The sequence below is a fragment of the Methanoculleus sp. genome, assembly GCF_020696975.1.
Classification (GTDB): Archaea; Halobacteriota; Methanomicrobia; order Methanomicrobiales; family Methanoculleaceae; genus Methanoculleus.
This window is the reverse complement of sequence record NZ_JAJGBK010000013.1, coordinates 1-57,203: the sequence shown is the minus strand read 5'-3', so window position 1 is coordinate 57,203 and position 57,203 is coordinate 1. Positions and strand designations below refer to the sequence as shown.

Sequence of the window (57,203 nt, the reverse complement as noted above, 5' to 3'; positions counted from 1 at the left end):
TCCTCGACCACCGGACGTTTGCGCGGGTGAAGGTGGAGATCGGCCGGTGCGAGGTCTGCGGGGAGAAGAAGGCGGTCTACCGCTCGCGGGAGGCGCAGGCGAAGGTCTGCGAGGAACGATGCTCCGGAGGAGCGGAGTTCGAGCACCGCTAGGTGCGAGGTGCGACGGTTCGTAGAACCGGAGCATGAGCACCTCTAGGTGCGAGGGTGTTATGCGAGGCTGGTGCGGGAGTGGAATGCGGCAGGCAGAGCGGTGGTGATCCGGACCCGGGCGGGGGCCTGGATCGTCCCGCTCGTCTCGTTCCGGCGGGTGGCGTGCGGGGAGGAGGCGAGGGGGGCGGTTTTTGGGGTTGTGGGGGAGGTAGGAAGTTAAGCGGCAGAATCCACGAAGCAATGGGTATCCTCCTGAAGGGACCGGGAAGGCAAGTATATCGTTGCCGTGCGACCTCCCAGCTACCTCCCGGAAGACTGTCAACGAGGCGATATTGATGGCACGGGAGGCCATTGAGGCCTATACTTTGGGTCTCATAGGGGAAGGTGAGGAGATTCCGACTGAGAAGAGAGATTGGAGTGGAAACTAACTGTTAAAGTTTTTAATTCGGGAGGGGACTAAAAAGGATCACAAAAGGATATCGAAACGAGTATATATTTTCGAATAGTAGCCTCTGATGTATCCAAATGCATAATTCATCGATGTTATCTAAAATATTTAGGTGCTATCAGGATTCCCTAAATTGCTCTATCAGCCGCTATAAGCAGTCATATGAAGAAACGACTAAGAATGGATTGTCTTTTTATGATGACTTTTTAAACACGCTAATTATAGACTTCGAATCAAAGTTTTCGAAACCTCATACAATGAATCTACTAAACTCTAAAATAATGGAGTATTTTCAAAAATCAGAACTAAATTTTGTCGCAATTGACGGGACCTGCTCAGCCGATCCCTTTAAAGATTTCATGGTTTTTTTTGCTGCAGCTTACGGAGTAAGAGGAAAGATCGGAATAGAAACAGACCCACCCAAGCTTTCATACGAACGGTGGTCTATGGATCAGGATGTAAGCATAGTCTCATATATTCCTGTTCCGTACGCTGAATCAGGAGATATTTCGGATGTGAGCTTTGAAAATTTTGCTGTTGATGATGCGAGTAAGATCAACTTGTCTCACATTCACACTCGATTAATGGAATTATCAGAGATTTACTTAGCCTATCAGATGGCATCAGCCTCAACGCTCAGCACGCCTCAAATTATTTTGATGGATCGATCATTGAGTGGAGTTCTTATGTCAACAGACGGCTACCTAAGTGCGGTCCGTCTCTTTGGTCATCCAATTGGAACACGCCAGTTAGTATTTAGAGATGGTCTGGTCGCATCTGCCCACCCATTCAATGACAGGTTGAGCGTACCTACTGTAAAAAAATTTGCTCGATGGAAATTCCTCGTGAAGGAACTAGACTCTAAGAATGAGATTCAAATAGAAGAATTAATCCAAAAAACAAATATTGACAAAAATAAATGGGCAAAAACACTGAACGAAACTTATGCTCGTGAATTATTTGAATATGATGGATTTAAAATATCTCGAAAATTTGATTTTGCGGCATCTTGGTTTGACACGGTGAGGTTCTTCGAGGAGTTTTGTGATCGATTATTCCATCGGAGGGAGGCTGAAGCACTGTTATATCCTGTTTTGGAAAATGGTCATGAAAGATTGAGATGGATGTCCCCAGAAGACATCGCTTTCTTGATAAACGTTGGGATTAGAGCCCTTATCGAAAAATGTTGGGAAAAAAGAATTTTGTTGATAGGAATCGTTAAAGATTCAGCAACAAAGTTCTTCTCTCGTAACTATATTGGAGTGATGAGAGAGTTAGGTCACTATCCACAAGTTCCAGTAAAATATCTTCCGTGGACAGATCGCTCTCTGCTTGAAGGACTAGCTTATCAACTGGACGATCTCTCAGCCCCATGGGCTACAGTCGAATTTGATTCCGCCTATATGTCTCTTCACGTAGAAGAAGATGAGAAAGGAAGATATATTCGAGGACATCGAGGTCTTCTTGTCAATCAAGAAAGACTCTTTGCTCGTTCACTTGGACAATTTTATAAGAAATCTTCTGGTTCAAAAACACTAATGGGTCATGTCGTATTCCTTGACCGCCTTCTCGATCCTTATTTTGACAATCAATTTATGAATAGCGACAGTATTCCCACAATTTCATCAGATGTTTTAGGGGAAATACAACCAGCATTCTTTGGGGATAATACTGTAATGAATTATGGCCAGGCTACAGTGATGAATTTGTTAGGTATATTGACACGGAATCTCTTTCCTGAAGTAATTGGATATCCAGATCCCTTACATAAGGCTGATTGGGGTGCGAAAAGCGTTAAAAGACGTGTTGATCGGCTAATCCAATCAAGTGAGATAACGTTTCGAATAAATCCACTAAATCAGAAATTCAGAACATTGAGAGATTCAGCTAGGAGATAGATCATGTCAGAAAACGAATGGGAGGCCATTACCTTATTCGAAAAAAACCGTTCAGGTCGTTTGATGCGAATTGAAGAAAGTGAACAGACTAGGTTTCAGTTCGAAATCTGGTTTGAGTATACCCGGCAAGCAATGATAAGCTTAAAGGAAGGGACTTTATTAGCTGCAAGAAATTTTTCGACCTCTGAGAAAGAGACGCATTATTCTATACTTGAATTAACTTCAATGAAGCCAATACACTATGCCCTTGGGAATACAAGTGATGGGTATCCAGGATTTGTAATGGAAGCTGCCCGTAACATCTCAATGGATTGGACAAACCAAGAAGAGGAATCAGCCGAGGATACAACAATCATTAGATGCATCGCTACTCCAACCGACCACGAGATTATTGAGAGTGATAAAGGCAGATCCCTAGTCGCGGATTCATCATTGCCAATGATAGGAACTAATGTGAGTATATTATCAAGTGCTGCAACCCACTTGGCAGTGAATAAAGGTCTCTCAAACAATGGTTTTACTTTGGAATGTGGCAAGTGGCTTGTAGACGGAAAGACTCCTATTTTAATTAATATTGAAGAACTGTTACGATTGCACTTTGGTATTTTTGGCTTCACAAAAGCTGGTAAATCAAACCTACTAAGTACTCTAATAGCAAAAATTTTCGAAAAGGCGGAATCAGAAGAAATACCTGTGAAGATCGTCATTTTTGACCTAATGAGCGAATATAATGTTTTACTAATTGATCAACTCTTTGCGCTTGATAACTCACAGCTAATTGCACTAGGAGAGCAGACATTTCCTGAGAGTGTAATTCAGTACTTGGCTAGTAATGAGAAGGATGCAGAGTTACAAAATAAGGCAGTTCAATCTCTCATTAAAACGTCCTTATATCCCAAACACTTGGAAAGAATTAAAGATAGTTATAGTAGCACGCTTAATTCGCTGTTTACCAAAAATAAAATTCGACTTTTTAGTGAAAGAAAAACAACACTAGGGCAGTTATTAAATCAAAATGAAGAAATACTGTTTAAAGGGAATATTGGAGGTTACGAACAAAACATCCGTCGATTGGTTTCGAATTTAAAAAAGGACTCATCTCAATTATTAACTTCGGACTTGTTGCTGACAATAATAGGGGCAGTTGAGACACTTTTAAACCCTCCAGACAATCCACCAAAGGCGCATCAAGCCACGATATGGTCATCAGGCATTGATGAAGGCGGTTCTGGAACATCGCAATTAAATTCCAATGATTATCTAAAAGATATAAACCTTGGGATAAAACTGACAAGCACTGCTAAAGGGAATTTAACAAGCTTTAAAGACAATCTAGAGGATAATAATCGCCGAATAAAGTCAAGTACAAAACTACCAGTACAATCTACCACAACAATGGATATGCTATTACAAGAGCTGAATAGCCAAAATCACTCAAGTTTAACTATTATTCAGTCCCATGATCCCCATCGATTACGTAACTTTACTCAAGAACTTGGGAACGCCTTATACGAATCAAGGAGAAGGAATGGATTGATCGCTCCGCTTGTTAGTTTCATATTTGATGAAGCCGATGAGTTTATTCCAAGCAGTACCGGACAAAACTCCTCCTACGCTAGTTCTAATGAGATTGCACATATGTTATCACGAAGGGGAAGGAAATTTGGGCTAGGTATAGGTATTGCTACCCAAAGAACAACCTATCTTAACACTAACATTATGTCTCAGCCTCACACCTACTTCGTCAGTAAGCTTCCTAGACGTCATGATCGAGAACGAGTACAGGAGGCTTTTGGTTTATCTGATGAAATGTTACGTCAAACGATAAAATTTACCATAGGAGACTGGATAATAGCAAGTTATGATGCAACAGGCATGACCGGCATTCCTATTCCCATACGTGCGGTTGACGCAAATGAGCGGATTAAAACATTTTTGTCAACGCAATCATAGAAAGAAATGCAAAATGATAAGCAATACCTTAATACCCCATTTTGTGGCTGACCGCCCGATGAGCCTAAGAATACTTGCAGGTCTGCCTTTCGAAAGGCATCCTGTAAAGGTAGGTCTCATGCTCCAGGCTTGCACGACCGAAAACTTCCGGGCAATGGCTTCGCAGTTCCCCTGTGGAGACTTAGAATATTGTGGTGTTGTTGATGGGAAGTGTCCCTTTGACGGTGACTTTCAAAGATGTACCAAGGGTCAGTTAGTGAGAGAATGTATTACAAAAATCGCTGATAGCGGAGTTTTTACAAAAAATGGCGCTATTCTAGATTATCCAGAACTCTTTGAAAGATACAACCAAATGAACATCGAGAGGGGGATAATGCTCGATGTACTTGGAGATTGGGAAAGAACGGTGGATAGCGCTGAAGTCGCAATGAACACTTACTCCTCTCTTGAATGCAACTTCAAACTGGTCGGTGTTGCTCAGGGTAAGTCTCTAAGTGATTATCTGAGGTGCTATGAAAAATTAAAGAAAATGGGGTTCGAAGAAATTGCAATTGGTGGTCTATTAACCAAGAGAGAAAATACTGCCAGGTTTGCATCTTCGAATAGGGAACATATCGCTGAAATAGTGAAAGCAATAAAAAGCGAATGGCCTGATGATAGAGTGTTCTGTTTAGGCGTTTACAATCCCAAAAGGCATGAGTTTTTAGAGAGTATTGGGGCAGACGCCGCTGATTATAAGGGATGGATTTTTCAATACAAGAAGAAGTATCAAGATCCAAGGTGCCACCATGTGCACCGTATATATCAAACGAGGTGCTTTATTGAGACAAATATATTATCGCCACTCAGTGGCGTCACAGCTTCATGTGACCCGATTAACACTACTGCAGAGAAGATCAAACATCATATCTCATCTTTAAACACTAAAGTTGTCGTAAAACGAGACCAAAGAGAGGTTAATCCAGCAAAACCCATTCAGATCACAGTAATATCCTGTGGAAAACGGAAGAACAAAGGAGTAAAGTGTTTGGCAAAGGATGCCTATTCGGGAAGAGCCTTTTTATTGAAACGCAAGTATGCGGAGCTGTCGAATAGTCCCTGGTTTATTCTCTCGGCTAAATATGGTTTAATTAGACCCGATAGATCTATCAACCCAGATTACGACGTGACGATTAAAACTAAAGCAGAATGTCAAGAGTTTGCGCAAAAACTTAAACGCCAAATCCCTCAATATTTAGAGTTTACAATGGCTGAAGAAATTGTGTTTCTTGGGCCGTCATCATACCTTAAGTCCCTAGAGTTGGCATTGGAAGGGAAGGATCGAATTACCATCAAACATCTAACGAAAGGACTAAAGCAGGGGCAATCGCAGAAGAAGATTAAAGCGATCATTTCTGGCTTAACCAATGCATCGGAGACCCATACCGTAAGCATTGCGAGCCTAAAAGAGAATTAAACTTCAGTATGCCCTCCTTTTTGCCATTCATCTGCAAGATCAGGCCATGACAATTCACGCTCTTCCTGCTGTGTCCAAACACTCCAGAAAGATGGATCGGATGATTTTGGCCTGTATTTTTCTTCGAGCTCATCGACTTCAACAAGAATTGGAATCGGAGAGGCCCAACCAAGTAAAATCGCTTTCCTAGTAGGCAGAACAGGTAATTCCTTTAACAAACTTCCTAGATTGTCAGGTACAAATTTCTTAACAAGTTCTTGATCTTTATCATTGACCAATCTGTGAAGTAAGAATGTATTACATTGAGATAGTACTGTAGGGGATAATTCAGCGGGTCTTTGCGAAGAGATTAACAGGCCAAGCCCATATTTTCTTCCTTCTCTAGCAATCTTCTCGAATATTTTGCAGCACATCTCTAACGGCGTGAATTCGGTTTGGTTTTCATAATATTTTTTAATAAAGGTATGAGCTTCGTCTATGACCATTACCGTTGGCAATTCCTTTCCATAATAGCGTCGATATCTTTGCAGTGATTCAAAAATTATCCTTGAGATTACCGCCACTATGAGGTGGATTACATCTGAGGGAACAAGTGAGAGGTCAATGACTGCGATTTCCCCGTTATCTGCATTTTCACTGCCGATGTAAGTTTCCAGCCATTCTTCTAACGTCTCAGATTCAGCTGTACTTATTATTGAGGACATTCTGCTATCTGTAAGCATAGTCCGAATCCGCATAATAAAAAAGTCAAGATATTGTTGTGCACTTTTTTCTTGCGAGAGCCGTTCGATATGGTCAGGTAAAGATGCTACATCGTATGAAATTGGTGAATCCTCATCTGGACCCAAAGGAGTGGTTGTCCATTCTATCTCACTTAAAAATTCCTCAAATGCAGATATAATTTCTTCAACATCCCTCTTTTCAAAGTCATCGTAATACTCGACGAACTCGCCACGGTCGTTGTTGAACGAGCGATATTTTCGTTTTCTCACATTATTCAAAGCAATTAAAAGATTAGATAACAACTCTCCGATCGGATGCTTGCAATCATTAATATCAGTTTCTAAATCTTTGCAAATACTAGCTAATTTCTTTCCAAAATCATTTTTACCGGGCTTTCCTTTAAACCTTGAAGGCCCACCAGCTAGATCGCTTCGTATCCCGATTTGGCAGCCCGCGTAGAATCTTCCATATTTATAGACTGTATTATCATCTTGACCTCCAGATTTAAGTTCTCGCAGTGCTTGCCTTAAAAGAGGCTTTTGGGTTTTACCGCTTGCATCAGTTATTGCAATCCATTCATAACTATTCCACAACCAAGCGGGTACACGGAGTTGTCTAAAATCAGGGGAATCTGTATCAATTTTCACTCGGAATTTTCTAACATTTCGAGATAAATTGTCAAACGCGCCCGCATACTCTCCATTAGGATCAAGAATAATGAACCTTGCATTAACATTACCAGTTCTTGATGCTTGCTTGGCCTTTTCAATTGACCACCTGATTATCCCGACGATCGATGAGGATTTTCCGCTTCCCGTGTTACCTAAAACCGCTAAATGGCGCCCAAATAATTTGTCCGGATTAACATATACCGGGCAATTCGCAGCAGTGGGTGCAACACCAATTCTAAAATTTGCCCTACCATCCTTATTCTCGACTATAGCTTCAAGCTGCTCCTTGGTTGGGAGAATGACAATATCACCCACAGAAGGATAGTTGAAAACTCCTCTTTCGACTTTAAACACGTCATCTCTGCACCTCAATTCCCCCATCGGGGTTACTAACATAACCCTTTGAGGGAAAGGAAGGTCTATAAGATCAAAATCCTTGAACCCCTTCCTTTTTGGATATTGAGATTGTTCAATCCCTATCCATGATATCATGCCAATTAACGCACCCGATTCATTGGGAACTAATACATACCCATTTATTTTTGGGAATAGCGTAGGTGTTCCAGTATTTATTGCCGTGCTACTAGGTGCATCGTGTTCCAGCAGGACTTTCCATTCATTCGGAGAAACAGATGTCAGAGTTCCTATAGTAAAATTGCGAATAGAATCAAAGTCACAGCAATTATTCACCATCAGTAAACTCCGTATTTCCTTCTTTTGAGAGTTTAGAATAATCAAATCCCCTTCTCTCTAGTATTTTCTGTTTTTTCTCCGTAATACGGTCTATAGCAGCTTTTGGAAGGTAGTTATCTGATAGAGTGCGGAGATCTCCAAAGTGATTGCCTATTAATAAGGTGAATTGTGCAGCATTGTTTCTCTCAACGAACCGCTTAATTCTGTTGGCCTCGTCCCCATATGCGATGATTACCATATGCGTTGAGGGAATTGTGAGCATATCTTCTAATATGGTGTTTATATGAGAATCGCCAAAGCTATATCCATATATGACCAAAGTTGAATTTGGTCTACAGACGGCAGAAGAAAAATCCCTGAACAGTTCCGAATAAGGATAATATGCTGTGTCGATTCCTTTCGCAGAATTAGGATAAATAACAGCTTGATTTTTTACAATTCCGGTAGCTTTCCCATCAGCACCGAATGGCAAAAGGTCTCTTATGATCATTCCATCATAAAACAGCCAATCAATCGAGCCGTGCAATTTTGTAAATCTTACTACCCCCTCAACGTACCTCGGCTCGCCTCGAATACCTGGGGGGTTATAATGGCAGTCAAACTCTATCTTTGTACTTCGAAACACGGGGTGAATTTTTCCAATAAAGCGATCAAAAATTATTATTCCTGCGAGGTCGCAACCATACTCAATGAAACGGTCGTAATTCGTCGTAAAAATGTGTAGTCGATCTCTTGTAGCCGCTCTACTCGCAAAGCTTACTAAAAATGATTTAAGATAACCTATAGCCTCCTGTTTACGAACCTCATCGATGTTGATGAACTTGTTTTCGGTCTCTAATATTTGATTGATGAAAGTTACTAACTGAGTGTTAATTTCCTCTTCAAGAGATATGGCATTCTCAACGTCATTCTGAATTCGGAGGCCATTTAGTAATTCCAGTGCAGAGCGCAGATCATCCTCAAAATTTGCTATTCCTCTGCCCATTTTTTCTGCCTGAACGTCAGACCATCCACTTATTTGACTGCCGAAGGTTTCGAACTTTATACGGTTTAATGTTGGAGGTGGTAACTCTGCAATCTCTGCAGTTGCTATAGCTAGGCCATTGCCAACCAACAGTGACAAGTGCTCACTTTGGAAGATTGCTGATAGCCAAGGCTCGATCTTAGAACGAAGTTTATCCGTCTGAAGAGCATCATCGAGAGGGATGCATTCTCGATTTATGTAGAGGATATTTGGTTTATCCCAATCAATACTTGTCCTCATCAGCCATAACCATACAGTGGATTAATTGTTGCTTTTATATACCTTTTCATAGCGAAAGTTATCTATCAACTGAGGTTATTAAATCCTAATACAGATTTTAACTTATCTTGAGAAGTGGGGCTTCAGCACTTCACAAAACAGTTACAAGTGAGATAAACCCGTGTATTATTTCTGCAGCGTATCGTGACTCCGTGGCAAAGAGGGAAAAGTGCCGCTTTCCCCGTGCCGCTGCTCCGGGCTGGGGGTTGCAAATAGAGGGGTATGGAAGTATCAAATGGCCGACGGAAAAGGATTCTGCGAAAACTCCAAGAAAACCGGTAATATCGTGATTATCTCTTTTCTCCAGACGGGTTTTACGGATGACTTTCTCAAGATCGGGCATCTAAAAAAGAGGAGGATTTCACATTACCTTAGGAGCAGAGATCCCCAACGCCAACAAATCGCTTGATGCATCTGCAAAAATCGCAATTCCCGAGACTCAACTCACAACAAAACATTCAGAAAAACAACATGGACCGAGCGGGAATTGAACCCGCGGCCTCTACCATGCCAAGGTAGCGATCTCCCCCTGATCTATCGGCCCCTGTTACCCTACAATGTTGATCGTCATCAGATAAAAAGGATTCCGGCCCCTCGCCCCCCTATCCCTCGCCCGCGAGGCTGGATAGCCGGGAGAGCACCCGCTCCCGCGCATCATCCATGTTCGGGCGCGCGACAACGGCGCCCCGCTCGATATAGCGCGAGAGGAGCGGCATCCCGCCCTCCGGCGGAGGAACGACGAGGGAGAGCGTGATCCGCCGGCCGTCCGGCATCTCGTAGACCTGCTTTGCGCCGCTCCGCTTCCCGCGCTTCGCATGGGGCCGGCCCTCCATCTCCACGATGTCCATAGCAAAGTCGACCACCGGCGCGTTCGCGATCGCCCCGCCGACCCCGAAGGCGTCAGCAATGTCATGATAGGCGGCGACGTCCTCACGGGTGAGCCCGCCCGAGAGGAGGATCTGCACGTCCGGGTAGCCGTGGATATCAAGTTCCCAGCGCACCTCCTCGACGATCGCCCGCAGGTCGCCCCGCCGGGACCGCGGGGTGTCCAGCCGGACGGCCGTCGCCCCGCATGCCGCCGCCCTGACCGCCTCGACCTTCTCGTCGGCGAACGTATCGGCGAGCATGATCCGGGGCACCTCCGGGCCCGCTCCCCGCGCAAACGCGCACCACGCCTCCTCTGTCCCCGGGTAGCACATCACGAAGGTGTGCGGCATCGTCCCCGCGAGCGGGATCCCTTCCGGCGCGCAGGTGTTGCTCACTCCGTCCACCCCGCCGATCCAGGCCGCCCGCTCGATCATCGCGGCAATCGCCGGGTGCTGGCGGCGCGACCCGAAGGAGTAGACCGGGCGGCCCCGGGCGGCGAGCCGGATATGGGCCGCCGCCGACGCCACACCTGATGCGTGGCAGAGGAACCCGAGGATGGCAGTCTCGTAGGCCGCGAAATCACGGTAGCGCCCGGATATGCGAAGGACCGGCTCATTCGGGTAGAAGACCGAGCCCTCCGGCATCGCGTCCACGTCCACCGGGAGCCCTTCGAGGAGTTCGACGACATCAGAGAGGCCGCAGAAGACCCCCCAGGGGTCCGGGAGCGTCCCGGCGGTCACCTCCATCGTGACCTCCGGGTTGACGCCGTCCTTCTCCATGGCGTCCGTGACCCGCCGGAAGTAGACGTCCGTGCACTCCCCGTCGCGGATGGCATCCTCGCCGACCATCAGAAACCTGCCCATGACGTTCCGGTTGTCGCTGGAGATGTAAACCCTTCCGGACCGCATCTCCCCGCACCGAAGAGCTGGGGTTTTTCCCATAAGACGTCGACCCGATAGACAGGAATGTCGCACGGAGAAGCGTATGCCGCTATGCCGGCCGGAAGAACCCCGCCCGTGGGGTGGGCATAGTGCTCGGGATCATCGGGGGCACGAGCCTCCTCTTCGCCGATCTGCCGCCGCTTGAGAGAACAACCGTCGCCACACCCTACGGAAAGGCGGAGGTGTATACGGGAGGCTTCGCACTCCTCCTGCGCCACCAGTACAGCCTTCCCCCGCACCGCATCAACTACCGCGCCTGCCTCGCCGCGCTCGCCATCCTCGGGGTGGACCGCATCGTCGCCATCGGCTCTACCGGCTCCCTGCAGCCGGCGATCCCGCCGGGCTCGATCGTCATTCCCACCGACTACCTGAGCGTCACCGATATCCCGTCCATCCACGAGTGCAGCATCGAGCATGTCCGCCCCGAACTCGACGCGGACCTCGTCCGCACCCTCGGCGAACTCGTCCCGGAGGCCCGGGTGGGCGGGGTCTACGCCCAGACCCGGGGGCCGCGGATCGAGACCGTCGCCGAGGTCAGAGCGCTTGCAAAGGTTGCCGATATCGTCGGGATGACGGTCGCAAGCGAGGCGACGCTCGCGCTCGAGCTTCAGATGCGGTTTGCCGCCGTCTGCACCGTGGACAACTACGCGAACGGCCTCGGAGACGAGACCCTGACCTACGAACATATCCTCGCGACCTCGCGGGCGAACGCCCAGAGGACCGAGAGGATCCTGGAGAGTATTGTGGAGCGACTCGCATGAACGAGATCTTTACCGCCCAAGGATCGGTCCTGATCGCCGGGGCCACCATCAACGGATCGACTGTAGATATCGCGATCGACGAGACCGGGACGATCGCCGCCATAGGAGAGGACGCCCGCCGGGCGATCGATGCCGATATCGTCATCGACGGCTCCGACCGGCTTGCCGTCCCGGGCCTCGTGAACACCCATACCCACGCCGCGATGACCCTGCTGCGGGGTTACGGGGACGACATGCTGTTGCAGGACTGGCTCTCGCAGAAGATCTGGCCGCTCGAGGCCCATCTTACCGGCGACGACGTCTACGCCGGGACGAAACTTGCGTGCCTGGAGATGATCAAGAGCGGCACCGTTGCGTTCAACGACATGTACTTCTTCATGGACCGGGCGGCCGCCGCGGTCGACGAGATGGGGATGCGGGCGACGCTCGCCTATGGGTTCATCGACCTCAACATCCCGGAGAAGCGCGAAGCCGAGATAAAAGCGACCGAAGCCCTCGTTGCTCACGTAAAATCGCTCAATAACCCGCGGATCAAGGCGGCCGTCGGCCCTCACTCCATCTACACTGTCTCCCCCGAGGGGCTCACCTGGTGTGCGGAATACGCAGAAGAGCAGGGGATCGGGATCCACGTCCACCTCTCCGAGACCGAGAAGGAGGTCACCGACTGCGTCGCGCAGTTCGGCAAACGCCCCGCGTATCTCCTCGACGAGTGCGGGTGCCTCACCCCCCGGACGGTCGCCGCGCACTGCTGCTGGCTCGATGAGGCCGAGTGCCGGCTCCTCGGAGAACGCGGGGTCTCTGCCTCCCACAACCCGGCGAGCAACATGAAACTCGCCGTCAACCGGGCGATGCCCTACGGCTGGCTGAAGGAGGCCGGGGCGAACGTCTCCCTCGGGACCGACGGCTGCGCCTCGAACAACAACCTTGACCTGCTCGAAGAGATGAAGTTCGCCGCGCTGCTCCAGAAGTTCGCCTGGAACTCGCCGACCCTGCTTCCCGCGGGCGAGGCGATCGCGATGGCGACCGCGGCGGGCGCCCGGGCGCTCGGCACCGGCCCCGGCACCCTGACCGTGGGCGCACTGGCCGATATCGTCCTCCTCGATACCCGGGCGGTCTGCAACACCCCGCTCTTCCACGCCGACTCAAACACCGTCTATGCCTGCAACGGCGACGCGGTCATGACCGTCCTCTGCGGCGGCAGGGTCCTGATGCACGAGCGGGAGGTGCCGGGCGAAGAAGAGATCGTCCGGGAAGCCGCGGCGGCGGCTCAGGCGCTCGTCGGGCGGGCAGAAGAGGCCGCCTGAACTTTTTTTTTTATCCGGGGAGGGGGAGGAGCCCCCTCAAAACCGTCACGCCCCATAAAGGTAGATATCCCAGTTCCCGGACCGGTTATCCATCCAGACGACCCGGTCGCCCGATATGCGCGGGATGAACTGGGGAGCGTCGTCGCTGGTGACCTGCAGGGTCTCCCCGGTGGCGATGTCGTACCGGTAGATGTCATCGGTATCCTGGCCCGTAGCGTTCTGCCAGACGACCCGGTCCCCGGATATATCAGGATAGGTGGCCACCCCCGGCGGCCCGCCGGCGACCCGCTCCTCCTCTCCGGAGGTGAGGTTATGGATGACCAGCGACGACGACCCGTTCCCGACCTCCGACCAGACGGCCCGGCCGCCGGAGATTGTCGGGAATCCCTGCATCACGCTGTTATTTGCAAGCGATACGGGTGCCCCGCCTCCCTCGCTCACGAAGACGGTGTAGTTCCCGGTGCTCTGGTCTGCCCAGACGACCGCCCCGCCCGAGACGTCGGGCGAGACGATCAGGGGATCCCCCTGCACCGGGCCGGACGAGACCCGGACGGTGGAGCCGGTCGTCAGGTTCATGGCGTAGATGCCGCCTTCGTCCCCGGCCCGCCTATCGAGCCAGACGACCATATCCCCGTCGATAGCCGGGACGGTGCCCCTGGTCCCGTTGGTGATCGCCGTCTCGGTCCCGGTCGCCGTATCGTACAACCGGATCTCCGGGCTTCCTGACCGGTTATCCTCCCAGACGATACGGTCCCCGGAGATGTCCGGCCAGAGTGCGATGGCCGTCCCGTTGGTGACCCGGGTCTCCGTGCCGCTGGCGATCTCGTAGACGTAGATGTCGGCGCCGCCGTGCCGCCCGTCAACCCAGACGATCCGCTCGCCGTCGATGGCCGCGGAGATCTGGTCGCTCTCGTTCGTCGTCACCTGGACCGGGGCCGGTGCCCCGGTCTCCCCGACCGGCGCGGCGATCGCGCCAATCGGCAAAGTCAGGATGAGGATACAGGCAAGATACAGAAACCTCTGATCCATGGTTCTCCCCCGGGTGGGGGATACAACCCATAGTATAAAAAAAGGATGATGAAATTGCCTGCAGGGGTTTTCGGGAGGATTACCGGCCGGGCTCGCCCCGGAGCCTGAAATATGGGTTATGCGGTCTCGATCTTCGACTCGCTCTCAAGGCCGAGTTCCTCGATCGCCATCTCCCGCATCTTGAACTTCATGATCTTGCCCGAGACCGTCATCGGGAATTCGTCGACGAACTTGACGTAGCGCGGGATCTTGAAGTGCGCGATCCGGCCGCGGCAGAACTTCTTCACCTCATCCTCCGTGAGGGTCGCGCCGTTGTCGGTCTTGATCCAGGCCATCAACTCCTCGCCGTACTTCCTGTCCGGCACCCCGATCACGTAGGCGTCGGCGATCAGCGGGTGGTTGTGGAGGAACTCCTCGATCTCGCGCGGGTAGATGTTCTCTCCGCCGCGGATCACCATGTCCTTCAGCCGCCCGACGATCTTGAGGTAATCCTCCTCGTCCATCGTCCCGAGATCGCCAGTGTGGTTCCAGCCGTGCTCGTCGATCGTCGCCCGGGTGGCGCTCGGGTTGTTGTAGTAGCACCGCATCACGCAGTAGCCCCGGGCGCAGATCTCGCCGGTCTCTCCGCGGGGGACGATCTTCTTCGTGTACGGGTCGATGATCTTGATCTCGGTGTGGGGGAACGGTTTGCCGATGGTGGAGACCCGGCGCTCCAGGGGGTCAGTGGTCGTCGTCATCGTGACGCCGGGCGAGGTCTCCGTCTGCCCGTAGACGATCACAATCTCGGACATGTTCATCTTCTTGTTGACCTCCCGCATCACCTCGGTCGGACAGGGTGACCCGGCCATGATCCCGGTCCGGAGCGTATCGAGCCGGTACTTCGAAAAGTCCGGGTGCGAGAGTTCGGCGATGAACATCGTCGGCACGCCGTGGAGCGCCGTGCACTTCTCGTCCTGCACGGTCTTGAGGACCGCTTCGGGGTTGAAGACCGGTGACGGCAGGACCATCGCGGCGCCATGGGTAACGCTCGCCATGTTCGAGAGGACCATCCCGAAGCAGTGGTAGAACGGCACCGGGATGCAGAGCCGGTCCTTGTGGGTGAACTTCATCCCCTCGCCGATGATGAAGCCGTTGTTTAGGATGTTGTGGTGGGTCAGGACGACCCCTTTCGGGAACCCGGTCGTCCCGCTGGTGTACTGGATGTTGACCGCGTCGTCGAAGTCGAGCGACTCTTCGCGCTCCCGGAGTTCGTCGGGGCTGATGAGCGCGGCCTTCTCGAGAAGTTCATCCCAGGTGTACATCCCGTTGTAGGGGATGTCGCCGAGGAAGACGACGTTTTTTAAGAACGGGAACTTATCGCTGTGGATCCGGCCGGGCTTCGCCTCGAACGCCTCAGGGCAGGACTCGTAGAACATCCCGACGTAGTCGGAGGTCTTGAACCGCCCCTGGATGAGGAGCGTCTGGACCTCGGACTGCTTCATGGCGTACTCGAACTCGTAGGTCCGGTAGGCCGGGTTGATGTTCACCATGATGGCGCCGATCTTTGCGGTGGCGAACTGGGTGAGCACCCATTCCGCGTAGTTCAGCGCCCATATGGCGACCCGGTCCCCGCGCTCCACGTCGAGCGCCATGAGGGCGCGCGCCAGGGTGTCGACGCGCTCAAGAAACTCCGCGTATGTCCAGTGGATATTCTGGTGGACGGAGACGAGCGCATCGTTATCCGGGTGCGCCGCTGCGATTCGATTCAGCATCTCACCGATCGTGATGCCGAGCAGAGGTATCTGCGAGTTCCCACACGCGTAACTGCCCTCAACCATTCTATATAAATGGGTTACCGTACCGATATATGATTACTGGTTCCTTTCAGCACAACCCTTATCTCACATGGCGTCAATGGTATAGAGGATAGGGGGTCGTGGCCTAGTCCGGAATGGCGACGGGCTCCAGCGGTCTTTGCACGTGATGAACAATGGGTCTCCTGATGGAGAGATGATGACCCGTTGGAGCACTGATGCATGTCGGAGAGACCCGTCGATCGTGAGTTCAAATCTCACCGACCCCACATTCTTATCACTTTTATCCGATACCCCGGGGTATCTTCGCTAATGATAACACCGGGCGTCTCCCGCCTCGTCGATCGGGGCGTATGCCACGGGATTGCAGTATCCTCCGCGCGAGCTGTTCAATGAGATCGTCATGCGTCATCAGTTCCCGCCGAAGGCTCTTCTCGATGACCTTCCCGTCCTCGATCACCTTCAGGGCTTCCGGGGAGACGATACTGCGAAACCGCCTGCTCTTGTACTGGCCGATGGAGATGAGCACCGAGAGAGCACCGGGATTGGTTATACTCTGGTCACCCGCGTGCGACCTCGCACGGCCGCCCACTCCATCCCCCGGAAGGAACGCCCCTCGTTTGTGCTTCCCCGGCAAAAATACATGCTCGCCGGGCGGAATCCGGAGGGGAACCGGGAGGTCTTTAATACCTGTCTCACCAATATTTCTGCACTATCTGAGGGCATGCATATGTATCTCATCGGTGAAGCATTGGTTGGAGACGGCGCAGAACTTGCGCACATCGATCTGTTAATAGGGAACAAAGAGGGAGCGGTAGGGCAGGCGTTTGCGAACTCCCTCTCGCAGCTCTCGAGAGGCCACACGCCGCTCCTTGCGGTTGTCAGGCCGAACCTGCCGACGAAGCCCTCGACGCTCATCATCCCGAAGGTCACCTTAAAGAAGGAGTACCAGGTGAACCAGATGTTCGGGCCAGTCCAGGCGGCGGTGGCGAAGGCCGTTGCCGACTCGGTCGAGGAGGGCGTCTTTGAGGGGATCGATATCGAGGACACCGTCATTATGGCGAGCGTCTTTGTGCACCCCACCGCACAGGACTACAACAAGATCTACCGGTTCAACTACGGTGCAATGAAACTCGCGCTCCGTCGCGCTCTCGACCGGTTCCCGGACGTCGATACGCTCCTGCACGAGAAGGACCGGGCGGCCCACGCGGTCATGGGATTCAAGGTCCAGCGCCTCTGGGACCCGCCGTACCTCCAGGTCGCCATGGACCTCGTCGACAAGAACCACATGCGGAGGGTCCTTGAGGAACTGCCCCAGAACGACCACCTGATCATCGAGGCGGGGACACCCCTGATCAAGAAGTTCGGGCTCTCGATCATATCCGAGATCCGCGAGATCCGGCCGAATGCGTTCATTGTTGCGGACTTAAAGACCCTCGACACGGGCAACCTCGAGGCCCGGATGACCGCCGATGCCGGTGCCGACGCCGTCGTGATCTCCGGTCTTGCGCCCATCTCGACGATCGAGAAGGCGATCGAGGATACCCGCAAGACCGGGATCTACACGGTCGTCGACATGCTCAACGTCAAGGACCCCCGCGCTGTCGTCGAGCAGCTGAAGGTGAAGCCGGACGTCGTGGAACTCCACCGGGGCATCGACGTCGAGGAGACCGCCTACGCCTGGGGAGACATCCCGGCGATCAAGAAGGCCGGCGGCGAGCGGCTCCTGGTCGCGACGGCGGGCGGCGTCAGGCAGCATGTCGTGAAGGACGCGCTCAAGGCGGGCGCGGATATCCTTGTCGTCGGCCGGGCGATCACCGCGAGCAAGAACATCCAGCACGCGGCCGAAGAGTTCCTTGAGGAACTGAGCACCGAAGAGATCGACCAGTTCAGGATTATGACCGACTTCTAAGTCGGTCGATATCTTTTTTCCCACGGCCACTATTCGGAAGCCGGCTTCGCAGGGTGTCGCAACGATGCGGTGGATCCCGGCGTCGCGGTCCCCCCACGACACTCATGTTAATAGCCATGAACCGTAGTGGTCGGACCGGGAATGAGACTCATACAGGTTGTGGGCGTGCTCGTCGGCGCCTTTATCGCAGCTCTCGGTCTGCTCTGGTTTTTGCAGGGCACGGCAATCATCCAGATCCCCCCGATACTCTGTGTCGCGGACTGTGAGCCGATCGTGAGCGGATCACCGTTCTGGGCGGCGGCCGGGGCGGTCGCTTTCGTTGTCGGGGCTGGTATCGTCTTCGTCAGTGCGAGGCGCGGGGGATGATAAACGAGCGATCAACCCTGACGACTGGCCACAGGTAGGTGCGGTGCCCGCTACCGGGCCTATGCCGACGCCGGGGACCAGGCTGGGACGGTTCACCCGAAAGGGATAATGCTCCCTCTGTAGTATTACTCTCATAGAGGAGTCCGGTGCATCCCATCATCCGCGAGAAGATCCCTGATCTCGCCGGCATCGCGGCACGCCACCGCGCGAGAAGGCTCGGCATCTTCGGTTCGGCGACAGGGGACCGGTTCGACCCGGCATCGAGCGACATCGACTTCGTCGTTGAGTTCGAACCGATGACCCCGGTGGAGCATGCACGGGCCTATTTCGGCCTCGCCGAAGACCTGGCCCGGGCCTTCGGCCGCGAGGTCGATCTTATTGAGCTGTCCGCGGTGCGAAACCCGATCTTCCGCCGGGTAGTGGAGGAGACCTGCAGGGAAGTCTATGCTGTCGCGTGAGGCGCAGAAATACCTCTACGACATCGCCACGGCAGCGGAGTATATTGCGCAGTTTACTGCCGGCAGGACGTATGAGGAGTATCATGCCGACCCCATGCTCCGGTCCGCAGTGGAGCGGCAGTTTGAGATCATCGGCGAAGCCCTGAACCAGCTCCTCCGGCGGGAGCCGGATCTTCGGAAGAAGATATCCGATGCATCCCTGATCATCGCATTCCGGAACCGCCTGATTCACGGGTACGCAACCGTTTCCGATGAGGTTGTCTGGGGTGTTGTCGAGGGGTATCTCCCGGTTCTCTCCCGCGAAGTGCAGGCTCTTCTAGCAGAGGACAAGTAGAGCGTGCCGTTGTGTCTCAAAGATGAGGTCTTAGAGCTGGTGACCCGGGCCCGGCGTAGACCTCCGGCAACAGGCGTGGTTTGTCCCGATGGATTTTACTGTCATCTGGCCGGCTGTGTTTCCGGAGTTTTTCGGCGCGAAAAAAGGGAAGGGGTTAAAGGTTTTGGACAGACGAGCCCGTAGCCTAAAGGCCCTCGAGGATCGTCTGCGCCATGGCGATCTGGGCATCGGCCTCTTCAGCGGTCAACTTCTTTCCCTTCTGTGCCTCCACCTGGTTGATGAAGGCGTTGAGGTTGTTGCCGGCCGCATTTGTGTTTCCGCTGTCCATCTTCTCAATGGCGTTGTCCAGCTTGGTCGTGAGGGCGTTCTCGGTACCGCCCGGCAGTTCGAGGTCGTCCACCAGGGTGACCAGGTCCGCTGCCGCTTCGGCGGGAGTCTGCGTGGGGGCGGTGGTGTCGGCCTCTTCCGGCGCCTCATCGCTCTCTGTCGCGGCCGGGGTCTCGGTGACGTCGTCGACGTCCTCTTCCGCGGTCGGGGCCTCATCATCCGGCTCCTGGTCGGTGGGGTTCACGACGAGGGGGGCTTTGGGGATCATGGTAGGGGTGCTTGAGGGAGGGACCTCGCCGGGCGCAAGGGCGGCGTACTTCAGGTCCTCGTTCGGAAACCCGTCGTAGTAACTGATCCGTGGATCGCCGGTCGTCGGGTCCAGGGCGAGGGACGTGTACTGCCCGAGGGTTCCTCCCGCGTCCACCGTCTCGATCTGCCAGACCGACCCGTTCCAGGCGGCATACTTCAGGGTGTTATCCCCTGTAGTCGCCAGACCCCGGTAACTGATCCTGGGGTAGCCCGTGGCCGGATCCAGTGCCAGCGAGGACTCGAACCCGACACCGCCCACGGCATCGACGATCTCGACCTGCCAGACCGACCCGTTCCAGGCTGCATACCTCAGGTCGTCATTGTTCCGGTCCGTGTAACTGATCCGGGGGTCGCCGGTGGTCGGGTCCAGGGCGAGCGAGGTCCACCACCCGACAACCCCTGCAGCATCGACGGTCTCGATCTGCCAGGCCGATCCGTTCAAGGCCGCATACCGGAGGTCGTTGTTGGTCAGGTCCAGGTAGCTGATCCGGGGCTCGCCCGTCACCGGGTCCAGGGCGAGCGAAGGCCACCATCCAACGTTCCCTTCCGTATCCACGGTCTCGATCTGCCAGGCCGACCCGTTCCAGGCGGCATACTTCAGGTCAACGTCGGTCGAGCCGTTTGTTCTGTCCTGATAGGCGATCCGGGGCTCACCCGTCGTCGGGTCCAGGGCGAGCGAGGTGTATGCCCCGACATTCCCGGCAGCATCCACGGTCTCGATCTGCAGGGCTGACCCGTTCCAGCTGGCATACTTCAGATCCCCGTTTGTCCCGTCGTAATAGCTGATCCGGGGGTCGCCTGTCGTCGGGTCCAGGGCGAGGGATGTGTAGTATCCGACATCCCCGAGAGTATCGACGGTCTCGTTCTGCCAGGCCGACCCATTCCAGGCCGCGAACTTCAGGTCGCTGTTCTGAAAGTCGTAGTAGCTGATCCGGGGATCGCCGGTGGTCGGGTCCAGGGCGAGAGAGGTGCACTCCCCGACACTCCCCGGAGCATCGACGGTCTCGATCTGCCATTCACTGGCCGAGACCGGTGCCACGCTGATCCCCATCAGCAGGAGCAGTGCAAGCACTCTTGCAATCCAGTTCAGATGCACATCCATGTTCATGCCTCGTTTAATTCGATCAGGCCGCCCGGTGGAGCGGTGCGACGGTAGGGGTTCTTGCACCCGGTCTCTCGCGGAAGAGCGGCGGGGCACCGTTTGCCTCGATTCCATCACCGAAAGATCGGTCCCGCCCACCGGCCCGCTCTCCGGGCAGCCATCTTCGTCTGCATTTCACGTCCCCTGAGCAAACGGAGTCCGGGAGAGCAGCGATACGGCTGCAGTACACCACCCGGCACCATATCGTGGCGAGGTCGAGAAGGATTGCCGGAGCCGCCCGTCGCGGCTGACGTCTGCTGAAAAGCAAGAGTTTCTTGCTAAATACGCACTCGATCCCTCCTCGACCTTTCCGTCTGATCTGGAGACTGGAATAAGGAATATATTTAATATCATATATTTGTTGGGATATTCGATTGGAAAAATATTATACTCGATATCATGCGAATCCCCGGGCCCGCTCTCGACCTGCTGACGGGGCGTGGAGAATGACCTGCACCTGGGTTCGACAGAGAATAAATGTCTGAAGCGGTTGGATTGCCTTCTGCGGGCGAGACGACTCCTCCGGCGCATCCGGTCCGGACAGCCCGATGGGCCCTGCTCCGATGAAGAGCTGCGGCGAGTATCGATAAACATCGCCGATGGTTCAGAGAATCTCTCAAGAAAAGTGCAAAAAGCCTGAAACGTAATTTTAAGGCAATACAATATAAAATAATATTATGCCTTTTCCCGGCCCGTTTGACGGGCGATCCACGGGGAACGAGAGAGAAATGGATGGCTACCGCCGGCTGAACCGGAAGTGCATCCTCTCGATGTACATCGGGCATGCCCTATCATATCTCATCCTCATCGCCGTCTTTGCCCTCGCGAGGATCTACGCGCAGGAAATCCTCGACCCATACACCGAGCCCGCTCTGTATGTCTTTATGGGGGTCCTCGCCATCGTCCTGGTCTACGTGGTGGTGGCCCCGCCGGTCTTCTACGCCCGGTACCGCTACCGGATCACCGCCGATCGGATCGACGTGCGCTCCGGTGTCCTCGTGCTGCGCCATATCCTGGTGCCGATCGAGAGGGTGCACCAGGTCGAGATCTCACGAGGCCCGATCAACAGCATCCTCGGCCTCGCGGAGGTCACGATAACCACCGCCGGAGGGGTGGCGACGCTCAATTATCTCGAAGTCGAAGAAGCGGAGCGGGTGGCCGAACTGCTGAACAGTCTGGTCGGAAGGATGCTCAAGGAGAGGATACCGGCGATCCCGGCGCAGATCGGGTCTCCGGGAGACTGATGCGGGGGATGAACGTGCCCGACGAGAGGATCCGGTGCCACCCGAGCGTTATAGTGGAGAAGTCGCTCTCCGCCACAGCCATCCTCGCGCTCAGCGTCGCGTGGTTTGGAGGGGCTGTCGTAGCGGCCATACTGGCGGCCGCCTTCGTCGCGCTGGTGCTCTTCAATTACTGGCAGTGGAGGAAGACGACCATCCGGTTCAACGAGACGGGCGTGGTGGTGGAGAGGGACACGCTGTTTAAGATGAAGAAAACCCTCCCCTACTCGAAGATCGCGTCGGTCAACATAACCCGGGGCATCATAAACAGGGTATTTAGGACATCGCGACTGCTCATAAACATCAACTCGGGCAGCAGTGCCACGGTCCCGGAAGCCGTCCTGACATTCCGGCAGGACATGGCGGAGAGGATACGGTCCGGGATGGGGCAGCGGCTGTATGATCAAGGTCCCGCCCCGGGCGAGGCTGAGGCGATTGGATCTCCGGCCACATTCTCCCCGATGGATGTGATCATACACGGTCTCTTCAGCGTCTCAACCTACCAGACGGTCTCCGGTTTTGCGTTCCTGGCTTATTCCGTCTATCAGTTACTCCCTTCCGCGGGAGCGGGGTTGGCAGCGGACGGTAAGGCGCTCATCTCTCTGCTGATGTTCTTTGTCGTCCTGCTGGCACCGTCGGTCTCGCTGATATTCCACTACTACAACTATCGGGTGTACCGCCGGGGCGATACGATATACCTGCAGCATGGGCTGATCCGGACCTACAGGACGTCGTTTGATGTCTCCAGGATCAACGCCATCCGGGTAAAACGAACTCTTGCGGCCCGGCTCATGCACCGGTCGTGCATCGAGGTGGAGGTGGTGGGGCTCGCGGCCGGGAGCGGGGAGAGCCTCCGCCCTGTCCTCTGCCTCTTAAAGGACGATGCGACGCAGCAGAGACTTCTGCGGGAACTGGTGCCGGAGTTTGTGTACGAGGCGGACCCGGAGAGGCAGCCGCCGGGGGCAAAGAGTGTGCTTTTGCTCCGGGCCGCCGTGGCCTCTCTGGCGCTCACTGCGGTGATGGCCTACCCATCGCTCTGGGTTTACCGCGAGACGGCAACCATGGGCGGGCTCGCCGGCTCCCTCCTCCCGCTCGCGCTGCCCCTCGCGACAGCGCTCGCCGTCCTCGTGATATTCTATGCAACCTCTGTCTCCTACAGGATCACCGGGTTTGATGCCGGTAGCGACCTCTTCACCTTCGTGAACGGCGCCGTCGACCGCGAGACCGTCGTCATGAACTACGACAGGGTGCAGATGGTCCGGATCACGAGAGGTCCGGTCGCCCGGCTCTTCGGCGTCGCCCGGGGGAGGGTATACCTTCTCTCCTCCACAGGAGGCACGAGCATCTCCTCAGGGTATTTCTCCGGGAGCCGGCTCGGTGTCATCGGGGAGACTGTGCTGGAGCGGATCGCGAGCGGGGAGTACGATTGGCGGAAGAACAGTATCTGAGTGAGGCGACAGGGGGCCGGTTCGAACCGGCATCGAGCGACATCGATTCTATCGTCGAGTCCGAGCCGATGACCGCGGTGGAGCACGCACGGGCTTACTTCGGGCTCGCCGAAGACCCGGTCCGGGCCTTCGGTCGCAAGATCGATCTCGTTGAACTCTCCACGGTAAGGAACCCGATCTTTCGCCAGGCGGTGGAGGAGACCGTGAGGGAAATTTATGCCGTCGCGTGAAGTGTGGAAGTAAATACCCTAAACTGGTGGTAAAAATGGATCTAGTGCAAAAACATCAGGGACGGTTATAAGAAAAATCAACCTGTGCTTCGGACTGTAATACTACCCCTACATCTTCTAAGGATGAGATAAAACATTCCCGGTGCTAAAGGGGAAGTTATATTTCTCCATTGCAGATATGACTAAAGAGCATATTTGAGGGGCGATTCGCATGGTGATCGACCACGAAGAAAACGAAGAGATTATTTTCCGGTTTATTTCAGAACTTGAAGATATTGGTAGTTTTGATGTATCAACTACTGTAGACGAAAGAAGAGAAATTGCCGGTTTTATTCTCAAAGTTATCGATGAGGATCTGGAAGAGACACTGGTTGAAGAGATAGATGCTTGGATCTGATGTTCATGACACACATGAATAAAACTAAGTTGTATGAAGCCACCTTTGAGAGATTGACAGCCTTAAAGTCTTATAAATTAATATCCGTTAAGAAACGCAAACTAAGAGTGACAGAAAGGGGATTTAACTTTCTCAAACATGATAACAAATGGTACTATCTTGGGAAGATTCTCTTAACTGATAAATATCGGCGTACACAACATCCCGATGTCTTTCTTGCCTGTTATGGGGAGTTTGTCACGTTACCATATGAAAGCAGAGCAAGTATAAAGAAGTTCATTTTGAGCGGAAGTGGAGATGAAGATGGGGATCTTTCAGAGGAGGATTTCACTACATACAGGGAGTTCATAACAAATGTTGCTAGAAGGTGTGGAAAGGCGGATAGTATCGTAGAAAGAGTTTGTAATCCGGCCTTGGGAAATACAATCGTTGGTACTATCGCCCCTATGGACTTGCCAGTTGAAGAGTTATCCCAGATCATTGCAGAATTTGATGCGCTTGAAGAGTTTTTCTTAACAAGTGACCCTATTAAGGCAGATCTTGATGTCAATTCTGAAGGAGTCAAAACGTTAGTCATAGAAAATATGTTAGAACTCCATTTAGAGGATGTAATTCGGCGGAATTTCCATCAACTGTTCCCAGACTTAGAGATCGTCGATAAGAACCAGCATTATCGTACAAGAGATGGCACCTATATTGACATCTTCTGTAAGCATAAGCAGGACGACAAATACACTGTCATTGAATTAAAAAGAGACAAATCGCCCTCCAGTGCGTTAATCCAACTATTAGACTATATGAATCAGATAATGAAGGAATTCAATACCGATAAAGTGACAGGAATCCTCGTATGCAAGGAAATGGATCGGCGAACTAGGTCTGCATTATGTGCGATCCAAAGTAACATGCCAAAAGGTAGTAGCATCTCTGCAATTGAGTTCAACTTAAAAATGGAATATAGTTGTATGTGATTGAAGGAGAGCACCAGACAACCAACTGCCTGTGACATAACCGTCCCATGAATGTGGGATTCGAGCACCATAGGTGTGAATTATAGAGACAGGGGAGGGGGCATACCCCCTCCCCGTCAGCCCCTCCCCCTGTGGCGATATCCCCACGGTCCACTGTATCAGGGTTCGTAGATCGAGCCGGACTGGATGCCAACGTTCGATCATTGAGGGAACAAAGCAGAGCAGTTAACACATCAAGAGCGCACCGTAGAGGGCGCGTTTTCTCTATGATCCCAAGGGTTCCGGTTAGCTTGGAAATGCTAAAATGAGGTTTTAGAGATCGGACCCTCACGCCCTCTCTTCCAGGCGGACCTTCAGCCCCTCGTTGTCGACCTCTGTCGCTATCGCAACCCGGAGCCCCGCCTTTGCGAGGATCTCCGTCACTTCCTCCTCCGGCCGGCCGCTGATGACCGCGATCGAGGGGCCGACCGAACTCATCCCGACGAACTCGAGGCCGGCATCCCGGAGCGCCGCCATGTAGCGGTAGATCTCAAACCCGTGGTGCTCCACCTCGGCGCGCTTTGAGCCGCGGAACTCGATCTCCCAGATGACATCACCGATCGTTGCCAGATCGTTTCGTTCCAGCGCCGGGATGAGGTCCATCAGGATGAGATAGGACTTCAGGGCGCGGTCGCGGTAGTCGAGGGTCCGTGCCTTGTTCATCAGGAGATCGAACTCTATCTCCCCCGCTGACGAAATATCGGAGGTCGGGATGGCGATATAGACTTTTTTGTCCTCGGCAAACGCATGCCGGTAGATGAGCGTCAGTTCATCGCCCATCACCGCCATGCCGCCGTAGGTGCTCGCGGCCGGGCCGACACCGGTCTCGAACCCGAACGCGACGTTCCCGATCTCCGTCTCCTCGACATAGTTGCTGCCGATGAGGATCCGGAGCTGGTCGCGGTTCAACGGCGAGCCCACGGCGATATTGAGGGCGTTCGCGACGGCGACCAGGATGGTGCTCGTCGACCCGAGCCCCACGTGCTCATACTGGTGGTCCCGCGCACGGATCTTAAAACCGCCCTCATAGCCGACGACCTGCCGGAAGACTTCCACAAAATGCCGGAGGATCGGCTCACGAGCATAGTCGATCTCGATACCTGACTGCGTGCACTCGACCTCGGCGGTGCAGTAGACCCCGATCGCAAAGCCGATCCCGCCGCCTCCCGGGCGTTCCGGGGAGAACCGGTTCATGTCAAGCACGGTGAGGTGGATCCGCGCCGGAGCGCGGACGACGACGGTGCCGGAGACCGGCGTGAGCGGGTAGTCCTTCTGGAGACCGCACGGCCGGATATGCTCGCCGGGAGCGAAGGAGGTGAACTCGTACTCGACGAGGTCCAGATCCCCTCCCCGGATCTTCATGATAGGCATGCTGCTGTTAGGGTGCGCGGTCAAAGAAGATATTCTTTCCAGATGCCCGGAGCGGGATGCCGTAGGCAACACCGCAGCCCTCCAGCCACCCGAGCGCGAGCGCACCGACACCGACCGAGTACATGACCCGGTTATCGACGTTGTGGATGCTTGCGGTCTTTGTCGCGGAACCGATGGCGATCCCGAGGTCTGTCATCCGAACAGCGCAGTTCGGGCCGCAAAACGGAGTGGCCGGCCGCTGCCGTTGCGCATCGAGCATCTCTGCGCACGTGGCGTAGCCGCACGCGCCGCAGTCGAGGCCTGCGGCGTCGTCCAAAAGCGAGCCGATGAGGAGGCAGGCGTCGCTTGCCGCGACGTTGCCTGCGTCCCTGATGAAGAACCCGGCGTTGTGCCGCTCCCCGAACTCCCGCATCGCCCCCGCAAGCACGTTTCGCTCCTCGCCGGTGATGATCATCGTCCGGATCACATCGATCCCCCGTGCCTTCGGGGCAGTGCGCGCAGAGAGCGCCATCAGCCGGGCGACCGTCTCTACGGCGTCTGAATCAGAGAACATACGGATACGTGGGACCGACTCGATATAAGGGTATGCCCGGCATCGATACCTTTTTCCCGGAAGTCGGCTGAATGACGGGGTTGCCATGGCACCGGAGAAGCATACCGAGAAGGCTACGTTCGGCGCGGGGTGTTTCTGGGGCGTCGAGGAGACGTTCCGGCACGTGCCCGGCGTCGTGGATACGGCGGTGGGATTCATGGGCGGCACCCTCACAAACCCGACCTACCGCGATGTCTGTACCGGGAGGACCGGGCACGCGGAGGTCGTCCAGGTAACCTACGACCCCGACGAGGTCTCCTACCGCGACCTCCTCACAGTCTTCTGGAACGTCCACGACCCGACGACGCGCAACCGCCAGGGCCCCGATATCGGGGCGCAGTACCGGTCGGTGATCTTCTACCACACCCCGGAGCAGGAGAAGGAGGCACGGGCCTCAAAGGAGGAGATAGGGCGCTCGGGCAGGTTCCGGGCCCCCATCGTCACCGCGGTCGAGCCTGCCGGGACGTTCTGGCGGGCCGAGGAGTACCACCAGCAGTACTTCGCGAAACAGGGCGGTGGGCACTGCCGGGTTGTATAGCAGCAAAAAAGAGAGACTGCTGGTAAAGGGGGGTTCCCCTCACTTCACCGACTCTTTCATCTTGTCGACGACGTCCTGAAAGAAGCCTTTGCTCTTCTTCGCGGAGGGTTTCTTTCCCTCCATCTCGAGCAGGCGTCCGTAGATCTCCCGCTCCTCCTCCGTCAGGCGCGTGGGGACGACGATCCGCACCCGGACAAGCATATCGCCGGGCTTCGTCTGCCAGCGCACGCCTTCGCCCGGGATCTTTAACCCGGTGTTGTACTGCACCCCGGCCGGGATATCCAGGACGACGGTCCGCCCGTCGATCGTCTGCACCTCGACCTCGGAGCCCAGTGCCGCCTGGGCCGGGGTGATATCGACGGTCGTCTCCAGGTCGTCGCCCCGGCGGGTGAACGACCTGTGCGGCGCAACACTGATCTCGATGTAGAGGTCCCCGCTCGGCGCACCGTACTCCCCGGCGTCGCCGTAGCCCTCCATCCGGAGGCGCATCCCCGTATCCACCCCCGGCGGGACCCGGACCTTCACGGTCTGCCGGGCACGCCGGTGCCCGCTTCCGCCACAGGCCTTGCACCGGGACTCGGGCATCTTCCCCCGCCCGCCGCAGGCGGTGCAGGGGGTCATCCGGACGAAACTCCCGAAGATGGACTGGCTCATCTGCCGCATCTGCCCGCTGCCGCCGCAGGTCGGGCAGGTGGTGAACTTCTTCGTCTCGCTCCCCGACCCGTCGCACGCGGGGCAGGGCTCGACATGGTCGACAGCGATCTCCTTCTCCGTCCCGAACGCCGCCTCCTCAAGCGTGATACGCATCCGCATCAGGAGGTCGGCGCCGGGGCGGGGGCCGGCGCTCTGCCTTCCCCCGCCGCCGAAGAACGTATCGAAGATATCCCCGAACCCCGAGAAGTCGGCGCTGAATCCCCCGGAGTATCCGCCGCCGGCGTACGAACCGCGGGACGCGTTGCTGTAGGCGTCGTGCCCCATCTGGTCGTACTGGGCGCGTTTCTGGGCGTCGGAGAGGACGCTGTAGGCCTCGTTGATCTTCTTGAACCGCTCCTCGGCCCCCGGCTCCTTGCAGACGTCGGGGTGGTATTTTCGTGCCAGGTCCCGGTACGCTTTCCTGATCTCCTTCTCGTCGGCGTCACGCGAGACGCCGAGGGTATCGTAGTAGCTGTCCGGACCCATTGACCTCACTCTTTGACTTCGTAATCGGCATCAACGACGGTATCATCCTTCTTTGTGGCACCTTCCGCCTTCTGCTCCTGGGCGGCGGCCTGCGCCTGCTGGTACATCTTGGTCGTGACGGCATATACCGCTTCGGTCAGGACGTCCATCTTCTGCTTGATGGCATCAAGGTCGTCACCTTCAAGAGCCTTCTTCAGGTCGGCGATCGCGCTCTCGATCTTCTCTTTGTCCGCGGCGTCGATCGTCTCCTTCGCTTCCTTTAAGGCACGCTCGGCAGTGAAGACAGCAGTATCGGCGGCGTTTCTGAGATCGATCTCCTCGCGCTTCTTCTGGTCCTCCGCCTCGAACTTCTTTGCGTCGTCCATCATCCGCTGGATCTCTGCTTCCGATGGCCGGGAGTCCTGCGGCTTGATGGTGATCGACTGCTCGTTTCCGGTGCCGAGGTCCTTTGCCGAGACGTGGACGATGCCGTTTGCATCGATATCGAACGTGACCTCGATCTGCGGGATGCCCCGGGGTGCCGGCGGGATGCCGGTGAGCTGGAACCGCCCGAGCGTGAAGTTGTCCTTCGCGAGCGCCCGCTCGCCCTGCATCACGTGGATCTCGACGGAGGTCTGGCCGTCGGCCGCGGTCGAGAAGACCTGGCTCTTCCTTGTGGGGATGGTGGTGTTCCGCTCAATCAGCTTCGTCGCGATGCCGCCGAGCGTCTCGATCCCGAGCGAGAGCGGGGTCACGTCAAGCAGCAGGACGTCCTTCGTCTCGCCCGTCAGGACGCCGGCCTGGATGGCTGCGCCGAGGGCGACGCACTCATCGGGGTTGATGCCTTTGTCGGGCTCCTTCTTGAGGATCTTCTTCACGGTCTCCTGCACGAGCGGCACCCGGGTCGACCCGCCCACAAGGAGGACGTGGTCGATATCGTCGGCGCTCAGTTTGGCGTCGGCGAGCGCCTGCTTCACCGGCCCGAGGGTCGAGTCGACGAGATCGGCGATGAGCTGCTCGAACTTCGCGCGGGTAAGGTCGATGTCCAGGAACTTCGGTCCGCTCTCCGTCGTGGTGATGTAGGGGAGGTTGATGTTGGTCTTCTGGACGGTGGAGAGTTCGATCTTTGCGTTCTCGGCCGCATCGCGCAGCCGCTGCATGGCGACCGGGTCTTTCTTCAGGTCGGCGCCCTCCTTCTTCCGGAACTCCTCGGCCAGGTAGTCGACGACCAGTTTGTCGAAGTCGTCGCCGCCGAGACGGTTGTTCCCGGCGGTCGACTTGACCTCGAAGACGCCGTCGCCGAGCTGGAGGATCGAGACATCGAACGTCCCGCCGCCGAGGTCGTAGACGAGCACCGTGGACTCGCCTTCCTTCTCGATGCCGTAGGCGAGCGCGCTTGCGGTCGGTTCGTTGATGATCCGGAGCACTTCAAGACCGGCGATCGTCCCCGCGTCCTTCGTCGCCTGCCGTTGAGCGTCGTTGAAGTAGGCGGGCACCGTGATGACGGCCTTCGTGATCTTCTCGCCCAGGTACTCCTCCGCGTCCAGTTTCAGTTTCTGGAGGATCATGGCGGAGATCTCCTGCGGCGTGTAACTCTTCTCCCCGATGGTGACCTTCTCGCTCGTGCCCATCTTCCTCTTGATCGACTGGATGGTGCGGCTCGGGTTCGTGATCGCCTGCCGCTTTGCGACGGTGCCGACCAGCCGCTCGCCTTCCTTGGTGAAGGCCACGACGGACGGGGTGGTCCTGCCGCCTTCGGCGTTGGCGATGACGGTCGCCCGCCCGCCTTCCATGATTGCCATGCACGAGTTGGTTGTTCCGAGATCGATGCCAAGGACTTTCTCTGAAACCATTGTTTATTCCTCCAATCCTCTAGATACTACGACTTTCGAGCATCTGATGACCTTATCCTGCATACAATACCCGCGAATGACCTCATCGATCACGGTCCCTTCCTCCGCCTCCGAAGGAACGTAGGCGACAGCCTCGTGCCGTTCGGGGTCGAAAGGAAGGTTCCGGCACTCGATGGGGATGATGCCGTGCCGCTCAAGGATGGTCGCGAAGAGTTTCCTGATCTGCTTCATTCCCTCCTTGAGGCCTGCACTGTCGGCCTTCTCCGCCCGCTCAAAGTTGTCCACGACGTCGAGCAACTCCACCGCAAATTCCTCGATGGCGAATGTTGTACGGGCGTCGAGTTCCCGGGCCATCCGCTTCCGGTAGTTGTCGAAATCGGCTGCAAGGCGGAGATGGCGGCTGTTCAAGTCGTCATACGCCTTCTGCAACTCTTCAAGCGCCGGAGATGCTGCATCCGCTGGTTCAGCGAGATTCTGTTGCTTCTCGTTTAGTTCGGATGTATTCTCCTTCATACGCCTAACCTGCTTCAGAATGATGTAATGTATTGGTTTGAATATATTGTAATGTGGTTCTATATATTGTTAGCGGATGAGGCAGGCATCCGGATTCTATAACTGGTCGGTTTGTCGATCGGCCGCTCTTTCGCCAGTATTCTCCCGCCGATATGCTGCTCCCCGGGAGGGTGGTAGCCTTTCCTCCGGCCGTATTGCGTCCCGTCTCCTTCTCACAGAGCACAGCCGGGAGAAACACGGCCGGTTTTGCGGGCGGCGCCAAATATATATTTCCCTATCCCGCTCACGTGTACCCATGAAGTGGGCACTGCTGTCTGTCTGGGATAAAGCAGGCATCGTCGATCTTGCAAAGGTGCTCGTTGAGCACGATTATCAACTCCTGAGTTCCGGAGGCACCGGGGCGGCGCTCGCGGAGGCCGGGGTCCCGTTCACGGATGTCTCCACCTACACGGGCTCGCCCGAGATGATGCACGGGCGGGTCAAGACCCTCCACCCGAAGATCCATGGGGGTATCCTCGGGCGCCGCGGCATCGACGACGCCGTGATGCAGGAGCACGGGATCGAGCCGATCGATCTCGTCGTGGTGAACCTCTATCCCTTCGAGGCGATGAAGGACGCGGGGCTCGGCGTCGATGAGATCATCGAGTATATCGATATCGGCGGTCCGGCAATGGTGCGGGCGGCGGCGAAGAACCATAAGTTCGTCGCGGTCGTGGTGGACCCGGCCGATTACGGGACGGTTGCGGATGCCGTCCGGCGGGGCGGGTTCTCGGCCGAAGAGCGGCTGAACCTCGCCGCAAAGGCTTTTGCCCGGACGGCGGCCTACGACGGCGCGATCACGAACTACCTCACCGGGATCGACCGGCCGTTCCCCGACGTCCTCACCCTCCAGTTCCGGGGGGGGAGGACGCTTCGCTACGGCGAGAACCCCCACCAGGCGGCGGCGGTCTACGGTGACGCGGGTATCGCCGGCGAGCAGCCGCTTCAGGGCAAGCAGATGTCCTACAACAACTACCTCGACGTCCATGCCGCGGTCGGCCTCCTTCGTGAGTTCGAGGAGTGTGCCGTCGTCATCGTCAAGCACAACAACCCCTGCGGGGTCGCGACCGGGGAGGGGCTTCTTGAGACCTACATCGCCGCCCGCGATGTCGACCCGGTCTCGGCCTACGGGTCGATTGTTGCCATGAACCGTGAGGTCGGGGCAGACGTCGCCCGCGAACTCACGGGGACCTTCGTCGAGGTCGTCGTCGCCCCGTCCTACACGCCCGAAGCGCTTGAGATCATGAAGGCCAAGGAGAACATGCGGGTCCTCCGGCTGCCCGAGCTGGTGGTGCAGGACGAGGTCCGGAGCATTGACGGTGGCGTCCTTGTCCAGCGGACGGGGGCCTACCGCGAGGACTGGCGGGTCGTGACCGAGCGGGAGCCCACCGCCCACGAGTTGCAGGCGATGCACCTCGCCCTGAAGGTCTGCAAGCACACGAAGAGCAACGCCATCATCTTCGCGAACGAGAAGGCGGTCATCGGGATCGGCGCCGGGCAGATGAACCGGGTTGAGTCCGCGGAGATCGCGGTCAGGAAGGCCCGCAGTCCCCTCGCCGGCTCGGCGGTCGCCTCGGACGCCTTCCTCCCCTTCCCCGACACCCTGGAGGTTGCGGCGGCGGCGGGCGCGACGGCCCTTGTTCAGCCCGGCGGCTCCATACGGGATCAGGAGGTCATCGAGGCGGCAAACCGGCTCAACGTCGCGATGGTCTTCACCGGGGTGCGGCACTTCCGGCACTGAGAGGCCGGCCGGAGATCTCTTTGTTTTCGGCTTTGTTGAACCCCCACCCGTTTGTTCCAGATGACCGCGCTCCGGGGTACGGCTTTCCATCGGGTATCGCCATGACTGCCCCCGCCCCCGGGGCGGGGAACGACTGCTGGAGCAGCAGGAGTTGGAGCACCGCAGGTGCGACTGAGGAGCGCGAAGCGCGGGCGGGGTGGGGCCTGAGATATGCGGATCTTCGCGCGACAGGGGAGGGGGAGACCCCCTCCCCGTCAAGCCCCACCCCCAATGGTGATAGCCACCACGGTCCATGGCATGCAGAGATGCCCGAGAAAAAAAAGTCGTCCCGGGGACAAGCCGGGTCCGGCACCAGCCTTATCAAGATAGGGAGGAAGACCAGAATTGGGGTTCAACAGAGCCTTTTTCTCGTAAAACCGCATTCCAGCAGGGTCTCTGCCATGAAGATCGAAGAGATCCGGGAGAATAAGAGACGGTTTCTCGACCTGCTCCTCGAAGGGGACGAGCAGGAATCCATGATCGAGACCTACCTCTTTCGCGGGGATATGTTTGTTCTCTATGACCGGGATCCGGTGAGTGTCTGCGTGGTGACGGACGAAGGCAACGGCGTTTATGAACTGAAGAACATCGCCACATACGAGGAGTTTCGGGGACAGGGCTACGGCAGGCGGCTTATCGAGTACCTCTTCGAGCACTACAGGGGCAGGTGCCGCGCCATGATCGTCGGCACGGGAGACTGTCCCCGGATCCTCCGGTTCTACGAGCGTTGCGGGTTTCGGATCTCTCACCGCGTCGAGAACTTCTTTATCGACCATTATGACCACCCGATCTTCGACTGCGGCGAACATCTCGTCGATATGGTCTACCTGAGAAAGGAGTTTTGACCCTCCGGGATTCTGTCAAACCCCTGTTCGGGTGCCGGTAAACAGTCTGAACGGTGAGCCGGCTCAAGATGCGGCGGTTCAAATACATTTATACGCCTCACCGTCACTCCACGGCCGAAGGTGGTATCATATGGACTACGGCAGTCTCATCTCCCGGTCGCTTGGTTACACAAAAGACGCCCTCTGGGGCGAATGGTGGCGGTGGGTGCTCCTGGTCATCCTCTCGCTCGTCCAGGTCTTCACGCTCTTTCTGGTCCCGCTCTATAACGGCTACATCGTCAGGGTGCTCTCCGGCCGGCGGCCCGCCCCGGACGTGAACCAGTGGGGCAGGCTCTTTCTTGACGGGTGGAAGTTGAACATCATCACCCTGATTTACCTGATCCCGGTCATCCTGGTCCTGGCCGTCTTCGGGGGGATTGCGGCCATCTCCGCTATTGCGGCAAGGGGGCTGGACAACCCCGACGTGTGGGCATCGGCCGTCGCTACCGCTGTCACCGGGATCGTGATCGCGAGCATCATCTGGATCATCATATCGTTCATATCCATGTTTGCCATCGTGCGGTTCGCCCACACGGGGAGTTTCCTCCAGGCGTTCAGCTTCGGGGCGATCGCAAGGCACATCGGGCGGATCGGGTGGGGGGCCTGGATTCTCGCGCTCATCATCCTCGTGCTCATTGGCCTCGTGTATGCGGTCTTGAACGGGCTCATCGCCTCGATACCCATCCTCGGCTGGATCATCAACCTCTTCCTCGGGGTGGCCTACGGCATCTTCCACGCCCGCTACCTTGTCGAGGCCTACGAGAGCGCCCCGGCGCCGGGGTGATGCGGGGATCCTGCATTCATGTGCAATGCTCTGGGTTCAATCGAATGTGTTGAACCCGGATAGACGGGTTATCCAACAACGATCGCTCTGTTTCAGCAAAAGTGAGACCCGAGCAGAGAACTCAAAGCAACATTTTTATACTAAACTGCGTCAAAGTAAATCGTAGGTGATATACCTATGGATTATGGAAACATGCTGGGCGATTCGTTCAGCTATGCAAAAGACGCTGTCTGGGGCAAGTGGGGCCGATGGATCCTGCTCGTCATCAGCACGATCATATTCCCGCTCATCATGGGATACATGGTCCGCATTTACAGCGGCGTAAAGCCCGCTCCCGAGACGGATAACTGGGTCGGGATGTTCATTGACGGCCTGAAACTCCTCATCATCGGTTTCATCTACGCCATCCCGGTCTTCATCATTATGGCCATCTTCGTCATACCGGCGGCTATGGTGGGAGAAGGGGACCCCATGCTCGCCCTCGGGTCGATCGGCCTTGGACTCATCATCACGTTCATCGTTGCGATCATCCTCTCGCTCATCTCGGCGATCGGTATGATCCGGTTCGCACAGAAGGACAGCATGGGTCAGGCGTTCGCCTTCGGCGCCATCCTCGAGCACATCGGGAAGATTGGCTGGGGGAGTTACATCGTCGCCCTCATCATCCTCTGGATTGTCGGGCTTGTCTTTGGTGTCATCACGACCATCCTGAGCGCGATCCCGATCATCGGCTGGCTGATCATGCTCTTCCTCTACCCCGTCTGGATCATCTTCGCGGCACGGTACATGACGCAGATCTACGAGAGCGCTCCGGCGCCGGCTTAAAACCCCATTTTCCTTTTGCGGCCGGGATCGCCCCGGCAAGGACCGAATGCCGGCCCGTGCCGGGCCGGCACCGTTGCCGGACCAGAGTATATATACGCTGCGGCGCTCCGGATCATCGCCAAGGAATTTTCACGAAGATCTGCCGGTTTATACGAATTATTTCGCTCATTTTCAAGAGATGTTTAACCCGATTGAGCTAATTGTATCAATACATTTATATCCGGTTTTCTCACATTTACTCGTAGGTGATACACCTATGGACTACGGTACTGTAATCTCCAGGTCATTCGAGTATACCAAGGATGCCCTGGTAGGAAAATGGATGCAGTGGGTCATCCTGGCCGTCCTGTCACTCGTGCAGGGGCTCACGCTCTCGCTGATCCCGCTCCTCAACGGCTACATCGTGCGGGTGCTCGCGGGAAAGACGCCGGCCCCCGAGATCGACGACTGGGTCGGGCTCTTCGTTGACGGGTGGAAGATGAACATCATCACGCTGGTCTACATGATCCCGGCGATCCTGGTCTTCCTGATCTTCGGCGGACTCGGCGCAATCGGCATGCTCGCAAGCGAAGCAGCCGGCGGCGACCCCGCGGCGATGGGCGCTGCAGTGCTGAGCCTCATCGGGGGCTTCCTGCTTGCAGGGATCGTCGCGATCGTCCTCGCGTTCATCGCCCTGTTTGCCCTGCTGCGCTTTGCCCGCACGGGCAGCCTCGGTGAGGCGTTCCATTTCAGCGCGATCTTCGAACACATCGGCAGGCTCGGCTGGGGAACCTGGATCATCGCGGTCATCGTCCTCCTCATCATCGCGCTCGTCTATGGGTTCGTGGTCGGCATCATCAGCTCGATACCGATCCTCGGCTGGATCATCGTGCTCTTCCTCAATGCGGCGTTTGCCATCTTCTACGCCCGCTACTTCGCCCAGGTCTACGAGGAAGCACCCGCTCCCGCGTAAATCGAAATACCCCTTTCTTTTTTGCAGGACTCTTTGCGGCAATCTTACCCGTTCGCTCCCCAGGGGGCGTGAACTCTCGGGAACTCGCCGGTTATCAGCACAACTTCTGGATCCGGGCCCGGTGGATCGCATGAACAAAGCAGCGTGTTTATCACCTCAAACCGGAGATTTCTACCACAACATACGGTGATACTCATGGATTACATCCAATACCTCAATGAGTCCTTCGACTACACGAAAGAGGCCCTCTGGGGCAGGTGGGTCCGCTGGCTCCTCCTGATCATCGCCTCGATCGTCTTCCCGCTCATCTACGGCTACAGTGTACGGGTCATGAGCGGTGCAAAACCCGCTCCCGAACCCGAGGGCTGGATCGGGCTCTTTATCGACGGTATTAAACTGATCGTTATCACGATCGTCTACTCGATCCCGCTCATGGTCCTCACGCTCCTTCCCTTTGCGCTGTACTTCATTCCCGTCTCATCGACGGTGACCCCGGCGGGAACGAGCTCCAGCGGGCTCCTCAGCCCGGAGCTGGCCATCTTCGTAGCGCTCGCCTTCTTCATCATCTTCATCCTCGCCGCCATCGTTGTCGGCATCCTCTCGACGTTTGCGATGGTCCGGTTCGCCCGGACGGGGAAGATGGGTGAGGCCTTCAGGCTCAGGACCCTCCTTGCGCACATTGGAAGGGTCGGGTGGCTTGACGTCTTCGTCGCCCTCCTCATCATGGGTATCGTGATCACGGTCGTGCAGGTCGTCCTGATGTTCATCCCGCTCATCGGCTGGCTCCTCGTCTTCCTCCTCTCGCCGGCGTTCATCATCTTCGCCTCCCGCTACATCGCCCTCGTCTATGAGAGCGCCCCGGCGCCGGCATAACCTCCCTCTCCCTTTTTTGCCGCCCCGGTTGCCCAACCTTTAAGTAACGCCGCCGCCAACTATCTCTCGGTGTAACCCACTATGAGTGATCGTTTTATTTGGTGAATTGCCACGCTTTTTTGACACTACCTTACGGGACGGCGAACAGACACCGGGTGTCTCTCTCGCGCCGGACGCAAAACTTGAGATTGCAACGCATCTTTCCGACGTCGGCGTCCACGTCATCGAAGCCGGCTCCGCCGCCGCCTCCGCAGGAGAGCGCGAGTCCATCCGCGCCATCGCTGACGCCGGGCTTGCTGCCGAGACCTGCACCTACGTCCGTGCCCTTCCCGGGGATATCGACCTCGCCGCCGATGCCGGTGCCGACTCCGTCCACCTCGTCGTCCCGGTGAGCGACCTCCACATCAGCAAGAAGCTCCGTAAGACTCGCGACGAGGTCTCTGAGATGGCCTGGAGTGCCGTTGAGTACGCGAAGAGCCGCGGGCTGATTGTGGAATTATCCGGGGAGGACGCGTCCCGCGCCGACCAGGCGTTCCTCGCGGAGGTCTTCCGGGAAGGAGTCGAGCGGGGAGCCGACCGGCTCTGCTTCTGCGACACCGTCGGGCTCCTCACGCCCGAGCGGGCGGCAGAGATCATACCGCCGCTCCTCTTCGCCCCGTTCTCCATCCACTGCCACGACGACCTGGGGTTCGCGCTCGCAAACACCGTCGCCGCCCTCCGGGCGGGGGCATCCTGTGCCCACGTCACCGTCAACGGTCTCGGGGAGCGGGCGGGAAACACGGGGCTTGAGGAACTCGTGATGGCGCTCGAGGTCCTCTACGGGAAGAAGACCGGGATCCGGACCGAGGAACTCTACCCCCTCTCGACCCACGTCGCCCGGCTGACCGGGGTGCCGCTTGCGACCAACAAGCCGATCGTCGGCGAGATGGCCTTCACCCACGAAAGCGGCATCCACGCCCACGGGGTGATGCGAGATGCGAGCACCTACGAACCGCTCCAGCCGGAACGGGTGGGACGGAAGCGCCGGATCGTCCTCGGCAAACACTCCGGGTCGGCGGCGGTCGAAGCCGCTCTCCACGACATGGGGTATGCCCCGGACGCGGCGCAACTTGCCGAGATCGTCGCTCGGATCAAGCAGGTCGGGGATGCCGGGGTGCGGGTCACCGACGCCGACATCATGGCGATCGCCGATACGGTGATGGAGATCGAGTTCACCCCGTGCATCGAACTGCGCCAGTTCACCATCGTCTCGGGGAGCAACGCGATGCCGACCGCCTCGGTGACGATGCTCGTCCGTGGCGACGAGATCACCGGTGCCGCAGTCGGGACCGGGCCGGTGGACGCGGCGATCCGCGCGCTCCAGCGATCGGTCGCGGACGTCGGGAGCGTAAGGCTCGATGAATACCGCGTGGATGCCATAACCGGCGGCACGGACGCCGTCGTTGACGTCTCGGTCAAACTCAGCAGGGACGGGAAGACCGTAACCTCGCGGGGCGCCCGGACCGACATCATCATGGCAAGCGTCGAAGCAGTTATCGCAGGGATGAACAGACTACTCAGTGAAGAGCATGAAGACCGGAGCCAGGACTCTGATTGAAGCGCTGCAGCGAGAAGGGGTGGATACCATCTTCGGCTACCCCGGCGGCGTGGTGTTGCCGATCTACGATGAACTCTACGATTCATCGATCCGGCATATTCTGGTAAGGCATGAGCAGGCAGCGGCGCACGCGGCCGACGGCTACGCGCGTGCGAGCGGCCGCGTAGGGGTATGCCTTGCCACCTCCGGCCCCGGCGCGTGTAACCTGGTCACGGGGATCGCGACGGCCTACATGGACTCTATCCCCGTCGTGGCGCTCACCGGCCAGGTGCCGACCGGCCTCCTCGGGAACGACGCGTTCCAGGAGTCGGACATCACCGGGATCACGATGCCGGTGACGAAACACAACTACCTGGTCAAAGATGCCAACGATCTCGACCGTGCTGTCCAGGAGGCGTTCTACATCGCCCGGACCGGCCGGCCCGGCCCGGTGCTGATCGATCTCCCCAAAGACGTCAGCACGAGTGAGGTGAGGAGCACAAAGCCTCTCGCGGAGACCGTCTCCCTCCGGGGCTACCAGCCCACCTACCAGGGGCATGTCCGCCAGATCGATAAGGCGCTCGACCTGATCGCGAGAGCAGAGCGCCCGCTCATCTACGCCGGCGGGGGTGTGGTCCTCTCGGGGGCCTCGGCCGAACTCCTTGAGTTTGCAGAGACCGCCGCCATCCCCGTGACGACGACCCTGATGGGCCTCGGCGCCGTCCCCGGCGACCACCCGCTCAACCTCGGGATGCTCGGGATGCACGGCACCCAGTCCGCGAACTACGCCGTCACGGAGTGCGACCTCCTTCTCGCCGTCGGCGTCCGGTTCGATGACAGAGTCACCGGGAAGATCGAGACCTTCGCTCCGAACGCCGCGGTCGTCCACATCGATATCGACCCGGCCGAGATCGGGAAGAACAAGAAGGTCGACGTCCCGATCGTGGGCGACGTCAAAGCGGTTCTCCAGGCGCTTCTACGGCGGATGCAGAAGCATGGCCAGACGGCGAACTGGATTGCCCGAACGAACGCCTGGAAGGCGCAGTATCCGCTCCGCTACCGCGACGACGGCTGCCTCCGCCCGCAGTACGTCATCCAGGAGCTCTCCGACGTCCTGAAAGGGGAGGGGATCATCGTGAGCGAGGTGGGCCAGAACCAGATGTGGACCGCGCTCTACTACTGCTTCAAGAAGCCGCGGACCTGGATCACCTCCGGCGGTCTCGGGACGATGGGTTACGGGTTCCCGGCGGCCATCGGCGCCCATTTCGCCCGGCCGGACCTCCCGGTCGTCGACGTCGCCGGTGACGGAAGCTTCCAGATGAACATTCAGGAGCTCGGGACGGTGGCGCAGTACCATATCCCCGTGAAGGTCGTGATCTTAAACAACATGTACCTCGGCATGGTGCGGCAGTGGCAGGAACTCTTCTACGACCGCCGCTACTCCTACACGGAGCTCCCGCCGGTGGACTTCGTCAAGATTGCGAACGCCTACGGGGTCGAAGGGATCCGGGTCGAGGAGAAAGACGGCGTCCGGGAGGCGATCGAGACCGCGCTCGCCACCGACGGGCCGTTCGTCCTCGACTTCAGGGTCGAGCGGGAGGAGAACGTCTTTCCGATGGTCCCTGCCGGTGCTGCGATCAACGAGATGATCGGGGTGCGTCAGGGATGAAGCCGCATACGCTGAGCGTCCTGGTCGAGAACCGGGCGGGTGTCTTGAGCCGGGTCGCCGGCATGTTCTCGCGCCGGGGGTTCAACATCGAGAGCCTCGCCGTCGGGACCTGCGAGGAGCCGAACATGAGCCGGATCACGATCGTCGTGAACGGCGACGACGGCATCGTCGAGCAGGTGATGAAGCAGACCAACAAACTCATCGACGTCATCAAGGTATCGGACCTGACGGAGCGCGAGAGCGTGGAGCGGGAACTCGCCCTCATCAAGGTGGCTGCCGAATCCGGCACCTCCCGCGCTGAGATCCTCCAGATCGCTGATATCTTCCGGGCGCAGGTCGTGGATGTCGGGTCAAAGACGCTGGTCCTCCAGGTGACCGGAGATACGTCAAAGATCGACGCGCTCGAGAAACTCCTGCGCCAGTACGGCATCAAGGAACTCGTCCGCACGGGTAAGATTGCCCTCCTCCGCGGGGCAAAGACCGTGAAGAGTTCCAAATAACATTTTTTGGTGTGGCCGGTTCGACCATCCATCGGGATGATCTCCCCGTCCCGAACGATCGTGTTATATGTTAGCATGCCACATACTAACACAGCATGTTATTCGGGTTACCTTTCCATACGGGAATGATCGTGGGCGGTGCGATCCTCGTTGTCATCGTATTGCTCACCCTCTGGGGGCTCCATTTCAGGGAGGCCGCTTGAATGGCGGACCTCGCAACGCTCGCCGTGATCGTGCTCTACTTTGTCGTCCTCATCGGCATCGGGAGCTGGGCCTCTAAGAAGATCAAGAACACCGAGGACTATATCCTCGCGGGGAGATCGCTCGGGTTCTGGGTCTTCACAATCCTGATCGTCTGCTCCATCTGCAGCGGCATGAGCCTCCTCGGTGTCAGCGGGTTCGGCTACACCTCAGGCTGGCCCGGGATATGGGAGCAGGTCTTCGTCCCGCTCGCGGCCTCGTTCTGCATCATCTTCTTCGGGGTGAAACTCCACACCCTCGGCCAGGAGCGGGGCTACCTGACCATTCAGGATTACCTCGCGGACCGGTTCGAGAGCCCGCGGGCGGTCCGGGCGCTCGCCGCGGTCTCAGGCATCGTCGTCTCCCTGATCTACCTCGTCGGGCAGTACGCCGCGATCAGTATCGTGCTCGTCTGGCTCTTCGGTATCCCGCACTGGCAGGCGCTCCTCATCTCCGGGGTCATCATCACCGCCTACACGGTCGTCGGGGGGCTCTACGCCGTATCGTGGACGGGCCTCTTCCAGGGCGGGATCCTGATCCTCGGCGTCCTCCTGATGGCCCCGCCGGTCATCGCGAGCGCCGGCGGGATCGCCCACATCAATACCGTGCTTGCCGGGGTCGACCCGAACTTCGTCGAGCCCTGGTTCCCGACTGCCTATGCCTCGTACGCCTACACGACGCCGGAGTTCCTCTTCTCGTTCGGGATCCTCCTTATGGTCGGCCTCGCCTGCGCACCGCACGTCGTCAGCAACGTCCTGGCGGTGAAGGAGAAACGTTACTTCAAGTGGGCGCCGCTCGTCGCGTTCCTGATCTACGCGGTCGTGATGTTCCTCGTGAAGTTCACCGGGTTTGCCGTGCGATCGCTCGTTGAGGAGGGGACGCTGGTGCTCCCGCAGGCCGTGAACGCCCAGGACTTCGCCTTCATCGCCGGCGTCGAGTACGCGATGCCGAACGTGGCGCTCTGGGCGCTCTTTGCGGTCATCGTCCTTGCGGCGGTGATGTCGACGACCGACCGGCTGATGCTCACCGTCGGCACCTCGTTCGCGTGGGATGTCTACAAGAACATCCTCCGCCCCTCGGCGACCGACAGAGAGGTCCTCCTCGTCTCGAAGGTCACGATCGTCCTCGGTGCCGGCGGCACGCTCCTCCTTGCCATCAATCCGCCGCCGATGCTCGCCTGGCTGATCTGGATGGGTATCGGGGTGATGCTCGCGACGTTCGCGGTCCCGCTGCTTGCCGGGCTCTACTGGCGCGGCGCGACGGGACAGGGAGCGATCGCGAGCATGGCGGTGGGGCTCGTCTCGGCCGCGGCCTTCGGCTACTGGCACCAGTTCGTGGCAAAACTCCCGATGCACTTCAGCCTCTACGCACTCGTGCTCTCGATCCTCGCCCTGGTCGTCGTCAGCCTCATGACCGCCCGGAACAGCGAGACCACGCTTGACAGCACCCGGACCGGCTGGTTCATCCAGTCCCGCGCCCTCCCCTCGCAGGCGGGCAGCCCGGGAGAGACCTGGTTCGTCGATAAGGACACGCCCCGCCGGGAGTGACGGGGAGCGCTCCCATCTCCTTTTTTCGCACTCCTGCATGGGACCGTATGGCGTATGCGCCACGTTGAGAGCGATCACGGTTCGCCCGCCCGTCTTCGCAAAGTCCATATTCCATATGAGCAGACACGTTGGTTGCTGACCCAACCGGTGGACAGCCGGTGTGCAGGCCCCGGCAGAGATCGGATCGTTTGAGGTTGTCATGAAGACCGTCATCTACTATTTCACCGGCACCGGCAATTCCCTTGCCGCTGCAAAGAAGGTTGCCGGATCCCTCGGGGACACCGAGCTCGTCCCGATAGCGGCGTTCCGGAATGCCACAGGCGAGATCCGCCCGGACGCCGAACGGATCGGTATCGTCTGCCCGGTCTACTTCTCCGGCCTCCCGGCAATGGTAGAATCGTTTGCGGAGCGTCTCGACCTGGCTCTGGCAGACTACGTCTTCTCGGTCGTCACGCACGGGGGAGGCGGAGGCTCTGCGGCTCTCCGGCAGCTCGATGGAGTCCTTGGGGAGCGGGGCGGAAGGGGGCTCGACGCCGGGTTTGCGGTCAGGATGCCGGGCAACTACATCCTGATGTACGGGTCGCCCGCGGGGGAGAAGCGGGACCGGCTGCTTGCCGCGGCGGGCGCGGAGCTCGAGGCTATCGCGGGCCGGATCCGCCAGGGCGAGAGGGTGAAACTCCCGAACTCGCCGGTCGCACGGCTCGTCAAGGCCATCATGTATCCCCGGTTCCGCTCCCGGGTTCACGGGGACGACCGCAAGTTTACGGTCAGCGAAGCGTGCACGTCCTGCGGCACCTGTGCGAGCATCTGCCCGGCAGGGAACATCGAGATAATCGACGGCCGGCCGGTCTGGAATCACCGCTGCGAACTCTGCTGCGGGTGCATCCACCTCTGCCCGGCGGAGGCGATCCAGGCTGGAAAGCGTACAGAAGGAAGGCAGCGCTACCGGCACCCTGACCTCACGATCGTGGATTGGAGGCGCAGCGGGGAAGATGAGCTCCGCGAGTGAGGTTTGAGCCATGACAGAGAGATCGGTGATGCGGCAGGCGTTGCGCCAGAGAGTCCGGATAGCACTCCTCATCTTCTCGTTTGTGCTGATGCCGGTGACCTTCGTCTACGTCTCCTGCCCGCTCATCACCGAGGGTGCGTCGCAGGGGATCGCCACCGGCGGCCTATTCGTATTCACGTTCCTCTTCATCGGTTCGCTCTTCTTCGGGAGGCTCTGGTGCGGCTACCTCTGCCCCGCGGGCGGCCTGCAGGAGATCTACGCCCGGATAAACGGAAGACCGGTGACGGTCGGGTGGCTGAACTACCTCAAGTACCCCGTCTTTCTCGGGATCTTCGGGTCCATCGCCCTCGCCGTCCACTCCGCCGGGGGCCTCTGGGTCTTCGACCCGTTCTACCAGACCAGCAACGGGATCTCGATCGACCGGCCGGGCGCATACACCCTTCTCTACGCCCAGATCGCCTTCATCACCGTCTTCGCCCTCCTCGCCGGACGGCGGGGGTTCTGCCACACCTTCTGCCCCATCGCGGTGATGCTGATCATCGGCAGGAAGATCAGGAACCTCGCCGGGTGGCCGGCACTCCGCCTCGCGGCCGATGCGGGGCGCTGCGTGGACTGCGGGAAATGCTCCGAAATCTGCCCGATGAGCCTGGATGTCCGCAGCATGGTCCGCGAGGGGCGGATGGAGCATGCGGAGTGCATCCTCTGTGGCGAATGTCTCGACGCCTGCCCGGAGGGGGCCGTCCGGTACGCGTGGAGGGGAAGATGAGCGTAAAACCCCTGCCGCAATAACGGGGCCTCACCGACATCCTGTTAACCGATTGGGCGATTATCCGGCACTCCGGGTCCGGTAAGGCGCCAGAGATCGCACCATTCTTTCGTAAGGTATATCTCTCCCCCTGATTCAGATGGATATAGGACGGGACCATGCAGATCTGTGTCATATCCGGGAGCCCCAAGGGTGAGATGAGCGTCACCCTGCAGTATGTCCGGTTCCTTGAGCAGGCGTTTCCAGAGCATACCTTCTCCGTTGTGCATGTGGGCCAGGATATCAGGACGATCGAGCGGCAGGAGGAAGCCTGGGACAGGCTGCTCGCCACAGTACAGGAGTGCGACGGCGTCCTCTGGGCAACCCCGGTTTATTGCATGCTGGTCCCGGCCCAGTTGAAGCGGTTCATCGAACTGGTAGGTGGACGAAACGCGGCGGAGGTGCTCTCCGGGAAGTACGCCGCCGCCCTCACCACCTCCATCCATTTCTTCGATCACACCGCCCATGCCTACCTGCACGCGGTCTGCGACGACTTTGGGATGCGTTACACTGGTTTCTGCTCGGCCCATATACAGGACCTCCAGAATGAAGCGTTTCAGGAGCGGCTTATCCTCTTTTTTTCCGACTTCCTGGAAGCGATTAGCGAACAACGGCCGGTCCAGGGGGAATTTCCGCCGCTGCCCGCTCTCTTTGCGGCCTACGCCCCGAAGAGCCCGCCGGCCGCGGTGGATACCCGCGGAAGACGGGTGGTCATCCTCCACGATGCAGAACCCGGTTCCGACCTGGAGGCGATGGTCCGGCATCTTGCGGCGTGTTATGCAGGTCCGGTCCAGGTCGCCCACATCCGCGACGCCATGATGAAAGGCGCCTGCCTGGGATGCTGCCGGTGCGCCTTCGAGAACGCCTGCGTCTACGACGACGGGTTCCGGGCGTTCTGGGAGGAGCATGTCGTCCCGGCGGACATCCTGGTCATTGCCGGGACCGTCCGGGACCGCTTCTTCTCGGCTGCCTGGAAGCAGTTCTTCGACCGGAGTTTCTTCAACGGCCATGTGCCGACATTTGCGGGAAAACAGGTCGGGTACCTGGTGGAAGGGCCGCTCGGCCATCTCGCGACCCTCCGGGAGGTTCTCACGAGCCTTGTGATGACGGAGAAAGCCAACCTTGCAGGGATCGTGACCAACGAGCCAGACCCTGCCGGGATCGATGCCGCCCTGCACGCCCTGGCCGAACGCTCGATGAGGCTCGCGGACCGGGGGTATATCGCGCCGCCCACCTTCCCGGCCGTCGCCGGTCACAAGATCTTCCGGGACGAGATCTGGGGAGGAATGCGGGCAATCTTCAAGGCGGACGACCGGTATTACCGGCAGAACGGGCTCTATGACTTCCCCACCTGGAATTATGCACAGCGGATCAGCACCCGGGTGACCTCTCTTGCGATGAGCATCCCCGCCGTCAGGCGGGATGTGGTGAAGAATATGCCCCACTACATGGTCCAGCCCCTGCAGGACTCGATAGAGAAGAGCACGGTTCTCGCGAAGCGAAGGGCAAAACAGTAGTTTGCCGACGGCGCGGGGCGGACGGGCCGGGACGAGCCCCGGCCCGAATACTTATATGCGAGCGATACTCTCCAGGGGCGGCATCCCGGCGGTCCACCGCCGGGAGGGCAGCACCCCGACGAGGAGGACCGACCGCATGCAGATCGAACCCTTCACCATCGCCGTTCCGGCGGCCACCCTTGATGACCTCGCCCGGCGGCTTGCCAGCACCCGCTGGCCCGACGAGCCTGATGATGCCGGCTGGGAATACGGCACCAGCCTTCCCTATATGCAGGGGCTGGTGGAATACTGGGAGCACTCCTACGACTGGCGCAGGCACGAGGTCGCGCTCAACAGGTTTGCCCAGTTCAGGGCGTTGACGGAGTAGGGATTCACTTCATCCATGAACGCTCCATGGGACCGGACCCTACGCCGATCCTCCTGCTCCACGGCTGGCCCGACTCCTTCTACCGCTACCACAGGGTCATCCCGATGCTGACCGATCCGGCCTGGTTCGGCGATTCCGGTCTCTCGTTCGACGTTGTCGTCCCGTCCATCCCCGGGCAGGGGTTCTCCGACCGGAAGGCCGTGACCGCCGACGATGCTGCGGTTCTCTTCGTCCGGCTGATGACGGAAGGATTGGGATACCGGAAGTTCGTTGCGGCCGGCGGCGACGTCGGGACACTGATCGTCCAATCCCTTGCCGAACACCACGCCGACGCCCTGATTGGCATCCACCTGATCGACGTCGGTTACCCGGACCAGACGACGGATCTCTCGACCCTCACCGAGCCCGAGATTGCATTTGCAGACTTCATCCGGCAGTGGTGGATGAACGAGGGCGCTTTCAACATCATCCAGTCGACCAAACCGCAGAGCCTTGCCTGCGGGCTGGCCGATTCGCCCGCAGGCCTCGCGGCCCGGATCATGAGTTTCATCGTCTCCGGCACGACCGGCGAGGAGATCGAGGAGCGCTTCAGCCGCGACGAACTGCTCACGAACATCATGATCTACCGGGTCACGCAGACGATCGGCTCGTCCGCCCGCAGGTACTACCTCGACGCCCACGCGGCCTCCGGCTCCTGGCAGCGCACCCCGATTCCGGCAGCCGTCGCCCATCCTCCCCGGGACGCCCCGTTGCCCCGCGAGTGGGCCGAACGCAGGGTGAACCTCAAGCGCTTCACCGAACTCCCCCGCGGCGGTCACTTCGCGGCCTGGGAGGAGCCCGAGCTCTACGCAGAGGACGTGCGGGAGTTCGTCGAGGGGCTCGCGAGTTCGTAGGCGTTTCTTTGTGCAGGCTGGAAGGCGCAAAAGAAGTTGCAACCCGCGTTCCCTGTCAGATTTTGCCGTTTTTTGACCCAATACACGACAACCGCCGGGAAACGGATGGTCAACCATATATGGCATCGGCAGTAAACAGTATGAGCGTGAAATCGGCGGTACTGGGTGGCGGTCTCACCGGGATAACGCTGGCCCGCCTGCTCCACGAACTGGGCGACGACGTAACCGTTCTTGAACAGGATGAGACGATCGGGGGGCTCTGCCGCTCGAAGAGAGAGTTGGGTTTCACGTTCGATACCGGGGGCTCGCACATCATCTTCTCCCGCGACACTGAAGTCCTCTCCTTCATGCTCTCGGTCCTCGGTGAGAACGCCGACCGGCGGGAGCGCAACACGAAGATCCTGTATAAAGGACGCTACGTCAAGTATCCCTTCGAGAACGGTCTTTATCAACTGCCCGACGAAGATCGCTTCTTCTGCATCAACGAGTTCGTCAAAAACCTTATCGCCGTCGAGAAGGGCGAGGTCCCGCCGCCGACGAACTTTGCCGGGTGGATCACCCATACCTTCGGCCGGGGCATCGCCGAGTGCTACATGCTCCCTTACAACCAGAAGATCTGGAACTACCCGGCCGACCGGATGTCGCATCACTGGGTCGAAGGGCGGATCCCCCGGCCGCCGGTCGAGGATATCATCAAATCGGCCATCGGCATCGAGACCGAGGGCTACACCCACCAGGCGGTCTTCTCCTATCCCATCGAGGGCGGGATCGAGGCGCTCGTCAGGGCGATCGCAGATCCGGTCCTCCCCGCCGTCCGGACCGGCTTCCCCGTCGCCTCCATCCGCGAGGAGGATGGAGGGTTCACGGTGAGCGACGGCAGAGAGACCGTTCACGCGGACCGCCTGATATCGACGATCCCGCTCCAGAACCTGCTCCCCTGCCTCGCCGACGTCCCGGCCGAGGTGCAGGCGGCCTGCGACGCCCTCCGCTACAACTCGCTCTGCTCGGTCTTCATCGGGCTGTCCGGCTCTGTCCCCGACATTTCCTGGCTCTACGTCCCCGACGAGAAGGCCGGCCTCTTCAACCGGATATCGTTCCCCTCAAACTACAGCAGCAAGGTGGCTCCCCCGGGTCACTCCTCGATCCTCGCCGAGATCACCTATAATGACGGGGATGCGGTCTCCCGGATGACGGACGACGCGGTGATCGAGCATACGGTCGAATCGCTCGTCGCCGCCGGGATCATCCCCTCGCGGGACGCGGTCGTCTACACCGGTCTTGAGCGGCAGAAGTTCGCCTACGTCGTCTACGACACCGGTTACCTCGAAAATATCGCGATCGTCAGGGAGTTCTGCCGGGAGCGGGGGATTGACCTCGTCGGCCGGTTCGCAGAGTTCGAGTACCTTAACATGGATGGCTGCATCAGGAGCGCGATCGACTTCGTGAGGGCGAATCGATGAAGGTCAATATATTCGTCGAAGACTTCCGCTTCCTCCGATACATCGGGTGCGCGACGGCCGCAAGGACGCTCCATAACCACCTCGCCAGGCTCCCCGGCATGGAGGTCTCCCGCAACTCCTACCGCGGCGACTTCGACCTGACCCACTACCACACCTTCGGGCCCTGGGCGATGTACCACCTGAAGTTCACCGAGGGTGCAAAGGTCCTGACCGCCCACTCGACCCCGCGCCTGAACGAGGGAAATGTCGCCTTCTCAAAGAGGATCAACACGGTATACCCGAAGATCTACCGGCAGTTCGATCATATCATCACGATATCGGAGCCCTGCCAGCGGGAGGCCGAGCAACTCGTCCCCGAAGTCCCAAAGACCCTCATCCCGAACGGCATCGACCGGGAGTACTTCAAGCGGGACAAAAAGAAACGCGAATCGTTTCGCGACGAGTACGATATCGACCCCGACCGGCGGGTGGTCCTCTCCGTCGGCCAGCAGACCCCCCGGAAGGGCATCTACGACTTCCTCAAACTTGCCGACCAGCACCCCGATATGACCTGGATCTGGGTGGGGGGGTTCCCGTACGGGACGCTCTCGAAGGACTACGCCAAGATCCAGATGCTCAAGACTCACTGTCACGAGAACGTCATCTTCACCGGCGTCATCGACGACATCTCCCGGGCCTACAGCGGGGCGGACATCTTCTTCATGCCCTCCCACGCCGAGACGTTTGGTCTCGTGATCGTCGAGGCCCTCTCCGCGGGTCTCCCGGTCATCGCCCGGGATATCTTTGAGTTCCGGGAGATCTTCGGGGACTCGGTCCTCTTCTTCTCCGGGACCGACGAGGCGCGGGACCTCCTCGCCGACGACGCAACCCTGCGGCACTGCGCAGCGTCGGCCCGCGCCTCGACGGAGCGATACGACATCACGCTTATAGCAAAACGGCATCAACAACTATACCGGGAGTTGATCGAGGGATGATCTCCGTCGTCGTTCCGACTTACAACGAAGAGCAGAACATCGAGCGCTGTCTTGCGTCGCTCGCCGACCAGACGGTGCCGAGGGAGACCTACGAGATCATCGTCGTCGACGGGAACTCGAAAGACAGGACCCGGGAACTGGCCGAACCCCTGGCGGACAGGGTCTTCATCCAGACGAGCAAACGGGTGGGTGGAGCACGAAACGACGGGGCGATGGCCGCGAAAGGCGATATCATCGCCACGACGGATGCCGACTGCATCCTCCCGCGGGACTGGGTGGAGCGGATCGAGAGGAACTTTACGGAGCGCAAGATCGTGCAGCTCTACGGCACGGTCTACCCGATCGAGGATACTTTCCGGAACCGGCTCTCCCTCCTTGGCGCAAACACCTTCTCGCGCCTCGGCTACCACACCCGGACGATCTACTTTACGCTCGGGTGCAACACGGCCTTTGACCGGGAGGCGTTTATCCAGGCAGGGATGTACCGGTGTATCGACGCCGGGGACGACCTTGAGATTGCGCAGCGGATGCGCAAACTCGGGAAGGTCTACCTCGATCCGGGCCTGAAGATCGGGTTCTCGATGCGGCGCTACCAGCAGTTCGGGACGCTCAAGTCGCTCTGGGAATGGTTGTATATCGTTCTTCGCGGCGGCGATGCCGGCGGCGTCACCTACTCGCAACGGGAGTACAAGTAGGCGTGAAGGCGAAACGATCCATACCGGAGTCCTACGCCGGGGTGGTGCACCGGTCCGACACCTGCGAGTTTGCCCGCCGTCTCGGTATGGTGGTCACGGAGATCGCCGGGGGATCTGTCCGGGTGGCGATGCCGACCGCGGGCATGGAGAACGCCCACGGCACGACCCACGGTGGTGCGATCTTTGCCCTCGCGGACCATGCCTTCGGCATCGCCGGGAATATGGACGGGGTGGACCAGACCGGGCTCTCCGGCCATATCCGGTACTTCTCGCCGCCGGCAGGAGAGACGCTCGAGGCGGTCGCCCGCAGGGTCTCGGAGACGGAGAGGGTATCGGTGTATGCGGTGGACGTCTACTCCGGCGATCGCCTTGTCGCCTCGCTTGAGGGTGTCGGGTTCAAGACGGGGGTTGCGGCGAAGCGGGGATGAGTGACCGTATCCTCCGGCTCTCCCCGTCCGCCCGTTTTATCGCTCCGCGGAGCCAATACTCTCTGGATGAAACTGCTCTTCGAACTCTCCGGTGAGCACCCCGACCTCCCGGCCATGGAACTGGAGTGCGTGGGGACCGTCCTTGACCGGCGGGCCCAGGTTGCGGTCGCCGAGTGCCCGGACCCCCTGGCCGCCGGGCGGCTCGCCCTGACGCACGTGGTGATGGAGTACCTCGGGGAGTGCGAGGCAAACCGGGAGGCGTTTGCGGATCTCCTCCGCAATCTTGCCATCCGGACCGAGAAGCCGTTTGCCGGCCGGGTGAAGTTGATCCAGGGGAGCCGGATGGATGTGCCGCGCCTCGACCTCGAACGGCTGATCGGGGGCCTCATCGCCGGCCCGGTATCGCTCGCCGATCCTGTCGAAGAGTATCGCGCCGTCGTCTCGGAGGACCGCTGCTACTTCGGCCGCGTCATCCAGAAGATCGACCGGGGGGCGTTCGATGCCCGGAACCCCATGCGCCGGCCATTCTTCCACCCCGGCGTGATGATGCCCCGAATGGCCCGGGCGCTCGTGAACATCTCCCTCGTCGCGCCCGGCGAGGTGGTCTTTGACCCCTTCTGCGGGACCGGCGGGATCCTCCTTGAGGCCCGGGAGATCGGTGCCTGCATCCTCGGGAGCGACTTCGACCCCGCAATGGTCGCCGGCTACCGGCAGAACCTCCCGGGCTCGGATGTGATGATCGCCGACGCCACGGCGGTCCCGATCTGCGACGGCGCCCTTGATGCGGTCGTGACCGATCTGCCTTACGGCCAGTCGGTCAGGATCCGCGCCGAGAGCATGGACCGGCTCTACGACGGCTCGCTCGCGGAGGTCCGGCGCATTCTCCAGCCCGGGAGGCGCGCGGTCGTCGTCACGCATCGCGATATCACGGATATCGCCGCCCGTCACTTCACCGTCCTGCAGGAGCACGAGCAGCGGGTGCATAAGAGCCTGACCCGCCGGATCCTGGTGCTTGCGTGACGGTGCCGACCCTGATTTTTATGAGGTCGCCCGTCGAATTTTATGGGTGGAAGTAAATTTTAAACGATACGGCCTGTATCTCGTCCGGTGGCAGCTCTCGACGCCGATCCTCGCCGGGGTCCTCGCGCTGCTCGGGGGGCTTGGGGCGCTCACCGCCACCATCATAGCAAACCTCATCGGCGGCCTCATCTTCTTCTGGGTCGACCGGTTCATCTTCACCTCCGAGACGCTCGCCGCCCAGTGGGAGGTCAGAGAGGAGGTCCGGTGCGTGGACTGCGGCACGATCGCCCGGGGTTACCGCCTGGTCCGGGCAGAGAACTACGACAAAACAAACGACCCTGCGCCCGAGTTCCGGTGCGAGGCGTGCTCGAAGAGGAAGTCGGAGGAACTCAAGAAGCGGGGCGTCAGGCACTGAGAAGAGGGGGGCACCAGAGGGCTCGGCACGATCTGGTAAGATCGTTCCGAGGGCTCATGCTTTTTTTGTCGTACCTGCCCGCGTACAGGGCTTTTTCATCGCCTCAATCTGTTCTGCACTCCTCAAGTCCGGCACTCGAGATTCTTCAATCACAACCCCATCCCCGCCAGGACCATACAGACCCCAACCTGGACCACCAGGTTGTCGTCGACCGGGGAGCAGACCTCGACGACCCCGGCGATCCCCGCTGCGACCACGGCCGCCCACCAGGGGATCAGGAAGGCGAGCGCGAGAGCGGCCACGGCGACCCCGGCAGCCGTCCCCTCAAGTGACTTCTCACCCCGGAGGAAATGCCGCCCGAAGCGCAGCCCGGAGAGGGTTGAGACGCTATCGAGCACCCCGACCGTGACGAGGCCGACCGCGGTATACTCACGGCCGAAGACCGCGAGGCAGAGGAGCGCCCCGGCGGCGTAGGCGATCCCTCCCTTGAGCGGCACCCGCTCCTGCCGTTCGGTCTCGTCCAGCGCCCGCGAGACGACCGGGACGTCGTAGCCGCGGGTGATGGCGTCGCAGACGAGAAACTGGGCGACGAGTGCAGCGCTTGCGAGGATGAACGCCCAACGATCGTCGAGGAGGAGGAGGAGCCCGGCGCCGATGACCCCCATCAGCAGGTGGACTGTCTGGCGGAGCAGCTCGTTCATCGCACTGGCATGGCAGCCCCGGGAGATAAAGCATCGCGCGAGCGGCCGGTCGCTCGCCGGGAACAGTCACTTTAATGGGATCTTCTTCTATCCTACACCACTGTGAGGGAGAAGAAGATGGCAGAGGTACGAAAGTATGTTAACCCGCCCGCCGCCGAAGTGATATGCGAGTTCCGGTTTCCCGAGGGCACACCCTGGGACCTGACCTACCCCGGCATGCTGTATAGCCGCTTAAAGGACGACTACCCGAAGCGGGACCAGCGCTACGTGCGCGAAGTGGTCATGCTCCTCGGGCCCGAGGGACTCCGCGAGGAGATCGTGGTCAGCGAACGGTCGATCTTCCTTGCCGAGGACGAGGGCTGTGCGGTCCAGGTCGGGCCCCGTCTCCTCTCAGTGAGTTGCCAGAAGCCCTACGTCCACTGGGAGGCCTTCTCGGAACGGATCCACGGTGTCTTCGACCAGGTCCGGGACGTCATCGGTATCGAAGCCATCGGGACGATGAACCTCCGGTACGTCAACCTCATCGAGATCCCCCGGGGGGAAGTGACACTCTCGGATTACTTCGCCTTCTACCCCGCCCTTCCGCCGGAACTCCCGCGGGTGCCGGCGGGGTTCATCACCGGGTGCGAGTTCGCGTTCCACGACAACCGCGACAACTGCCGGGTGGAACTGACCGACGCCGTGCCTGAATCGACGGAGAACAACGCGTTCCTCCTGAACATCGACTACTACCTGACGGAGGGGGAGAGCATTCCGCCGGAAGGAGTGGCGGATTGGCTCGAGATCGCCCACACCCATGTGCGGGACATCTTCGAGGCCTGCATCAAGGACACTCTCCGCGACCTCTTCACCATCCGTGAGAAGGTAGCGACGGCGGCACGGTGAGGGGTGTCTCGCATGGGGGATATTGTCCGCCGGAAATGGATGACGATGATGGACGCCCACGCCGGCGAGGTTGAGGAGGTCTACGGGGGGCCGGTCGGGCTCATCTGGGAGATGCTCGCAGGGGAGGATGCCGATCGCGCCCTCGATCCTCTCGCGGAGCGGGCGGGACTCGCCGGGGGGACCCGGATCCTCGCCCTCCTCCCGGGCCCGGGAGGCCCGGCCCGGCATATCGCGCGGGAGTACGGCGCGACCGTGATCGGGCTTGTCGCGCTGCCGCAGATGGTTGATCTGGCGGTCCGGGGGATTGAGGAGGCCGGGCTGGCCGATCGGGTTGATTTCCAGCAGGGGAACCCTCTTAAGATGTCGTTTAACGATGGGATCTTCGACGCAGCCTGGGGTGAGGACGCCTGGTGCTACGTGACGGACAAGGACCGGATGGTCAGCGAGGTCTTCCGGGTCTTAAAGCCGGGGGGCACCCTCGCGTTCGCCGACTGGGTGCAGACCGGGCCGATGAACGACGAGGAGTGGCATACACAGGATACGTTCAGGATCTTCCCCTACTTTGCGACCGTCGAGAGTTACGCGGATCTCCTTGAGCGGAACGGGTTTGTTGTCACCGACGGGGGTGAACTCACGGGCAACCCCGTGCGGATGGTCCGCGAGATCCGGGGGAGGCTCGAACGTGGCCGGGAGACGATCGCCGGGATATTCGGGGAGGAGGCGTACGAGGATGCCCTGCAGGGGCTCGGCCTCTGGGAGAAGGCCGCAGGCCTGGGACTCGTCGGCCGCGGGTGGCTGCTCGCGAGGAAGCAGTAGGGTGTGGCTGTGCCCATGATCGGCGGCAGGGCTGACCGGTGGACGCTGCCCGACCTCGATGCGGCGGTTCGGCGGTGCCGGGCGCAGAACGCCCGGGGTATCCGGTGCATCCTCGCCGCTCTCGGCGAGTATGCCCGAAGCGAGCGGCAGGTCCGGGAGAACCTGGAGCACTCTTCCGCTATCGTAGCTGCTATCGACGAGCAGGGTCTGGACGCTTCCCTCACAGTGAAGATGACCGCGCTCGGTGCGCTCATCGACCGGGACACCGCCCGCGACTCGCTGCTCCGGCTCGCTCGCGGGGCGCGTTCACGCGGCGTCGGGTTTGAGGTGGATATGGAGGGGCGGGGATTTGTGGCGATGACGGTGGACGCCGCCGTCACCTGCGCCCGGGAGGGGGTGCCGGTGACCCTCGCCCTCCAGGCCAACCTCGACCGCACCCCGGGCGACCTCGAGCGAATCCTCCGCCACGGCATCCGGCCCCGCCTGGTGAAGGGCGTCTATCCCGGTGATACGGATGACCCCGATGAGGTTCGGGAGCGCTTCCGCAGACTTGCCGCGGGGGTGCTCGACCGCCGCATACCGCTCTCGGCCGGCACCCACGACCCGGACCTCGTCGCGTGGCTCGCGCAGGACGCTCATGAGACGGTCGAGTTCGCGTTCCTGATGGGGCTATCCGACGAGACGAAACTCCGGCTCGCGGGGGAGGGGCGGGCCGTCGCCGAGTACGTGCCCTTCGGGGAGCAGGCGGATGTCTACGTCGCCCGACGCGAGAAGTATCTCGCGAAGCTGGCGGCGGAGGGGAGGGCGCCGGCGCCCTAACTCTTCATCACCATTCCTATCGTCTCGGTCACGACGTCCGGGCTTGCGTAGCGCCTTCGGGGCAGCCGTTCGAGCGTCTCGACGATCTCGTCCGGTGCACCGGCACTCCGGGCATACTCGATCAGATCCTCTCTGGTTGCCGGGTAGGCGACGTCGCTCAGGTACTCGTGAACACGGGTCGCGGTCACGCCGGTCGGTAAAGCCGTCTTGATCACCTCCTCTTCGGGGCCCCTATGCGGGGAACCTATTTGACCGTACCCCACGGCACCGGGTCGGGTGCGAGATCCGCCCGGCCTCTCCCTCATCGACGGGATCGGCCGGTACAAGACTATAAGTCGATCGAATCCCAAAGGCCCGCATCAACTCCGGGGGAACGACAGGTGATCCAGACACGGGGAAGCGGCATACTCCTGCATATCACGTCTCTTCCGTCGACGTACGGGATCGGGGACTTCGGACCGTCGGCATACCGGTTCGTCGAGGCGCTGGCGCGAGCCCGGCAGCACTACTGGCAGATCCTGCCGCTCAACCCGACCCGGTGCGTGTACGCCAACTCGCCCTACTGCAGCCCGTCGGGGTTCGCCATGAACAGTCTCCTCATCAGCCCGGACCTGCTCGTCCGGGATGGGTTCCTTGAGGCGGCCGACCTGGAGCCGGTGCCCGGCTTTCCCGAAGGGCGGGTGGTCTACGAGGCGGTCACCTGGTACAAGGAACGGCTGCTCTCGTGCGCCTACCGGCGCTTCTCTGAATCGGCGCCGGAGAGCGGGTATGAGGCGTTCTCCGCCGGTACAGGGTGGTGGCTCGACGATCACGCGCTCTTTGTCGCGCTCAAAGACCACTTCCACGGGCTGGAGTGGAGCCGCTGGCCGGCGGAGATCCGGAACCGGGAGGCGGAGGCCATCCACGAGATGCGCGAGCGTCTCGCCGACCGAATCCGGAAGGAGAAGTTCATCCAGTACCTCGCTGCCTGGCAGTGGTCGGCGCTGCACCGGCACTGCACCGGCCGGGGCATCCAGATCATCGGCGATATACCGATCTACGTCGCCTACGACAGCGTCGACGTCTGGGCGAACCCCGGGATCGTTCAGCTGGACGAAGACCTCCGCCCCACCGTGGTGGCGGGGGTGCCTCCCGATATGTTCAGTGCGACGGGGCAACTCTGGGGGAACCCGGTCTACGACTGGCCCGCGCTCCGGGAGCGAGGGTACGACTGGTGGGTGAGCAGGGTCGCCCGGTCCGGTGAACTCTACGACCTCTTCCGGATCGACCACTTCCGGGCGTTCGCCGACTACTACGAGGTCCCGGCGGGGGATGCGACGGCGGAGAACGGCACCTGGGTCGACGGGCCGGGAGCCGACTTTTTTGAGGTGCTTGCCCGGCGGTTCCCCTGCTTTGCCATCGTCGCCGAGGATCTCGGGGCGAACACACCGGCCGTCCAGGGGCTCCTCGACCGGTTCGACTTTCCGGGGATGAAGATCCTCCTCTTCGCGTTCGGCGAGGG

55 protein-coding genes, 2 tRNA genes and 1 pseudogene are annotated in these 57,203 nt (G+C 58.8%); 42 read left to right on the top strand and 16 right to left on the bottom strand.

Annotated features, from left to right (window positions below; genetic code table 11):
* Window positions 1–198 precede the first annotated feature (198 nt).
* The 4 genes from QZ650_RS02965 to QZ650_RS02950 all read left to right on the top strand — a co-directional run bounded on the left by QZ650_RS02965 (window position 199) and on the right by QZ650_RS02950 (window position 5,907).
* A complete protein-coding gene (locus QZ650_RS02965; RefSeq protein WP_292517941.1) occupies window positions 199–372 on the top strand; it encodes a hypothetical protein in 174 nt (57 codons plus the stop codon).
* Between the two features lie 509 nt (window positions 373–881).
* A complete protein-coding gene (locus tag QZ650_RS02960) occupies window positions 882–2,498 on the top strand; it encodes a DNA double-strand break repair nuclease NurA (RefSeq protein WP_292517944.1) in 1,617 nt (538 codons plus the stop codon).
* 3 nt (window positions 2,499–2,501) lie between these two features.
* Entirely contained in the window at window positions 2,502–4,451 is a 1,950-nt protein-coding gene (locus QZ650_RS02955) for a DUF87 domain-containing protein (RefSeq protein WP_292517946.1), read from the top strand.
* Window positions 4,452–4,464: 13 nt separating this feature from the next.
* Window positions 4,465–5,907, top strand: coding sequence for a DUF6884 domain-containing protein (locus tag QZ650_RS02950; RefSeq protein ID WP_292517949.1), 1,443 nt, complete (start codon window positions 4,465–4,467; stop codon window positions 5,905–5,907).
* On the opposite strand, the gene QZ650_RS02945 is transcribed toward QZ650_RS02950, so the two are convergent.
* From QZ650_RS02945 to QZ650_RS02925, 5 genes are all read right to left on the bottom strand, one after another.
* Entirely contained in the window at window positions 5,904–7,994 is a 2,091-nt protein-coding gene (locus QZ650_RS02945; protein WP_292517952.1) for an ATP-binding protein, read from the bottom strand. The two genes, QZ650_RS02950 and QZ650_RS02945, sit on opposite strands and share 4 nt — an antisense overlap.
* A complete protein-coding gene (locus QZ650_RS02940) occupies window positions 7,984–9,258 on the bottom strand; it encodes an SIR2 family protein (RefSeq protein ID WP_292517955.1) in 1,275 nt (424 codons plus the stop codon). Before QZ650_RS02940 ends, QZ650_RS02945 begins: the two co-directional genes overlap by 11 nt.
* Window positions 9,259–9,388: 130 nt before the next feature.
* On the bottom strand, window positions 9,389–9,640 hold the full coding sequence (locus QZ650_RS02935; RefSeq protein WP_292517958.1) for a hypothetical protein: 252 nt from the start codon (window positions 9,638–9,640) through the stop codon (window positions 9,389–9,391).
* A 129-nt stretch (window positions 9,641–9,769) separates the two neighbouring features.
* Window positions 9,770–9,841: transfer RNA gene (locus QZ650_RS02930), tRNA-Ala, on the bottom strand.
* Window positions 9,842–9,899: 58 nt separating this feature from the next.
* Window positions 9,900–11,027: a nicotinate phosphoribosyltransferase gene (locus tag QZ650_RS02925; RefSeq protein ID WP_292518088.1), complete on the bottom strand. Its 1,128-nt coding sequence runs from the start codon at window positions 11,025–11,027 to the stop codon at window positions 9,900–9,902.
* Between the two features lie 167 nt (window positions 11,028–11,194).
* Between QZ650_RS02925 and QZ650_RS02920 the strand changes: the two genes are divergently transcribed.
* Window positions 11,195–11,866 (top strand): MTAP family purine nucleoside phosphorylase, encoded by a 672-nt coding sequence (locus QZ650_RS02920; RefSeq protein ID WP_292517961.1) that lies wholly within the window; start codon window positions 11,195–11,197, stop codon window positions 11,864–11,866.
* Window positions 11,863–13,170 carry an amidohydrolase family protein gene (locus tag QZ650_RS02915; protein WP_292517964.1) on the top strand — a complete coding sequence of 436 codons (1,308 nt, stop codon included), beginning with the start codon at window positions 11,863–11,865 and terminating at the stop codon, window positions 13,168–13,170. The genes QZ650_RS02920 and QZ650_RS02915 overlap by 4 nt, the downstream gene beginning before the upstream one ends.
* Before the next feature lie 45 nt (window positions 13,171–13,215).
* Here QZ650_RS02915 and QZ650_RS02910 read toward each other — a convergent pair whose 3' ends face one another.
* Both QZ650_RS02910 and QZ650_RS02905 read right to left on the bottom strand, forming a co-directional pair.
* Window positions 13,216–14,199 (bottom strand): hypothetical protein, encoded by a 984-nt coding sequence (locus QZ650_RS02910; protein ID WP_292517967.1) that lies wholly within the window; start codon window positions 14,197–14,199, stop codon window positions 13,216–13,218.
* Window positions 14,200–14,315: 116 nt separating this feature from the next.
* Window positions 14,316–16,016: an AMP-binding protein gene (locus tag QZ650_RS02905; protein WP_292517969.1), complete on the bottom strand. Its 1,701-nt coding sequence runs from the start codon at window positions 16,014–16,016 to the stop codon at window positions 14,316–14,318.
* A 92-nt stretch (window positions 16,017–16,108) separates the two neighbouring features.
* Here QZ650_RS02905 and QZ650_RS02900 point away from each other — a divergent pair.
* Window positions 16,109–16,261 (top strand) — tRNA-Trp (locus QZ650_RS02900).
* Between the two features lie 14 nt (window positions 16,262–16,275).
* Here QZ650_RS02900 and QZ650_RS02895 read toward each other — a convergent pair.
* The gene (locus QZ650_RS02895; RefSeq protein WP_292517971.1) at window positions 16,276–16,521 is read right to left on the bottom strand and encodes a YetF domain-containing protein; all 246 of its coding nucleotides are present in this window, start codon (window positions 16,519–16,521) and stop codon (window positions 16,276–16,278) included.
* Window positions 16,522–16,722: 201 nt separating this feature from the next.
* On the opposite strand from QZ650_RS02895, the gene QZ650_RS02890 reads away from it, so the two are divergent.
* The 4 genes from QZ650_RS02890 to QZ650_RS02875 all read left to right on the top strand — a co-directional run bounded on the left by QZ650_RS02890 (window position 16,723) and on the right by QZ650_RS02875 (window position 19,062).
* Window positions 16,723–17,904 carry a bifunctional 5,6,7,8-tetrahydromethanopterin hydro-lyase/3-hexulose-6-phosphate synthase gene (locus QZ650_RS02890; RefSeq protein WP_292517972.1) on the top strand — a complete coding sequence of 394 codons (1,182 nt, stop codon included), beginning with the start codon at window positions 16,723–16,725 and terminating at the stop codon, window positions 17,902–17,904.
* 141 nt (window positions 17,905–18,045) lie between these two features.
* Window positions 18,046–18,270, top strand: a complete 225-nt coding sequence (locus QZ650_RS02885; RefSeq protein WP_292517974.1) for a hypothetical protein — start codon at window positions 18,046–18,048, stop codon at window positions 18,268–18,270.
* Window positions 18,271–18,416: 146 nt separating this feature from the next.
* Complete coding sequence (locus QZ650_RS02880; protein ID WP_292517976.1) at window positions 18,417–18,728, top strand: nucleotidyltransferase domain-containing protein; 312 nt, start codon at window positions 18,417–18,419, stop codon at window positions 18,726–18,728.
* A complete protein-coding gene (locus tag QZ650_RS02875) occupies window positions 18,715–19,062 on the top strand; it encodes a HepT-like ribonuclease domain-containing protein (protein ID WP_292517979.1) in 348 nt (115 codons plus the stop codon). Before QZ650_RS02880 ends, QZ650_RS02875 begins: the two co-directional genes overlap by 14 nt.
* Before the next feature lie 184 nt (window positions 19,063–19,246).
* Here QZ650_RS02875 and QZ650_RS02870 read toward each other — a convergent pair whose 3' ends face one another.
* Complete coding sequence (locus QZ650_RS02870) at window positions 19,247–20,800, bottom strand: hypothetical protein (RefSeq protein ID WP_292517980.1); 1,554 nt, start codon at window positions 20,798–20,800, stop codon at window positions 19,247–19,249.
* Between the two features lie 767 nt (window positions 20,801–21,567).
* On the opposite strand from QZ650_RS02870, the gene QZ650_RS02865 reads away from it, so the two are divergent.
* From QZ650_RS02865 to QZ650_RS02845, 5 genes are all read left to right on the top strand, one after another.
* Window positions 21,568–22,083 carry a PH domain-containing protein gene (locus QZ650_RS02865; protein ID WP_292517982.1) on the top strand — a complete coding sequence of 172 codons (516 nt, stop codon included), beginning with the start codon at window positions 21,568–21,570 and terminating at the stop codon, window positions 22,081–22,083.
* The gene (locus QZ650_RS02860; RefSeq protein ID WP_292517983.1) at window positions 22,083–23,567 is read left to right on the top strand and encodes a PH domain-containing protein; all 1,485 of its coding nucleotides are present in this window, start codon (window positions 22,083–22,085) and stop codon (window positions 23,565–23,567) included. Before QZ650_RS02865 ends, QZ650_RS02860 begins: the two co-directional genes overlap by 1 nt.
* Window positions 23,546–23,797, top strand: coding sequence for a hypothetical protein (locus QZ650_RS02855; RefSeq protein ID WP_292517985.1), 252 nt, complete (start codon window positions 23,546–23,548; stop codon window positions 23,795–23,797). Before QZ650_RS02860 ends, QZ650_RS02855 begins: the two co-directional genes overlap by 22 nt.
* A 211-nt stretch (window positions 23,798–24,008) precedes the next feature.
* On the top strand, window positions 24,009–24,194 hold the full coding sequence (locus QZ650_RS02850; RefSeq protein WP_292517987.1) for a hypothetical protein: 186 nt from the start codon (window positions 24,009–24,011) through the stop codon (window positions 24,192–24,194).
* Between the two features lie 107 nt (window positions 24,195–24,301).
* Window positions 24,302–25,165, top strand: coding sequence for an endonuclease NucS domain-containing protein (locus QZ650_RS02845; protein WP_292517989.1), 864 nt, complete (start codon window positions 24,302–24,304; stop codon window positions 25,163–25,165).
* Window positions 25,166–25,492: 327 nt separating this feature from the next.
* Here QZ650_RS02845 and QZ650_RS02840 read toward each other — a convergent pair whose 3' ends face one another.
* Together QZ650_RS02840 and QZ650_RS02835 are read right to left on the bottom strand one after the other, a co-directional pair.
* Entirely contained in the window at window positions 25,493–26,575 is a 1,083-nt protein-coding gene (locus QZ650_RS02840; protein ID WP_292517990.1) for a GHMP kinase, read from the bottom strand.
* A gap of 7 nt (window positions 26,576–26,582) precedes the next feature.
* Window positions 26,583–27,128, bottom strand: coding sequence for a ferredoxin domain-containing protein (locus tag QZ650_RS02835; RefSeq protein WP_292517992.1), 546 nt, complete (start codon window positions 27,126–27,128; stop codon window positions 26,583–26,585).
* Between the two features lie 85 nt (window positions 27,129–27,213).
* Between QZ650_RS02835 and msrA the strand changes: the two genes are divergently transcribed.
* Window positions 27,214–27,705, top strand: a complete 492-nt coding sequence (gene msrA, locus QZ650_RS02830) for a peptide-methionine (S)-S-oxide reductase MsrA (protein ID WP_292517994.1) — start codon at window positions 27,214–27,216, stop codon at window positions 27,703–27,705.
* Window positions 27,706–27,744: 39 nt separating this feature from the next.
* On the opposite strand, the gene dnaJ is transcribed toward msrA, so the two are convergent.
* Genes dnaJ through QZ650_RS02815 form a run of 3 tightly spaced genes read right to left on the bottom strand, consistent with a single transcriptional unit; the run spans window position 27,745 to window position 31,229 of the window.
* The gene (dnaJ, locus tag QZ650_RS02825) at window positions 27,745–28,884 is read right to left on the bottom strand and encodes a molecular chaperone DnaJ (protein WP_292517996.1); all 1,140 of its coding nucleotides are present in this window, start codon (window positions 28,882–28,884) and stop codon (window positions 27,745–27,747) included.
* A gap of 5 nt (window positions 28,885–28,889) precedes the next feature.
* Window positions 28,890–30,716 carry a molecular chaperone DnaK gene (gene dnaK, locus QZ650_RS02820; RefSeq protein ID WP_292517998.1) on the bottom strand — a complete coding sequence of 609 codons (1,827 nt, stop codon included), beginning with the start codon at window positions 30,714–30,716 and terminating at the stop codon, window positions 28,890–28,892.
* 3 nt (window positions 30,717–30,719) lie between these two features.
* The gene (locus QZ650_RS02815) at window positions 30,720–31,229 is read right to left on the bottom strand and encodes a nucleotide exchange factor GrpE (protein ID WP_292518000.1); all 510 of its coding nucleotides are present in this window, start codon (window positions 31,227–31,229) and stop codon (window positions 30,720–30,722) included.
* A 295-nt stretch (window positions 31,230–31,524) separates the two neighbouring features.
* Between QZ650_RS02815 and purH the strand changes: the two genes are divergently transcribed.
* The 21 genes and pseudogenes from purH to QZ650_RS02710 all read left to right on the top strand — a co-directional run bounded on the left by purH (window position 31,525) and on the right by QZ650_RS02710 (window position 52,481).
* Window positions 31,525–33,009 carry a bifunctional phosphoribosylaminoimidazolecarboxamide formyltransferase/IMP cyclohydrolase gene (gene purH, locus QZ650_RS02810; RefSeq protein WP_292518001.1) on the top strand — a complete coding sequence of 495 codons (1,485 nt, stop codon included), beginning with the start codon at window positions 31,525–31,527 and terminating at the stop codon, window positions 33,007–33,009.
* 440 nt (window positions 33,010–33,449) lie between these two features.
* Window positions 33,450–33,893, top strand: a complete 444-nt coding sequence (locus QZ650_RS02805; RefSeq protein WP_292518003.1) for an N-acetyltransferase — start codon at window positions 33,450–33,452, stop codon at window positions 33,891–33,893.
* 130 nt (window positions 33,894–34,023) lie between these two features.
* Window positions 34,024–34,716 carry a DUF4013 domain-containing protein gene (locus QZ650_RS02800; protein WP_292518005.1) on the top strand — a complete coding sequence of 231 codons (693 nt, stop codon included), beginning with the start codon at window positions 34,024–34,026 and terminating at the stop codon, window positions 34,714–34,716.
* Between the two features lie 177 nt (window positions 34,717–34,893).
* Window positions 34,894–35,541: a DUF4013 domain-containing protein gene (locus tag QZ650_RS02795; RefSeq protein WP_292518007.1), complete on the top strand. Its 648-nt coding sequence runs from the start codon at window positions 34,894–34,896 to the stop codon at window positions 35,539–35,541.
* 256 nt (window positions 35,542–35,797) lie between these two features.
* Window positions 35,798–36,493 (top strand): DUF4013 domain-containing protein, encoded by a 696-nt coding sequence (locus tag QZ650_RS02790; protein WP_292518009.1) that lies wholly within the window; start codon window positions 35,798–35,800, stop codon window positions 36,491–36,493.
* Between the two features lie 195 nt (window positions 36,494–36,688).
* Window positions 36,689–37,366 (top strand): DUF4013 domain-containing protein, encoded by a 678-nt coding sequence (locus QZ650_RS02785; RefSeq protein WP_292518011.1) that lies wholly within the window; start codon window positions 36,689–36,691, stop codon window positions 37,364–37,366.
* Between the two features lie 85 nt (window positions 37,367–37,451).
* Window positions 37,452–38,963, top strand: a complete 1,512-nt coding sequence (locus tag QZ650_RS02780) for a 2-isopropylmalate synthase (RefSeq protein WP_292518013.1) — start codon at window positions 37,452–37,454, stop codon at window positions 38,961–38,963.
* Window positions 38,935–40,611 carry a biosynthetic-type acetolactate synthase large subunit gene (ilvB, locus tag QZ650_RS02775; protein WP_292518090.1) on the top strand — a complete coding sequence of 559 codons (1,677 nt, stop codon included), beginning with the start codon at window positions 38,935–38,937 and terminating at the stop codon, window positions 40,609–40,611. The genes QZ650_RS02780 and ilvB overlap by 29 nt, the downstream gene beginning before the upstream one ends.
* Window positions 40,608–41,111, top strand: coding sequence for an acetolactate synthase small subunit (gene ilvN / locus QZ650_RS02770; protein WP_292518015.1), 504 nt, complete (start codon window positions 40,608–40,610; stop codon window positions 41,109–41,111). Before ilvB ends, ilvN begins: the two co-directional genes overlap by 4 nt.
* A gap of 203 nt (window positions 41,112–41,314) precedes the next feature.
* A complete protein-coding gene (locus QZ650_RS02765; protein ID WP_292518017.1) occupies window positions 41,315–42,898 on the top strand; it encodes a sodium:solute symporter in 1,584 nt (527 codons plus the stop codon).
* Between the two features lie 160 nt (window positions 42,899–43,058).
* Window positions 43,059–43,907 (top strand): EFR1 family ferrodoxin, encoded by an 849-nt coding sequence (locus QZ650_RS02760; protein ID WP_366829789.1) that lies wholly within the window; start codon window positions 43,059–43,061, stop codon window positions 43,905–43,907.
* 10 nt (window positions 43,908–43,917) lie between these two features.
* Window positions 43,918–44,673, top strand: a complete 756-nt coding sequence (locus QZ650_RS02755) for a 4Fe-4S binding protein (RefSeq protein ID WP_292518019.1) — start codon at window positions 43,918–43,920, stop codon at window positions 44,671–44,673.
* Between the two features lie 158 nt (window positions 44,674–44,831).
* Complete coding sequence (locus tag QZ650_RS02750; RefSeq protein WP_292518022.1) at window positions 44,832–46,229, top strand: NAD(P)H-dependent oxidoreductase; 1,398 nt, start codon at window positions 44,832–44,834, stop codon at window positions 46,227–46,229.
* 55 nt (window positions 46,230–46,284) lie between these two features.
* A pseudogene (locus QZ650_RS02745) lies at window positions 46,285–46,622 on the top strand (epoxide hydrolase N-terminal domain-containing protein); the annotation flags it as partial.
* Complete coding sequence (locus QZ650_RS02740; protein ID WP_292518094.1) at window positions 46,623–47,489, top strand: alpha/beta hydrolase; 867 nt, start codon at window positions 46,623–46,625, stop codon at window positions 47,487–47,489.
* Window positions 47,490–47,629: 140 nt separating this feature from the next.
* Window positions 47,630–48,949: an FAD-dependent oxidoreductase gene (locus tag QZ650_RS02735; protein WP_292518024.1), complete on the top strand. Its 1,320-nt coding sequence runs from the start codon at window positions 47,630–47,632 to the stop codon at window positions 48,947–48,949.
* Window positions 48,946–49,923: a glycosyltransferase family 4 protein gene (locus QZ650_RS02730; protein ID WP_292518026.1), complete on the top strand. Its 978-nt coding sequence runs from the start codon at window positions 48,946–48,948 to the stop codon at window positions 49,921–49,923. Before QZ650_RS02735 ends, QZ650_RS02730 begins: the two co-directional genes overlap by 4 nt.
* Window positions 49,920–50,618, top strand: coding sequence for a glycosyltransferase (locus QZ650_RS02725; RefSeq protein ID WP_292518029.1), 699 nt, complete (start codon window positions 49,920–49,922; stop codon window positions 50,616–50,618). The genes QZ650_RS02730 and QZ650_RS02725 overlap by 4 nt, the downstream gene beginning before the upstream one ends.
* Window positions 50,619–50,620: 2 nt before the next feature.
* On the top strand, window positions 50,621–51,046 hold the full coding sequence (locus tag QZ650_RS02720; protein ID WP_292518031.1) for a PaaI family thioesterase: 426 nt from the start codon (window positions 50,621–50,623) through the stop codon (window positions 51,044–51,046).
* A gap of 66 nt (window positions 51,047–51,112) precedes the next feature.
* Window positions 51,113–52,066 (top strand): methyltransferase domain-containing protein, encoded by a 954-nt coding sequence (locus QZ650_RS02715; protein WP_292518032.1) that lies wholly within the window; start codon window positions 51,113–51,115, stop codon window positions 52,064–52,066.
* A 46-nt stretch (window positions 52,067–52,112) separates the two neighbouring features.
* Window positions 52,113–52,481, top strand: coding sequence for a hypothetical protein (locus tag QZ650_RS02710; RefSeq protein ID WP_292518034.1), 369 nt, complete (start codon window positions 52,113–52,115; stop codon window positions 52,479–52,481).
* A gap of 149 nt (window positions 52,482–52,630) precedes the next feature.
* Here the strand turns inward: QZ650_RS02710 and QZ650_RS02705 are convergent, their stop codons facing one another.
* Entirely contained in the window at window positions 52,631–53,182 is a 552-nt protein-coding gene (locus QZ650_RS02705) for a phosphatidate cytidylyltransferase (protein ID WP_292518036.1), read from the bottom strand.
* Window positions 53,183–53,299: 117 nt separating this feature from the next.
* Between QZ650_RS02705 and QZ650_RS02700 the strand changes: the two genes are divergently transcribed.
* From QZ650_RS02700 to QZ650_RS02690, 3 genes are read left to right on the top strand one after another with little or no spacing between them, the layout of a single operon-like run.
* A complete protein-coding gene (locus QZ650_RS02700; protein ID WP_292518037.1) occupies window positions 53,300–54,067 on the top strand; it encodes a TIGR04255 family protein in 768 nt (255 codons plus the stop codon).
* A gap of 12 nt (window positions 54,068–54,079) precedes the next feature.
* Window positions 54,080–54,883, top strand: a complete 804-nt coding sequence (locus QZ650_RS02695; RefSeq protein ID WP_292518039.1) for a methyltransferase domain-containing protein — start codon at window positions 54,080–54,082, stop codon at window positions 54,881–54,883.
* 3 nt (window positions 54,884–54,886) lie between these two features.
* Window positions 54,887–55,702 (top strand): proline dehydrogenase family protein, encoded by an 816-nt coding sequence (locus QZ650_RS02690; RefSeq protein ID WP_292518041.1) that lies wholly within the window; start codon window positions 54,887–54,889, stop codon window positions 55,700–55,702.
* Here the strand turns inward: QZ650_RS02690 and QZ650_RS02685 are convergent.
* Window positions 55,699–55,917 carry a DUF2795 domain-containing protein gene (locus QZ650_RS02685; RefSeq protein ID WP_292518043.1) on the bottom strand — a complete coding sequence of 73 codons (219 nt, stop codon included), beginning with the start codon at window positions 55,915–55,917 and terminating at the stop codon, window positions 55,699–55,701. The two genes, QZ650_RS02690 and QZ650_RS02685, sit on opposite strands and share 4 nt — an antisense overlap.
* 165 nt (window positions 55,918–56,082) lie before the next feature.
* Here QZ650_RS02685 and malQ point away from each other — a divergent pair.
* The coding region (gene malQ, locus QZ650_RS02680) for a 4-alpha-glucanotransferase (RefSeq protein WP_292522452.1) at window positions 56,083–57,203 on the top strand (1,121 nt) is incomplete at its 3' end.

Excerpts from the sequence above, each read along its gene's own strand:
- QZ650_RS02960 (WP_292517944.1), top strand. The coding sequence starts at position 882 with ATGGAGTATTTTCAAAAATCAGAACTAAATTTTGTCGCAATTGACGGG.
- QZ650_RS02955 (WP_292517946.1), top strand. The coding sequence starts at position 2,502 with ATGTCAGAAAACGAATGGGAGGCCATTACCTTATTCGAAAAAAACCGT.
- QZ650_RS02950 (WP_292517949.1), top strand. The coding sequence starts at position 4,465 with ATGATAAGCAATACCTTAATACCCCATTTTGTGGCTGACCGCCCGATG.
- QZ650_RS02945 (WP_292517952.1), bottom strand. The coding sequence starts at position 7,994 with ATGGTGAATAATTGCTGTGACTTTGATTCTATTCGCAATTTTACTATA.
- QZ650_RS02940 (WP_292517955.1), bottom strand. The coding sequence starts at position 9,258 with ATGAGGACAAGTATTGATTGGGATAAACCAAATATCCTCTACATAAAT.
- QZ650_RS02935 (WP_292517958.1), bottom strand. The coding sequence starts at position 9,640 with ATGCCCGATCTTGAGAAAGTCATCCGTAAAACCCGTCTGGAGAAAAGA.
- QZ650_RS02925 (WP_292518088.1), bottom strand. The coding sequence starts at position 11,027 with ATGGGCAGGTTTCTGATGGTCGGCGAGGATGCCATCCGCGACGGGGAG.
- QZ650_RS02915 (WP_292517964.1), top strand. The coding sequence starts at position 11,863 with ATGAACGAGATCTTTACCGCCCAAGGATCGGTCCTGATCGCCGGGGCC.
- QZ650_RS02910 (WP_292517967.1), bottom strand. The coding sequence starts at position 14,199 with ATGGATCAGAGGTTTCTGTATCTTGCCTGTATCCTCATCCTGACTTTG.
- QZ650_RS02905 (WP_292517969.1), bottom strand. The coding sequence starts at position 16,016 with ATGGTTGAGGGCAGTTACGCGTGTGGGAACTCGCAGATACCTCTGCTC.
- QZ650_RS02890 (WP_292517972.1), top strand. The coding sequence starts at position 16,723 with ATGTATCTCATCGGTGAAGCATTGGTTGGAGACGGCGCAGAACTTGCG.
- QZ650_RS02885 (WP_292517974.1), top strand. The coding sequence starts at position 18,046 with ATGAGACTCATACAGGTTGTGGGCGTGCTCGTCGGCGCCTTTATCGCA.
- QZ650_RS02875 (WP_292517979.1), top strand. The coding sequence starts at position 18,715 with ATGCTGTCGCGTGAGGCGCAGAAATACCTCTACGACATCGCCACGGCA.
- QZ650_RS02870 (WP_292517980.1), bottom strand. The coding sequence starts at position 20,800 with ATGGATGTGCATCTGAACTGGATTGCAAGAGTGCTTGCACTGCTCCTG.
- QZ650_RS02865 (WP_292517982.1), top strand. The coding sequence starts at position 21,568 with ATGGATGGCTACCGCCGGCTGAACCGGAAGTGCATCCTCTCGATGTAC.
- QZ650_RS02860 (WP_292517983.1), top strand. The coding sequence starts at position 22,083 with ATGCGGGGGATGAACGTGCCCGACGAGAGGATCCGGTGCCACCCGAGC.
- QZ650_RS02850 (WP_292517987.1), top strand. The coding sequence starts at position 24,009 with ATGGTGATCGACCACGAAGAAAACGAAGAGATTATTTTCCGGTTTATT.
- QZ650_RS02840 (WP_292517990.1), bottom strand. The coding sequence starts at position 26,575 with ATGCCTATCATGAAGATCCGGGGAGGGGATCTGGACCTCGTCGAGTAC.
- QZ650_RS02835 (WP_292517992.1), bottom strand. The coding sequence starts at position 27,128 with ATGTTCTCTGATTCAGACGCCGTAGAGACGGTCGCCCGGCTGATGGCG.
- msrA (WP_292517994.1), top strand. The coding sequence starts at position 27,214 with ATGGCACCGGAGAAGCATACCGAGAAGGCTACGTTCGGCGCGGGGTGT.
- dnaJ (WP_292517996.1), bottom strand. The coding sequence starts at position 28,884 with ATGGGTCCGGACAGCTACTACGATACCCTCGGCGTCTCGCGTGACGCC.
- dnaK (WP_292517998.1), bottom strand. The coding sequence starts at position 30,716 with ATGGTTTCAGAGAAAGTCCTTGGCATCGATCTCGGAACAACCAACTCG.
- QZ650_RS02815 (WP_292518000.1), bottom strand. The coding sequence starts at position 31,229 with ATGAAGGAGAATACATCCGAACTAAACGAGAAGCAACAGAATCTCGCT.
- purH (WP_292518001.1), top strand. The coding sequence starts at position 31,525 with ATGAAGTGGGCACTGCTGTCTGTCTGGGATAAAGCAGGCATCGTCGAT.
- QZ650_RS02805 (WP_292518003.1), top strand. The coding sequence starts at position 33,450 with ATGAAGATCGAAGAGATCCGGGAGAATAAGAGACGGTTTCTCGACCTG.
- QZ650_RS02800 (WP_292518005.1), top strand. The coding sequence starts at position 34,024 with ATGGACTACGGCAGTCTCATCTCCCGGTCGCTTGGTTACACAAAAGAC.
- QZ650_RS02795 (WP_292518007.1), top strand. The coding sequence starts at position 34,894 with ATGGATTATGGAAACATGCTGGGCGATTCGTTCAGCTATGCAAAAGAC.
- QZ650_RS02790 (WP_292518009.1), top strand. The coding sequence starts at position 35,798 with ATGGACTACGGTACTGTAATCTCCAGGTCATTCGAGTATACCAAGGAT.
- QZ650_RS02785 (WP_292518011.1), top strand. The coding sequence starts at position 36,689 with ATGGATTACATCCAATACCTCAATGAGTCCTTCGACTACACGAAAGAG.
- ilvB (WP_292518090.1), top strand. The coding sequence starts at position 38,935 with ATGAAGACCGGAGCCAGGACTCTGATTGAAGCGCTGCAGCGAGAAGGG.
- ilvN (WP_292518015.1), top strand. The coding sequence starts at position 40,608 with ATGAAGCCGCATACGCTGAGCGTCCTGGTCGAGAACCGGGCGGGTGTC.
- QZ650_RS02765 (WP_292518017.1), top strand. The coding sequence starts at position 41,315 with ATGGCGGACCTCGCAACGCTCGCCGTGATCGTGCTCTACTTTGTCGTC.
- QZ650_RS02755 (WP_292518019.1), top strand. The coding sequence starts at position 43,918 with ATGACAGAGAGATCGGTGATGCGGCAGGCGTTGCGCCAGAGAGTCCGG.
- QZ650_RS02750 (WP_292518022.1), top strand. The coding sequence starts at position 44,832 with ATGCAGATCTGTGTCATATCCGGGAGCCCCAAGGGTGAGATGAGCGTC.
- QZ650_RS02740 (WP_292518094.1), top strand. The coding sequence starts at position 46,623 with ATGGGACCGGACCCTACGCCGATCCTCCTGCTCCACGGCTGGCCCGAC.
- QZ650_RS02735 (WP_292518024.1), top strand. The coding sequence starts at position 47,630 with ATGAGCGTGAAATCGGCGGTACTGGGTGGCGGTCTCACCGGGATAACG.
- QZ650_RS02730 (WP_292518026.1), top strand. The coding sequence starts at position 48,946 with ATGAAGGTCAATATATTCGTCGAAGACTTCCGCTTCCTCCGATACATC.
- QZ650_RS02725 (WP_292518029.1), top strand. The coding sequence starts at position 49,920 with ATGATCTCCGTCGTCGTTCCGACTTACAACGAAGAGCAGAACATCGAG.
- QZ650_RS02715 (WP_292518032.1), top strand. The coding sequence starts at position 51,113 with ATGAAACTGCTCTTCGAACTCTCCGGTGAGCACCCCGACCTCCCGGCC.
- QZ650_RS02705 (WP_292518036.1), bottom strand. The coding sequence starts at position 53,182 with ATGAACGAGCTGCTCCGCCAGACAGTCCACCTGCTGATGGGGGTCATC.
- QZ650_RS02700 (WP_292518037.1), top strand. The coding sequence starts at position 53,300 with ATGGCAGAGGTACGAAAGTATGTTAACCCGCCCGCCGCCGAAGTGATA.
- QZ650_RS02695 (WP_292518039.1), top strand. The coding sequence starts at position 54,080 with ATGGGGGATATTGTCCGCCGGAAATGGATGACGATGATGGACGCCCAC.